At 63.3% G+C, this 54,776-nt stretch carries 54 protein-coding genes, 2 tRNA genes and 2 pseudogenes (1 of these 58 running past the window's edge); 26 read left to right on the top strand and 32 right to left on the bottom strand.

All coding sequences use genetic code 11. The features are described from left to right. Both ABMA59_RS03820 and ABMA59_RS03815 read right to left on the bottom strand, forming a co-directional pair. A protein-coding gene (locus ABMA59_RS03820; protein WP_349003984.1) for a DUF805 domain-containing protein crosses the window boundary here: on the bottom strand, positions 1–421 show its 5' portion. Its footprint begins 128 nt before the window's first position; only the first 421 of its 549 coding nucleotides appear in the window; its start codon is at positions 419–421; its stop codon lies off the left edge, out of view. Between the two features lie 182 nt (positions 422–603). Continuing rightward, a pseudogene (locus ABMA59_RS03815) lies at positions 604–1,357 on the bottom strand (TSUP family transporter). Positions 1,358–1,504: 147 nt separating this feature from the next. On the opposite strand from ABMA59_RS03815, the gene ABMA59_RS03810 reads away from it, so the two are divergent. Then, on the top strand, positions 1,505–1,936 hold the full coding sequence (locus ABMA59_RS03810; RefSeq protein WP_349003983.1) for a tellurite resistance TerB family protein: 432 nt from the start codon (positions 1,505–1,507) through the stop codon (positions 1,934–1,936). A gap of 31 nt (positions 1,937–1,967) precedes the next feature. Here ABMA59_RS03810 and ABMA59_RS03805 read toward each other — a convergent pair whose 3' ends face one another. The 4 genes from ABMA59_RS03805 to ABMA59_RS03790 all read right to left on the bottom strand — a co-directional run bounded on the left by ABMA59_RS03805 (position 1,968) and on the right by ABMA59_RS03790 (position 7,254). Then, on the bottom strand, positions 1,968–3,716 hold the full coding sequence (locus tag ABMA59_RS03805; RefSeq protein WP_349003982.1) for an ABC transporter ATP-binding protein: 1,749 nt from the start codon (positions 3,714–3,716) through the stop codon (positions 1,968–1,970). Beyond that, positions 3,713–4,585 (bottom strand): ABC transporter permease, encoded by an 873-nt coding sequence (locus tag ABMA59_RS03800; RefSeq protein ID WP_349003981.1) that lies wholly within the window; start codon positions 4,583–4,585, stop codon positions 3,713–3,715. Before ABMA59_RS03800 ends, ABMA59_RS03805 begins: the two co-directional genes overlap by 4 nt. Positions 4,586–4,655: 70 nt before the next feature. Then, complete coding sequence (locus ABMA59_RS03795; RefSeq protein ID WP_349003980.1) at positions 4,656–5,600, bottom strand: ABC transporter permease; 945 nt, start codon at positions 5,598–5,600, stop codon at positions 4,656–4,658. Positions 5,601–5,772: 172 nt separating this feature from the next. Continuing rightward, complete coding sequence (locus ABMA59_RS03790; RefSeq protein ID WP_349003979.1) at positions 5,773–7,254, bottom strand: ABC transporter substrate-binding protein; 1,482 nt, start codon at positions 7,252–7,254, stop codon at positions 5,773–5,775. Between the two features lie 209 nt (positions 7,255–7,463). Between ABMA59_RS03790 and ABMA59_RS03785 the strand changes: the two genes are divergently transcribed. Next, positions 7,464–7,973: an OsmC family protein gene (locus ABMA59_RS03785; protein ID WP_349003978.1), complete on the top strand. Its 510-nt coding sequence runs from the start codon at positions 7,464–7,466 to the stop codon at positions 7,971–7,973. Here the strand turns inward: ABMA59_RS03785 and ABMA59_RS03780 are convergent. Continuing rightward, positions 7,970–9,247 carry an acetylornithine deacetylase/succinyl-diaminopimelate desuccinylase family protein gene (locus ABMA59_RS03780; protein ID WP_349003977.1) on the bottom strand — a complete coding sequence of 426 codons (1,278 nt, stop codon included), beginning with the start codon at positions 9,245–9,247 and terminating at the stop codon, positions 7,970–7,972. The two genes, ABMA59_RS03785 and ABMA59_RS03780, sit on opposite strands and share 4 nt — an antisense overlap. A gap of 199 nt (positions 9,248–9,446) precedes the next feature. Between ABMA59_RS03780 and ABMA59_RS03775 the strand changes: the two genes are divergently transcribed. From ABMA59_RS03775 to ABMA59_RS03760, 4 genes are all read left to right on the top strand, one after another. Further along, entirely contained in the window at positions 9,447–9,878 is a 432-nt protein-coding gene (locus ABMA59_RS03775) for a L,D-transpeptidase (RefSeq protein WP_349003976.1), read from the top strand. Between the two features lie 189 nt (positions 9,879–10,067). Continuing rightward, positions 10,068–12,917: a molybdopterin oxidoreductase family protein gene (locus ABMA59_RS03770; RefSeq protein WP_349003975.1), complete on the top strand. Its 2,850-nt coding sequence runs from the start codon at positions 10,068–10,070 to the stop codon at positions 12,915–12,917. Positions 12,918–13,119: 202 nt separating this feature from the next. After that, the gene (locus tag ABMA59_RS03765) at positions 13,120–13,884 is read left to right on the top strand and encodes a 4Fe-4S dicluster domain-containing protein (RefSeq protein ID WP_349003974.1); all 765 of its coding nucleotides are present in this window, start codon (positions 13,120–13,122) and stop codon (positions 13,882–13,884) included. Between the two features lie 226 nt (positions 13,885–14,110). Next, positions 14,111–15,058 (top strand): dimethyl sulfoxide reductase anchor subunit family protein, encoded by a 948-nt coding sequence (locus tag ABMA59_RS03760; protein WP_349003973.1) that lies wholly within the window; start codon positions 14,111–14,113, stop codon positions 15,056–15,058. Between the two features lies 1 nt (position 15,059). Here ABMA59_RS03760 and ABMA59_RS03755 read toward each other — a convergent pair whose 3' ends face one another. The 6 genes from ABMA59_RS03755 to ABMA59_RS03730 all read right to left on the bottom strand — a co-directional run bounded on the left by ABMA59_RS03755 (position 15,060) and on the right by ABMA59_RS03730 (position 20,409). Then, a complete protein-coding gene (locus ABMA59_RS03755) occupies positions 15,060–15,245 on the bottom strand; it encodes a hypothetical protein (RefSeq protein ID WP_349003972.1) in 186 nt (61 codons plus the stop codon). A 125-nt stretch (positions 15,246–15,370) separates the two neighbouring features. Continuing rightward, positions 15,371–16,324 carry a lipid A biosynthesis lauroyl acyltransferase gene (locus ABMA59_RS03750; RefSeq protein ID WP_349003971.1) on the bottom strand — a complete coding sequence of 318 codons (954 nt, stop codon included), beginning with the start codon at positions 16,322–16,324 and terminating at the stop codon, positions 15,371–15,373. After that, positions 16,321–17,349 (bottom strand): zinc-binding dehydrogenase, encoded by a 1,029-nt coding sequence (locus ABMA59_RS03745; RefSeq protein ID WP_349003970.1) that lies wholly within the window; start codon positions 17,347–17,349, stop codon positions 16,321–16,323. The genes ABMA59_RS03750 and ABMA59_RS03745 overlap by 4 nt, the downstream gene beginning before the upstream one ends. Before the next feature lie 260 nt (positions 17,350–17,609). Continuing rightward, positions 17,610–18,881: a beta-ketoacyl-ACP synthase gene (locus tag ABMA59_RS03740; protein WP_349003969.1), complete on the bottom strand. Its 1,272-nt coding sequence runs from the start codon at positions 18,879–18,881 to the stop codon at positions 17,610–17,612. 10 nt (positions 18,882–18,891) lie between these two features. Then, positions 18,892–20,082 carry a beta-ketoacyl-ACP synthase gene (locus ABMA59_RS03735; protein ID WP_349003968.1) on the bottom strand — a complete coding sequence of 397 codons (1,191 nt, stop codon included), beginning with the start codon at positions 20,080–20,082 and terminating at the stop codon, positions 18,892–18,894. 42 nt (positions 20,083–20,124) lie between these two features. Next, complete coding sequence (locus tag ABMA59_RS03730) at positions 20,125–20,409, bottom strand: acyl carrier protein (RefSeq protein WP_349003967.1); 285 nt, start codon at positions 20,407–20,409, stop codon at positions 20,125–20,127. Between the two features lie 463 nt (positions 20,410–20,872). On the opposite strand from ABMA59_RS03730, the gene ABMA59_RS03725 reads away from it, so the two are divergent. The 3 genes from ABMA59_RS03725 to ABMA59_RS03715 all read left to right on the top strand — a co-directional run bounded on the left by ABMA59_RS03725 (position 20,873) and on the right by ABMA59_RS03715 (position 22,772). Next, the gene (locus ABMA59_RS03725; protein ID WP_349003966.1) at positions 20,873–21,448 is read left to right on the top strand and encodes a hypothetical protein; all 576 of its coding nucleotides are present in this window, start codon (positions 20,873–20,875) and stop codon (positions 21,446–21,448) included. A gap of 84 nt (positions 21,449–21,532) precedes the next feature. Further along, complete coding sequence (locus ABMA59_RS03720; RefSeq protein WP_349003965.1) at positions 21,533–22,411, top strand: ImmA/IrrE family metallo-endopeptidase; 879 nt, start codon at positions 21,533–21,535, stop codon at positions 22,409–22,411. 1 nt (position 22,412) lies between these two features. Further along, positions 22,413–22,772: a hypothetical protein gene (locus tag ABMA59_RS03715; RefSeq protein WP_349003964.1), complete on the top strand. Its 360-nt coding sequence runs from the start codon at positions 22,413–22,415 to the stop codon at positions 22,770–22,772. A gap of 86 nt (positions 22,773–22,858) precedes the next feature. On the opposite strand, the gene ABMA59_RS03710 is transcribed toward ABMA59_RS03715, so the two are convergent. The 4 genes from ABMA59_RS03710 to ABMA59_RS03695 form a co-directional block, all read right to left on the bottom strand. Beyond that, positions 22,859–23,998: a slipin family protein gene (locus ABMA59_RS03710; protein ID WP_349004630.1), complete on the bottom strand. Its 1,140-nt coding sequence runs from the start codon at positions 23,996–23,998 to the stop codon at positions 22,859–22,861. A gap of 345 nt (positions 23,999–24,343) precedes the next feature. Then, positions 24,344–24,416, bottom strand: a tRNA-Thr gene (locus ABMA59_RS03705). Then, a tRNA-Phe gene (locus ABMA59_RS03700) sits at positions 24,414–24,486 on the bottom strand. The genes ABMA59_RS03705 and ABMA59_RS03700 overlap by 3 nt, the downstream gene beginning before the upstream one ends. A 220-nt stretch (positions 24,487–24,706) precedes the next feature. Beyond that, positions 24,707–25,258 carry a histidine phosphatase family protein gene (locus ABMA59_RS03695; RefSeq protein ID WP_349003963.1) on the bottom strand — a complete coding sequence of 184 codons (552 nt, stop codon included), beginning with the start codon at positions 25,256–25,258 and terminating at the stop codon, positions 24,707–24,709. A 181-nt stretch (positions 25,259–25,439) separates the two neighbouring features. Here ABMA59_RS03695 and ABMA59_RS03690 point away from each other — a divergent pair, with 181 nt between their 5' ends. After that, positions 25,440–26,390 (top strand): AEC family transporter, encoded by a 951-nt coding sequence (locus tag ABMA59_RS03690; protein WP_349003962.1) that lies wholly within the window; start codon positions 25,440–25,442, stop codon positions 26,388–26,390. A 41-nt stretch (positions 26,391–26,431) separates the two neighbouring features. Here ABMA59_RS03690 and ABMA59_RS03685 read toward each other — a convergent pair whose 3' ends face one another. Beyond that, complete coding sequence (locus ABMA59_RS03685) at positions 26,432–27,583, bottom strand: tetratricopeptide repeat protein (RefSeq protein ID WP_349003961.1); 1,152 nt, start codon at positions 27,581–27,583, stop codon at positions 26,432–26,434. A 182-nt stretch (positions 27,584–27,765) separates the two neighbouring features. Here ABMA59_RS03685 and ABMA59_RS03680 point away from each other — a divergent pair, with 182 nt between their 5' ends. Next, positions 27,766–28,290, top strand: coding sequence for a hypothetical protein (locus tag ABMA59_RS03680; RefSeq protein WP_349003960.1), 525 nt, complete (start codon positions 27,766–27,768; stop codon positions 28,288–28,290). 72 nt (positions 28,291–28,362) lie between these two features. On the opposite strand, the gene ABMA59_RS03675 is transcribed toward ABMA59_RS03680, so the two are convergent. Then, entirely contained in the window at positions 28,363–29,973 is a 1,611-nt protein-coding gene (locus ABMA59_RS03675) for an arylsulfatase (RefSeq protein WP_349003959.1), read from the bottom strand. Between the two features lie 526 nt (positions 29,974–30,499). Between ABMA59_RS03675 and ABMA59_RS03670 the strand changes: the two genes are divergently transcribed. After that, positions 30,500–31,957, top strand: a complete 1,458-nt coding sequence (locus ABMA59_RS03670) for an NAD-dependent succinate-semialdehyde dehydrogenase (RefSeq protein ID WP_349003958.1) — start codon at positions 30,500–30,502, stop codon at positions 31,955–31,957. A gap of 40 nt (positions 31,958–31,997) precedes the next feature. Next, entirely contained in the window at positions 31,998–33,017 is a 1,020-nt protein-coding gene (locus ABMA59_RS03665; RefSeq protein WP_349003957.1) for an aldose epimerase family protein, read from the top strand. A gap of 30 nt (positions 33,018–33,047) precedes the next feature. Here the strand turns inward: ABMA59_RS03665 and ABMA59_RS03660 are convergent, their stop codons facing one another. Continuing rightward, a complete protein-coding gene (locus ABMA59_RS03660; RefSeq protein WP_349003956.1) occupies positions 33,048–33,413 on the bottom strand; it encodes a hypothetical protein in 366 nt (121 codons plus the stop codon). Between ABMA59_RS03660 and ABMA59_RS03655 the strand changes: the two genes are divergently transcribed. Next, entirely contained in the window at positions 33,403–33,738 is a 336-nt protein-coding gene (locus tag ABMA59_RS03655; RefSeq protein WP_349003955.1) for a hypothetical protein, read from the top strand. The genes ABMA59_RS03660 and ABMA59_RS03655 overlap by 11 nt on opposite strands. A 15-nt stretch (positions 33,739–33,753) precedes the next feature. Here the strand turns inward: ABMA59_RS03655 and ABMA59_RS03650 are convergent, their stop codons facing one another. Beyond that, positions 33,754–34,677, bottom strand: a complete 924-nt coding sequence (locus ABMA59_RS03650) for a sugar kinase (RefSeq protein WP_349003954.1) — start codon at positions 34,675–34,677, stop codon at positions 33,754–33,756. A 138-nt stretch (positions 34,678–34,815) separates the two neighbouring features. On the opposite strand from ABMA59_RS03650, the gene ABMA59_RS03645 reads away from it, so the two are divergent. Together ABMA59_RS03645 and ABMA59_RS03640 are read left to right on the top strand one after the other, a co-directional pair. Then, positions 34,816–35,256: a FixH family protein gene (locus ABMA59_RS03645; protein ID WP_349003953.1), complete on the top strand. Its 441-nt coding sequence runs from the start codon at positions 34,816–34,818 to the stop codon at positions 35,254–35,256. 22 nt (positions 35,257–35,278) lie between these two features. Next, positions 35,279–36,481, top strand: coding sequence for a cytochrome-c peroxidase (locus ABMA59_RS03640; RefSeq protein ID WP_349003952.1), 1,203 nt, complete (start codon positions 35,279–35,281; stop codon positions 36,479–36,481). A 110-nt stretch (positions 36,482–36,591) separates the two neighbouring features. On the opposite strand, the gene ABMA59_RS03635 is transcribed toward ABMA59_RS03640, so the two are convergent. Beyond that, entirely contained in the window at positions 36,592–37,062 is a 471-nt protein-coding gene (locus ABMA59_RS03635) for a TIGR03067 domain-containing protein (RefSeq protein WP_349003951.1), read from the bottom strand. A 128-nt stretch (positions 37,063–37,190) separates the two neighbouring features. Further along, complete coding sequence (locus tag ABMA59_RS03630) at positions 37,191–37,637, bottom strand: Lrp/AsnC family transcriptional regulator (RefSeq protein WP_349003950.1); 447 nt, start codon at positions 37,635–37,637, stop codon at positions 37,191–37,193. Positions 37,638–37,792: 155 nt separating this feature from the next. On the opposite strand from ABMA59_RS03630, the gene putA reads away from it, so the two are divergent. Further along, a complete protein-coding gene (gene putA, locus ABMA59_RS03625) occupies positions 37,793–41,413 on the top strand; it encodes a bifunctional proline dehydrogenase/L-glutamate gamma-semialdehyde dehydrogenase PutA (RefSeq protein ID WP_349003949.1) in 3,621 nt (1,206 codons plus the stop codon). 75 nt (positions 41,414–41,488) lie between these two features. Further along, positions 41,489–42,337 (top strand): alpha/beta fold hydrolase, encoded by an 849-nt coding sequence (locus ABMA59_RS03620; protein ID WP_349003948.1) that lies wholly within the window; start codon positions 41,489–41,491, stop codon positions 42,335–42,337. A gap of 21 nt (positions 42,338–42,358) precedes the next feature. Here the strand turns inward: ABMA59_RS03620 and ABMA59_RS03615 are convergent, their stop codons facing one another. From ABMA59_RS03615 to ABMA59_RS03595, 5 genes are all read right to left on the bottom strand, one after another. Then, positions 42,359–42,727 carry a bleomycin resistance protein gene (locus tag ABMA59_RS03615; protein WP_349003947.1) on the bottom strand — a complete coding sequence of 123 codons (369 nt, stop codon included), beginning with the start codon at positions 42,725–42,727 and terminating at the stop codon, positions 42,359–42,361. A gap of 2 nt (positions 42,728–42,729) precedes the next feature. Next, a complete protein-coding gene (gene hmuQ / locus ABMA59_RS03610) occupies positions 42,730–43,044 on the bottom strand; it encodes a heme-degrading protein HmuQ (protein ID WP_349003946.1) in 315 nt (104 codons plus the stop codon). Between the two features lie 29 nt (positions 43,045–43,073). Further along, positions 43,074–43,331: a hypothetical protein gene (locus tag ABMA59_RS03605; protein WP_349003945.1), complete on the bottom strand. Its 258-nt coding sequence runs from the start codon at positions 43,329–43,331 to the stop codon at positions 43,074–43,076. Between the two features lie 135 nt (positions 43,332–43,466). Next, on the bottom strand, positions 43,467–43,874 hold the full coding sequence (locus ABMA59_RS03600) for a hypothetical protein (RefSeq protein WP_425475869.1): 408 nt from the start codon (positions 43,872–43,874) through the stop codon (positions 43,467–43,469). A gap of 35 nt (positions 43,875–43,909) precedes the next feature. Beyond that, positions 43,910–46,144 (bottom strand): TonB-dependent hemoglobin/transferrin/lactoferrin family receptor, encoded by a 2,235-nt coding sequence (locus ABMA59_RS03595; protein ID WP_349003943.1) that lies wholly within the window; start codon positions 46,142–46,144, stop codon positions 43,910–43,912. Positions 46,145–46,348: 204 nt separating this feature from the next. Between ABMA59_RS03595 and hemP the strand changes: the two genes are divergently transcribed. The 5 genes and pseudogenes from hemP (at position 46,349) to ABMA59_RS03570 (ending at position 50,455) form a co-directional block, all read left to right on the top strand. After that, positions 46,349–46,558 carry a hemin uptake protein HemP gene (hemP, locus tag ABMA59_RS03590; RefSeq protein ID WP_349003942.1) on the top strand — a complete coding sequence of 70 codons (210 nt, stop codon included), beginning with the start codon at positions 46,349–46,351 and terminating at the stop codon, positions 46,556–46,558. Positions 46,559–46,565: 7 nt separating this feature from the next. After that, positions 46,566–47,622, top strand: a pseudogene (locus ABMA59_RS03585) (hemin-degrading factor). Positions 47,623–47,631: 9 nt separating this feature from the next. Further along, positions 47,632–48,540 (top strand): heme/hemin ABC transporter substrate-binding protein, encoded by a 909-nt coding sequence (locus ABMA59_RS03580; RefSeq protein ID WP_349003941.1) that lies wholly within the window; start codon positions 47,632–47,634, stop codon positions 48,538–48,540. 10 nt (positions 48,541–48,550) lie between these two features. Then, positions 48,551–49,651, top strand: a complete 1,101-nt coding sequence (locus ABMA59_RS03575; RefSeq protein WP_349003940.1) for a FecCD family ABC transporter permease — start codon at positions 48,551–48,553, stop codon at positions 49,649–49,651. A 12-nt stretch (positions 49,652–49,663) separates the two neighbouring features. Continuing rightward, entirely contained in the window at positions 49,664–50,455 is a 792-nt protein-coding gene (locus ABMA59_RS03570) for a heme ABC transporter ATP-binding protein (RefSeq protein ID WP_349003939.1), read from the top strand. A gap of 3 nt (positions 50,456–50,458) precedes the next feature. Here ABMA59_RS03570 and rirA read toward each other — a convergent pair whose 3' ends face one another. Continuing rightward, positions 50,459–50,923: an iron-responsive transcriptional regulator RirA gene (rirA, locus tag ABMA59_RS03565; protein WP_349003938.1), complete on the bottom strand. Its 465-nt coding sequence runs from the start codon at positions 50,921–50,923 to the stop codon at positions 50,459–50,461. 80 nt (positions 50,924–51,003) lie between these two features. On the opposite strand from rirA, the gene ABMA59_RS03560 reads away from it, so the two are divergent. Continuing rightward, positions 51,004–51,138 carry a hypothetical protein gene (locus ABMA59_RS03560; protein WP_349003937.1) on the top strand — a complete coding sequence of 45 codons (135 nt, stop codon included), beginning with the start codon at positions 51,004–51,006 and terminating at the stop codon, positions 51,136–51,138. A 92-nt stretch (positions 51,139–51,230) separates the two neighbouring features. Here the strand turns inward: ABMA59_RS03560 and rplI are convergent, their stop codons facing one another. The 3 genes from rplI to rpsF all read right to left on the bottom strand — a co-directional run bounded on the left by rplI (position 51,231) and on the right by rpsF (position 52,803). Continuing rightward, positions 51,231–51,806: a 50S ribosomal protein L9 gene (gene rplI, locus ABMA59_RS03555; RefSeq protein WP_349003936.1), complete on the bottom strand. Its 576-nt coding sequence runs from the start codon at positions 51,804–51,806 to the stop codon at positions 51,231–51,233. A 266-nt stretch (positions 51,807–52,072) separates the two neighbouring features. Further along, the gene (rpsR, locus tag ABMA59_RS03550) at positions 52,073–52,321 is read right to left on the bottom strand and encodes a 30S ribosomal protein S18 (RefSeq protein WP_188256182.1); all 249 of its coding nucleotides are present in this window, start codon (positions 52,319–52,321) and stop codon (positions 52,073–52,075) included. Beyond that, a complete protein-coding gene (rpsF, locus tag ABMA59_RS03545; protein WP_349003935.1) occupies positions 52,321–52,803 on the bottom strand; it encodes a 30S ribosomal protein S6 in 483 nt (160 codons plus the stop codon). The genes rpsR and rpsF overlap by 1 nt, the downstream gene beginning before the upstream one ends. Positions 52,804–53,268: 465 nt before the next feature. Here rpsF and ABMA59_RS03540 point away from each other — a divergent pair, with 465 nt between their 5' ends. After that, positions 53,269–54,612, top strand: a complete 1,344-nt coding sequence (locus ABMA59_RS03540; protein WP_349003934.1) for a TadE/TadG family type IV pilus assembly protein — start codon at positions 53,269–53,271, stop codon at positions 54,610–54,612. 33 nt (positions 54,613–54,645) lie between these two features. Next, the coding region (locus ABMA59_RS03535) for a transposase (protein ID WP_349004629.1) at positions 54,646–54,776 on the top strand (131 nt) is incomplete at its 3' end.

The raw sequence follows: 54,776 nt of genomic DNA, 5'->3' as shown, positions 1-54,776 counted from the left end.
GGGGCGACTCGTCTCTCAGTTCCGAGCCGTCGAGGAACGACACGTCGAGCGCCCGTCGCTGGCCGTAGCTGTTGCTGCCGCCCGTCCCGCTCAGGAAGCCGCATTCGACCAGTTGCCAGATGCCGCCGATGAACGGAATGAAGACGATCAGGAACCAGAAGCCTGATTTGTCGCGGTCATGATAGCGCTTCACCGTCGCTGCGACATTGATCCAGCAGCAAAAGACGAAAAGGACGAGGAAGGACAGCAGGAATGTCACGCCTTGCTCGCGTGCAAGCCTTCTGGCTGCATCCTCGCTCAATGACGACAGGCTGCTGCCAAGAGCGTAGGCGGAGCCAACCAGCAGCACGCCCACGATCAACTGTATCGACCACCATTGAAGACGGCCAAACCGGCCCTTTAGGCTGAAAAGATAATTCATCGCACACATCCCCGCGCAGATCGGCGACGATCAAACCCGAGGACTGCAAAGGATTCACTGAACAGAAGCCGATTCCGAGCAAGCAGAGCGGCATTTCGCAACCTACGGTAACCGCGAGGATAAAAGGATCGATAAGCTGAGCCTTTCCTGCTGTCGGTCTTGGCTGAGCCGTTGGCGGCCGCTCAAAATCCCAGCATGACCCGCAGCGGGTGGGTGGGATCGGCAAGCAGTCGGATGGCGAGCGCCACGCAGGTAACCACCAGCAGCGGTTTTATCAGCCGCGCGCCGATTCTTACCGCCAGCCCGGCGCCGAGGCGCGCCCCGAGGATCTGCATCGCCGCCATCATCAGCCCGATCTTCCAGCCGACGACGCCGGCCAGCGCGAAGACGGCGAAGCCGCCGACGTTCGATCCGAAATTGAGCAGCTTGGTGTGCGCCGTGGCCTTCAGCACGCCGCAGCCGGCGAGCGTCACGAAGGCGAGCATTAAAAAGGAGCCGGTGCCGGGGCCGAACACGCCGTCATAAAAACCCGATCGCCGGCACCACCATCAGCCCGAACAGGGCTTCAGCCGCTCGGAGCGGTCGACATCGTCCATGTTGGGCTTCAGCGCAAAGAAAAGTGCGATGGCGATCAGCACGAGGCAGCACGCTCGCGAGCACGGCGCCCAGCGCGCCACCTAGAAAGGCCGGCAGCGCCATCGGGGCCTGCTTTCGCAGATCGACCTGGCCTTTCGAGGCGTAAGCGAGCGTCGCGGCGCCTGTGCCGAACAGGCCTTGCAATTTGTTCGTGCCGAGCGCCTCGGCCGGCGAAAATCCAGCGAGCAGCAGCGCCGGCAAGGCGATCAGTCCACCGCCGCCGGCGATCGAATCGATGAAGCCGGCCGCGAACGCGGCGAAGGCGAGCAGCAGGGCGGTCTCGCTGGGAAGATCGAACAAGGCGGGGCTTTCAGTTGACTGTCTTCGGTCACGCGGCGGCAGTTTGCGCAAAGCGGATTTCGCGCTACGAAGAGAGCGGAGAGGCAGCCGTCGGCGGGGCGCTGTATATGTCGAACCCGGCCGCATGAATAGTCAGGGGAATTCGGGATGGCGCAGGGACTTCTGTCGCGGTTCAGGAACATGTTCGAGGGCGATCCCGGCGTGCGCAAGGTGGCGGACGACCCTACGCTGTCGGCCGAGTTGCTTCTGCTTTTCCGCATGATTCTCGCGGATGGCGAGGTCAGCGACAGCGAGATCAAGACGTTTCGCCGCATCTGCCGCGATGCCTTCGGTATCGGCGAGGAGAGCATTGACGGCGTCGTCGAGTTCCTCAACGATTTCGGCTACGAGACCAGCGGCCAGCAGGCGCTGGCATTGTTCCAGGACCTAGACATAGACCGCCGCAAACTTTTGGCGCGCCATATGGCCGACATCGCCAAGGCCGATTCGCGGCTGGCGGAGAAGGAAGTGCGGCTGCTGCGCCGCACGCTGGAGGTTCTGGGCCTCAGCCCGGTCGACGTGGTGCGCCCGCAGCCCTAGCGAATTTTGGGCATGGCGCGTCTTTTGCCGCTCACCCCTGCTCGCGCAGTTTGCGCGAGATCGCGCGTCTCAGGTCGGGCGCCGCATCGACCAGTGCCCTGGCCGCGTCCGATTGCGGATTGTCCAGCACGTGGGCGGTCGCGCCGCGCTCGACGATCCTGCCCTCGTGCATGACCAGCACGTCGTCGGTGATGGCGCGGGCGACCGTCAGGTCGTGCGTGATGAACAGGTAGGCGATGCCGAGCTTGCGGTTGAGGTCTGCGAAAAGGTCGAGGATCTGGGCGCGGATCGACACGTCGAGCGCCGAAACAGCCTCGTCCGCAACCACCAGTTTCGGCCGCGTGATGATGGCACGGGCGATCGACAGGCGCTGACGCTGACCGCCGGAGAATTCATGCGGATATTTCTGCATGTCGTGTGGCTTAAGCCCGACCTGATGCAGCGCATGCGCCACCAACTCGCGTCGCTTCAGCGGGTCGGGAGCGGGTTCAAGCAGCGACAGCGGCTCTGCGACCAGCCGCTCTACCCGGTGGCGTGGGTTGAACGAGCCGTAAGGGTCCTGGAACACCACTTGCATATTGCGCCGCGCCGTCCTCAGATCCGCCTCGCTTCGGCTGGTGATGTCCTCGCCCATGAAGCGGATCGTGCCCGACGTCACTTTGTCCAACGCCAGCACCAGCCGCGCCAGCGTCGACTTTCCACAGCCGGAGCGGCCGACCAGCGCTACTGAACGGCCCGGCGCGAGGCAGAACGATACATCGTCGACGGCGCGGAACATCGTTGGCTTGGCGAAGAGGGAATGGCGGTCGGCAGGGTAGTCGCGGGTGAGGGAAGTGACTTCGAGGAGGGGTGCGGCGCCGTCTCCCCCCTTGAGGGAGAGATGGCCTGAAGGGTCAGAGGGGGTTGCTGCGGCAGTGCGCCAACCTTCGGTGACCCCACCCCGGCTCGCCAGCTTCGCTTCGCTCAGCCGGATCGCCGACCCTCCCCCCAGGGGGGATGGTGAACGCCCCTCCGGCACATGCATCGAGGCCAGGGCGAGTTGCCGTGTATAAGGATGCTGCTGGGCGGCGAGTGTGCGCGCCGTCTCGCCGGTCTCCAGAATCTCGCCGCCGCGCATGATGGCGATCCGGTCGGACATTTCCGTCACCACGGCGAGGTCGTGAGAGATCAGCAGCAGGCCCATGCGGTTCTCGGCGACCAGTTCGCGCAGCAGCTCGAGAATCTGCGCCTGCAGCACGACATCCAGCGCCGTCGTCGGCTCGTCGGCGATCAGCAATTTCGGCTTTAGCGCGCAGGCGATGGCGATGACGACGCGCTGGCGCTGGCCGCCCGAAAGCTGGTGCGGATAACGCGACAGCGGAAATTTCTCCGCTGGCAGGCCGACGCGGTCGAGCATTATTCTCGCCCGCCCCTCGGCTTCGGCACGGCCGACACCGGCATGCCAGCGGATACCCTCCGCCACCTGCTCGCCGATGGTCTTCACCGGGTTCAGCGCCGTCATCGGCTCCTGGAACACCATGCCGATGTCGTTGCCGCGCAACCGGCACATCGCATCTTCGCCGGCACCAAGGATGTCGACACCGTTGAGTTTTATGCTGCCTATTGCCCGCGCGCCTTCCGGCAGCAGTTGCATGATTGCGAGCGCCGACATCGACTTGCCGGAGCCGGATTCGCCGACCAGTCCCAAAACCTCGCCGGGCTCGATCGCGAGATCGACGTCCTTCAGAATTTCCGTGTCGCCGATCGACAGCGACAGGTTCTCGATGGCAAGCAGGCTCATCGCCTCTGCCTCAGTTTCGGATCGAGCGCGTCGCTGACGCCGTCGCCGAGCAGGTTGAGGCCGAGCACGGTGACGATGATGGCAAGGCCAGGAAACAGCGCCAGCGACGGCATCACCATCATGCGCGTCTGCGCATCGAACAGCATTCGGCCCCAACTCGGCATCGGCGGCTGCGCGCCCAGCCCGACATAGGAAAGGCCCGCCTCGGCCAGAATACCTAGCGCGAACTGGATCGTACCCTGTACCAGCAGCATCGTCGCAATGTTGGGCAATATGTGCTCGACCGTGATGCGCGCCTTGCCCTTGCCTGCGGCGCGCGCCGCCAGGATGAATTCGCGCGGCCAGATGGCGAGCGCACCGGCCCGCGCCACGCGCGCAAACACCGGGATGTTGAAAATGCCGATGGCGATGATGGCGTTGACCGCGCCCGGCCCGAATACTGCGGTGATCATCACCGCCGACAGCAATGCAGGGAAGGCGAAGACGAGGTCGTTGAAACGCATGACGACCTCGTCCAGCCAGCCGCCGCGCGCCGCCGCGAGGCAGCCGAGCGGCACGCCGATGCCCATGCCGATGCCGACCGCGACCAGCGCCACGGCGATGGAGTTGCGCGAGCCGACCATGATCATCGACAGCACGTCGCGGCCGAACTGGTCGGTGCCGAAAAGATGCGTCGCCGACGGCGGCAACATGCGGTCGGCGACGACCAGTTTGGTCACGTCGTAAGGCGTCCAGAAGAAGGAGACCAGCGCCACCAATGCGACCAGTGCGGTGATGACGAAGCCAATGACGAAGGATCGGCTGGCTACGGCGCGGGCGAGGAAGGCGGAAAAGCCGTCATGCGCTGGGGTGGTGGAGAGTTCGGTCATGATTCGTCGGCCAGGCGAAGAGCGTGCGGCGCCGGCGCTCCACGACTGCCAAATGCCGCAAGAACACCCATCATCGCGCCCTCAGCCGTGGATCGACCAGTGCATAGGACAGGTCGACCAGCAGGTTGACCACGACGACGGTGGCGACCAGCAGCATCACCACGCCCTCCACCACGATCAGGTCGCGCTGTGTGATGGCCTGGAATACCAGCCGGCCGAGGCCTGGGAGATAAAACACGTTCTCGATGATGATGGTGCCAGCCAGCAGGAAGGAGAATTGCAAGCCGACGATGGTGAGCACGGGGATGAGCGCATTACGCAGCGCATGCCGCCACAGCACCGTGCCGAACGGCAGGCCCTTTGCGCGTGCGGTGCGGATATAGTCTTCACCAAGCACTTCGATCAGCGCCGAACGGGTGACGCGCGACAGGATCGCCGCCTGCGGCAGCGCCAAAGCGATGGCTGGCAGCAGCAGCGCCTTCAGTGCCGGCCAGATGCCGGCGCTCCAGCCGGGAAAGCCGCCCGCCGGCACGAGCCGCAGCCAGACGGCGAAGACGTAGATCAGCAGCAGTGCGAACCAGAAATTCGGGATGGCCACGCCCACTTGCGCAGCGCTCATCGACAGCGCATCGCCGGCGCGACCGCGCCGCTCGGCAGCGTACGCGCCGACCGGAATCGCAATGGCCACCGACAGGAGCAGCGAGATCAAGGCCAGCGGCAGCGAGACTGAGATTCGCTCTGTGATGAGGTCGATGACGGGGACGGAATAGGTGTAGGAGCGGCCGAAATCGAGCGTCGTCAACCCGCCGATCCAGTTGAAATAGCGGACGGGCAGCGGATGGTTCAGCCCCATCTGCTCGCGCAGCGCTTCGACTGCGTCAGGCGTCGCATTGATGCCGAGCATCAGCCGCGCCGGGTCGCCGGGCAAGACTTCCAGCACCGCGAAGACGACCAGCGAGGCGACCAGCAGCGTCACGATGGCAATCGAGAGGCGCTGGGCGAGGTAGGCGGTCATGGGAGCGCCAACGTTTCCCTCCCCCTTGAGGGGAGGGTGGCGAGCGCAGCGAGCCGGGAGGGGTCGCTGCGGCCATATTCGACGTTCATTCTTTGCGTCCCGCGCTGCCGCAATGACCCCACCCCGGCGCTTCGCGCCGACCCTCCCCTCAAGGGGGAGGGGGACCTCGTCGCTAGTCGACCCACTTGACCTTCGTCAAATCGTTGGCCTGGATCGGCGAGTTTTCCCACAGCCCCTCGACCTTGGCATCCCAGATGCCGATCTTCGGCAGCTCGAACAGGAATCCGTTGACGGCATCGTCGGCCAGGATCTTTTGCGCCTGCTGGTAGAGCGCGGTGCGCTTGGCGTCGTCGGCGGTGAGGTTCAGTTCCTCGATCACCTTGTCGAAGGCCGGGTTGTCATAGTTAAAATAATAGTCCTTGCGCGCGTAGATATCGATGTCGTTGGGCTCGGTGTGCGAGACGATCGACAGGTCGTAATTCTTGTCGGTGAAGACCTGGCTCAGCCAGTCGGCCCATTCGAGCGGGATGATCTCCAGATTGACGCCGATCTCGCGCAATTCGGATGCGATGATCTGGCCGCCGTCGCGGGCATAGGCCACTGGCGGCAGTTTCAGCGTCGCCGAGAATCCGTTCTCGAGACCGGCTTCCTTCAAAAGTTCCTTCGCCTTGGCGATGTCGTGCGGATAGGTGCCCGTCAGGTCGATATAGGCCTTGTTGGCAGGGGAGAAATGCGAGCCGATCGGCGTGCCGAGCCCGGACGAGGCGCCGTCTATGATCGCCTTGCGGTCTATCGCATGGGCGATGGCCTGGCGTACCTTCAACTGGTCGAAGGGCGGTTTCTTGTTGTTGGTGGCGAGGATGGTCTCGCCTTCGGTCGCGCCGATCACCACCTTGAAACGCGGATCGGCCTGCACCTGCGGCAGCGCGTCGCCGACATTCATGTTCGGGAAGGCCTGCACGTCGCCGGAAAGCAGCGCCGGGATCGCAGCCGCGGCATCCGGCACGATGCGGAACTCGGCGCGGTCGAGAAATGCCGGCTCGCCCCAGTAGTCGGGGTTCTTGACGATGGTGATCGCCGACCCCTTCGCCCAGTTGTCGAACTTGAACGGTCCGGTGCCGATCGGCTTTTCCTTGTTGGTCGCCGCACTTTCCGGCGCGACGATCACCGCGTCGCCCCAGCCCATATTGTAGAGGAATGCGCCCTGCGGGTTCTTCAGCGTCACCTTGACCGTTGCCGGGTCAACGACATCGACCGCCTCGATCGCGGCGAACAGGCCTTTTTGGGCGTTCGTCGAATCGGCCGCGCGGGCGCGGTCCAGCGAGAATTTTACGTCCTCGGCGTCGAAGGCGGAGCCATCATGGAATTTGACGTTCGTATGCAGCTTGAAGGTGTAGGTCTTGCCGTCCTCCGAAACCGTCCAGCTTTCGGCCAGTGCCGGAAGCACCTCGCCGGACGATCCGATGCGGGTCAGGCCCTCGAAGACGTTTGCGTAGAGCACCTCGTCGATGGCCGCCGCGGCACCTGCGGTCGGGTCGAGATGCGGCGGCTCCAGCGGCATGCCGAGCACGAGATCGGTGCGGGCCGCGAAAGCACCACTTGCGCTCAAGATCGTCAGCGTCGCCGCTGCGGCAAATGTCTTCCACGCTGTCATCGGCATTGCTCCCTTCGCCGGAAAAATTTTGCGGATAGAAGCCTGAATTCGGACCGGAGTAAATCGGCTTTCGGTTTGCCGGCCTGGCCGTGAAGGGAATGCGAATCCAATTTGCTGGCCCAAGAGGCTCTTCCGTTGCGCGCAGCGACAAAGGCATGCGGCGGCGATCTCGATGATCTATAAGCGCAGGCGAAGATGGAGGACCAGCCATGGATGCCGCAACGCTCAAGGCCCAGCAGGCGCCGTTGAAGAATGCCTATCGCGAGACGCCGGACGCGGCGCTGATCACGTTGCGCGCCAAGGGCTCGATCGACGACCAGGCGATCGCCTGCAAGGTCGAGACCGGCCGCGCCATCGCGGTGGCCGGCCTGCATCCGGCTACCGGCGGCAGCGGGCTGGAACTCTGCTCGGGCGACATGCTGCTGGAGGCGCTGGTCGCCTGTGCCGGTGTGACGCTGAAAGCCGTGGCGACAGCGCTGGAGTTCAAGCTTGCGGGCGCGACCGTCTCGGCGGAGGGCGACCTCGATTTCCGCGGCACGCTGGGCGTCGCCAAGGATGCGCCCGTCGGTTTCAGGGCGATCCGGCTGGCCTTCGACCTCGACACCGACGAGCCGCAGGAGCGCATCGATTCGCTGCTCAAGCTGACCGAGCGGTATTGCGTGGTGTTCCAGACGATCAATCAGCGGCCGGAACTATCGGTAACGGCAAGCCACGGCTAGCCAGCCTTGCCCCGCAGCAGCAGATCCAGCCCGATCGCCATGACCTGCGCCGACTGTACCATGTCGTCGATGCCCACCCATTCGTCCGGCCGGTGGGCCAGGTCGAGGATGCCGGGACCGTAGGCCACGCAGTCGTAGACATGGCCGATGCGCGCGATGTGCTTCTGGTCATACGTGCCGGGCGAGATGACATAGTCCGGCTCACGATCGAAGACGGCGCGGATGCCTTGCGCCAACGCTGAAGGCACCGGCTTGTCATGGTCCGTCATGATCGGGTGGACTTCCATGACGTCCTGGACGACGTAGTCGAATTTCGGCCGCTCGCGCTTCAGCCTTTCGAGGATGGACACCACTTCTTGCTTCACGTCGTGAAGATCCTCTTCCAGCAGGAAGCGCCGGTCGATGGTCAGCCGGCACGAATCCGGCACGTTGGGCGAGGGCAGGCCGGGTTTGAAGTCGTCGGTCTGGCCGCCATGCACGGAATTCAGGTTCAGCGTCGAGCGCCGTGCGCCCTCCGGCACCACCGGCATTTTTGTGCGCTTGCTGTCGAGCAGTGGGAACAGTTCAGCCTCGAAGGCGTCGAGCACGGCGCCCATGTGGCGCACCGCGCAGTCGCCGAGGAAGGGCATGGAGCCGTGCGCGATCTCGCCCTTTGTCTCGATCTCCGCCCACCAGACGCCGCGATGGCCGAGGCAGATGCGGTCCTTGTTCAACGGTTCGGGGATGATGACGTGGTCGACGCGCGGTTTTGAGAAAGATCCCTTCGATGCCAGATAGGCGACGCCGCCGAAGCCGCCCGACTCCTCATCGACCGTGCCGGAAATCTCGATGGCGCCGGCAAAATCCGGGTTGAGCTCGATATAGGCCTCGGCCGCGATGATGGCTGCCGCCAGCCCGCCTTTCATGTCGCATGCGCCGCGCCCGTAGACGCGCCCGTCCTTCACGACGCCGGCGAATGGGTCGACCGTCCAGTCATGGCCCGGTTCGACCACGTCGATATGGCCGTTGAAATGCACGGTCGGTCCGGGCGAACGGCCTTCGCGCCGCGCCACGACATTGGTGCGCGGATAGCGGTCCGAATCGCCCGGCGTGCCGACGCCCCGCACATAGTCGACGGCGAAGCCGCGCCGGCGCAGCCGCTCGCCCAGATATTCGGCGCAGGGCGTATAGGCCTCGCCCGGCGGATTTACCGTCGGAAAACGGATGAGGTCTATGGTGAGCGCAATAAGTTCGTCGCGGCGCGCGGCGACTGCGTCGATCAGTCCGTCGGTCATGAGCGGATTTGAGCAGGCAAGAAGGTGGTTTGGCAAGCGCCCGGCGACACAACCCAGGATGGGTCAATATTTTAACGAATAATCGCGAGGAATTGATCAAATGCGTGAAGTCACATTGGCAAATTGCTCAATCTCTTCATGCTAATCGTGCTCAGGCAATGAAAAGCGCGGTTGTGTCGTAGCTATCAGGGTGGGCTTTATGAGAAAGTCGGTATTGGTGGCCGCAGCGTTCTGCGGACTTCTTTTCAGCGGCATAAGCCAGAGTTTCGCGGCAAGTCTGGTGGCCCAGGTGGATGTCGCCAGCCAGACGATGACTGTCAGCAAGCACGGACGTGTCATCCACGTGTGGAAAGTTTCTACCGCGCGCAAAGGATATGTCACGCCGCGCGGCAGTTGGCGTCCAACCCGTCTGCACAAGATGTGGCGTTCACGCAAATACGACAATGCCCCGATGCCCTATTCGGTGTTCTACTATGGCGGCTACGCGGTCCACGGCACCGGAGCGGTGAAGTCGCTCGGCCGGCCTGCGTCGCACGGATGTGTGCGGCTGCAGACCGCGAATGCGGCGACCTTCTACTCGCTGGTGAAAGAGATCGGACCCGGAAATACCCGGATCATCGTCACCAACTGAACCGCGCGAGCGGACGCCAGCCGCCAGCGATCGTTGCAAACCACGCAATCGACCGGCGCTTTGCGCGGCATGGGGATAGGTCTACACAAATTTTGCTATGAATTGACGTTTTAGAGCATTTGCTTCCCCCGGCGTGACCGATAGAGATGGCTGCGATGATGACCAGCCAGGCCGCACGGGGCGCAAAAGATGCCGGCTAAGCCACGGGTTGCGCTTTCGGAACCCGTCTCCGACGAGGTCCGCAAGACCACCTGCTATATGTGCGCCTGCCGCTGCGGCATCGACGTGCACATCAAGGACGGAAAAATCCGTTACATCGAAGGCAACCGCGACCATCCGGTCAACCGCGGTGTGCTGTGTGCAAAGGGTTCGGCCGGCATCATGCAGCATTACGCTCCGGCCCGCCTCAAGGCGCCGCTGAAGCGCGTCGGGCCGCGCGGCTCCGGCGAGTTCAAGGAAATCTCCTGGGACGAGGTGCTGGAGACGGCGACGCGATGGCTGGGCGAAGTGCGCGAGCGCGATCCGAAGAAGCTTGCCTTTTTCACCGGCCGCGACCAGTCGCAGTCGCTGACTGGCTACTGGGCGCAGATGTACGGCACGCCGAACTATGCCGCGCATGGCGGCTTCTGCTCGGTCAACATGGCGGCGGCCGGCATCATGACCATCGGCGGCGCGTTCTGGGAATTCGGCGCGCCGGACTGGGACCGCACAAAACTGTTCGTGCTGTTCGGCGTGGCCGAGGACCATGATTCCAACCCGATCAAGATCGGCCTGTCGAAGCTGAAGAAGAACGGTGCGCGTTTCGTCTCGGTCAATCCGGTGCGCACGGGCTATTCAGCCATCGCCGACAACTGGATCGGCATCCGCCCCGGCACCGACGGGCTGCTGATCCTCTCGGTCATTCACGAATTGCTCAAAGCGCGAAAGATCGATGTCGACTACATCGTGCGCTACACCAATGCGACATGGCTGGTGATCGACCAGCCGGGTGCTGCCGACCACGGGCTGTTCGCGCGCGACGGCGAAGGAAAACCGCTCGTCTTCGAAAGCGTGACGGAGCGCGTGGTGTCGCTGGGCACACAAGGGGCACGGGCGGCTCTTTCGGGCCGCGTGGAGCTGCCGGATGGACGTTTTGCGCAGCCGGCCTTCCAACTCCTCGCTGAAAAATACCTTGATCCGCAATACGCGCCCGAGGCGGTCGCCGGCGAGACCGGTGTTGCGGCTGACGTGATCCGCGGGCTTGCCGCCGAGATCGCCCGCGTCGCTTTCGACGAGGCGATCTTCCTCGACCAGCCCTGGACCGATGTCGACGGCAGGCAGCATGACGGTTTTGTCGGCCGACCCGTCTCCTTCCACGCCATGCGCGGCATCTCCGCCCATTCCAACGGTTTTCAGACGGCGCGTGCGCTGCATCTTTTGCAAGTGCTGATCGGCGCCATCGACTGTCCCGGCGGGTTCCGCTTCGAGCCGCCTTATCCGAAGCCGGTCGCGGCGCATCCGACGCCGCATGGCAAGGCGGAGCATTTTGGCTCCAACAAACCTCTGTCCGGCCCGCATCTCGGCTTTCCGCGCGGGCCGGAGGATATGCTGATCGACAAGGACGGAAATCCGACCCGCATCGACAAGGCGTTTTCCTGGGACGCGCCGTTCTCGGCGCACGGCCTGATGCACATGGTGATCGCCAACGCCCATGCGGGCGATCCGTACCCCGTTGACTTGCTGTTCCTCTACATGGCCAACATGGCGTGGAACTCGTCGATGAATACCGGCGGCGTGATCAAGATGCTGGAAGACAAGGATCCGGCAACCGGCGAGTACCGCATCCCGAAAATCATCTATTCCGATGCCTATGCCTCCGAGATGGTCGCCTATGCCGACCTCGTGCTGCCGGACACGACCTATCTTGAGCGCCACGATTGCATCTCCATGCTTGACCGGCCGATCTCGGAGCCGGACGCAGTGCAGGACGCCATCCGCTGGCCGGTGGTCGAACCCGACCGCGACGTGCGCGGCTTCCAGTCCGTGCTGCTCGACCTCGGCGCGCGGCTGAAACTGCCGGCCTTCGCCGACAATCGCGGCAAGCCGATTTACGAAAATTATGCCGACTACATCGTCCGCCACGAGCGCCGGCCAGGCATCGGCCCGCTGGCCGGTTTTCGCGGCCGGGAAGGCGACCGCACCGGGCGCGGCGCCAGCAATCCGGATCAGTTGAAGCGCTACATCGAGAACGGTTCTTTTTTCTCGGCGCACATCCCGCTGGAGGCGCAATTCTTCAAGCACGCCAATAAGGCCTACCAGGATTTTGCGGTGCGCATGGGATTCTTCGATCAGCCGCAGCCGGTCATCTTCCAACTCTATCAGGAATCGCTGCAGAAATTTCGGCTGTCCGCCGAGGGCGTGCGTGAGCCGATCGCACCTGAAACGCACCGGGCGCGCATCCTCGAGACCTTCGATCCGCTGCCGATCTGGTACCGCCCCTTCGAGGAGGCGGCGGTCGACCGTGAACAATTCCCGTACCACGCGATCACACAGCGGCCGGCGGCCATGTACCATTCCTGGGGCTCGATGAACGCCTGGCTGCGCCAGATCCACACGCGCAACCCGCTCTACGTGCCGGGTCCGATCTGCGACGAGCATGGGCTCGGTGACGGCGACTGGGTGTGGGTCACCTCCAGCCACGGCCGTATAAAAGTCGAGATCAAACGCATGGAGGCGGTGAATTCCTCGACGATCTGGACCTGGAACGCAATCGGCAAGCGTGGCGGCGCCTGGGCGCTCGACCCGAAATCGCCGGAGGCCGAGCGCGGGTTCCTGATGAACCACCTCATCAACGAGCTTTTGCCGCCAAAGGGCGACGGGCTGCGCTGGTCGAACTCCGATCCGGTCACCGGACAGGCCGCCTGGTACGATCTGCGTGTGCGCATCGAGAAGGCCGAGGCGGGCATCGAAAGCCAGCCGCATTTCGCCTCGGTCGCCAAGTTGAGGCGGGGCGAGGATATTCCGGCCGAGTTGCGCTACGGGCAGGAGTGGGCGAAGTGATCCTGACTTGGCCGACCCCGAAGACAGCTACCCCCACCCCTAACTCCTCCCCACAAGGGGAAGGGGGATCGGCTTGCACTTCGGCCAGGCATCAATCGTCGGTGGTTTCGCGCGGCATTGCGGCCGCAAAGTCCCCCTACCCGTTGTGGGGAGGGGCTAGGGATGGGAGTAATTTCGGCTCTAGCCTTATCAAGGCCACCGCATGACCAGTCTGCCCGCAGAGCGCTCCGGCAAAAAGCTCGGGCTGGTTATCGATCTCGACGTCTGCGTCGGCTGCCATGCCTGCGTGGTCTCCTGCAAGGAGTGGAACACCGGCGGCTACGGCAACGCGCTCTCCGACCAGCAACCTTACGGGCCTGGCGTTTCCGGCACCTTCCTCAATCGCATCCACTCTTTCGAGGTCGTACCGGAAGGCGGCGAGGTGATCGGCGAGGCGGGCGAGGCGCGCATCGTGCATTTCCCCAAAAGCTGTCTGCATTGCGATGATGCGCCCTGCGTCACCGTCTGCCCGACCGGCGCGTCCTATAAGCGCGGCGAGGACGGCATCGTGCTGGTCGACGAGGACAAATGCATCGGCTGCGGCCTGTGCGCCTGGGCCTGTCCCTACGGCGCGCGCGAGATGGACCTTGCCGCAGGCGTCATGAAAAAATGCACGCTCTGCGTAGACCGCATCTACAACGAGACGCTCAAGGAGGTGGACCGCGTGCCCTCCTGCGTGCGGACATGCCCGGCCAATGCCCGGCATTTCGGCGACCTCGCCGATCCGGCCTCGGCGGTGTCGATCATGGTGGCCGAGCGCGGCGGCATGGACCTGATGCCGGAGCAGGGCACGCGCCCCGTCAACAAATATCTTCCCCCGCGTCCGCGAACGCCGCTGGCCGCAAGCGCCGGTGCGCTGCTTGCCGAAAACACCTCCGGCGCCAGCGGCTTCTTCGCCTGGCTCGACGGCATGCTGGACCGGATTTGATGCACTCGAATTGCCTTCCATCGGTTGCGAGCGCCAAGCTGGAACACCCCTCATCCGACCTCGCTTTGCTCGGCCACCTTCTCCCACAAGGGGAGAAGGGAGAGCGCCGCCGCTTCGTTTCAGCAAATCTCCGATGTCGACGATTTGCTGCAAGGTCGGCGCGAAACTCTCCCTTCTCCCCTTGTGGGAGAAGGTGGCCGAGCAAAGCGAGGTCGGATGAGGGGTGTTGGACGGGGCGAAACATCTAACCATGCACCCCGCCTTTTCCATCATCGTCTTCACCACGCTGTCCGGTCTCGGCTACGGCCTTGCCGCGATCCTCGGGCTTGGCGTCCTCGATCCTTCGGCACTGGCTACGAAACTCGCCTATCTCGGCGCGCTCGTGCTGATAGGGGCCGGCCTGATGTCCTCCACGCTCCATCTTGGCAACCCGCAGCGCGCATGGCGGGCGCTGTCACAATGGCGGTCGAGCTGGCTGTCGCGCGAGGGCGTCATGGCGCTGCTGACCTTCGTGCCGCTGCTCTGGTCGGCCTGGGCAACGGTGGTCGAAAGCCGATACATCCCATCAGCCGGCCTGCTCGGCACGGCCGGAGCGGCGCTCACGGTCTACTGCACCGGCATGATCTATGCCTCGCTCAGATCCGTGCAGGCATGGCATACGCCGCTGACGCCGCTCTGCTTCCTGCTGTTTGGCCTGTCGGGCGGACTGATCCTCGCAAGCCTGGCGGGTACGGCCGGGGGCGGCAATGGGTTGTGGCTGACACTCTCCGCCGTCGCCGCAACCCTCGTCGCCTGGATTGCCAAGACTGCTTGGCGTCGGCGCATGCTCACGCTACGGCCGCTGTCGACCCCGGAGACCGCAACCGGGCTTGGTTCGATCGGAAAAGTCCGCCTGTTCGAGCGGCCGCACATCAACGAAAACTATCTGACGCGGGAAATGGGATTTGTGATCGCCCGAAAGCACGCCGCGAAACTGGGGCGTATCTCATTCCTTGCGGGAGGGGTGCTGCCGGTACTTTTGTTGCTCGCGGCTGCTGCTTTCTCAGCCTTTCCAGTGGCCTCTGCCGCGATTATCGCCTGTGCCACGCTGCTCCACTATGCCGGCATATTCCTCGAACGCTGGCTGTTTTTCGCCGAGGCGCGCCATGCGGTGATGAACTATTACGGCGGGTAGGTCAGCCGACCAGCACCGGCTTGCGCGCGCCGAGTTTCTCGACTTTCCGGCCAAGCCTTCGACGGGCCGCAAGCTGCGCATCGCGTTCCGAGAACTTCTGCGGACCCCAGGGTGTCCAGATGACAGGGCTCGATTTTTCGACCTTTGGGCGCTTCAGCATCGGCTCCACCTTCGGATCACTGTCCATCAAAAGTCTCCGTCCACATGGTTAATGCACACTTAATGTTGCGTGCGTATTTCCAATGTGAACGGACGACTTCGCGACATGTTCCGACAAAAGCGGATCACGAGGCCGCGACCGGATGACCGACGCTATGAGGCGCGGGCGCGGCGATTCTTGCGGGTCAATTTCCAGCGTTTGTGAAACCACATCCACTGGCCGGGGTCCTCGCGAACCCAGCGCTCGACCACGTCGTTGAGCAATTGCGCGGTGGCTTGCGCGTCGATGCGGCCGTTCTCCAGCCTGGGCAGTTCCAGTTTCGGCTCGATGACCAGGCGAAAGCGGTTGCCGGGTAGGCGGATGCAGCGCGCCGGATAGACATCGCAGTCGTATTGGCGGGCGAGCTTGGGCAGCAGCGGGCTGGTCTCGCACGGCCGCCCGAAGAATGTCGTCGGCAGTCCGTGTCTAAATTTCTGGTCGACCAGCACGCCGATGGTGCCATTGTCGTCGAGAATCCTGGCCAGCATGAACGACACGCCGGCGCGCGAGGCGATCAGGTCGCCCATGGTCGAGCGCCGCGTCGAATTGATGTAGTCGGCGATGTAGGGATTGTTCGGCGGCCGGAACAGCGAAGTCACCTTCATGCCATAGGCGGCGCCGGCAATCGGGAGCAGCTCGAAATTGCCGAGATGTCCGGTGAACAATATGTGTGGTCGGTCCTCTTCCGCGATCTTCTTGAAGAGCGGTATGCCCTCGACCTCGACGCGGCCCGTACTCTCCGACTGCAGGTCGAAGTCGAACAACTGGTCGAGGAATACATATTCGGCCGCCAGCCGCGCCATGTTGCCCCACATGTCGACGGCGATGGTCTTGATCTCGTCCTCGCTTTTCTCCGGATAGGCCTTTCGCAAATTCTCCAGAGCCACTTGATGCCGGCCGACCAGCGGGCCGAGGCGGCGGGCGACGCGATCGGCAAAATTGATCGCCTTGTCGGCGGGCAGCAGCCTCAGCACGCGCATCAGCGTCAGCGACACCTGCGCGGTCAGCCAGTAGCCGGCCTGCGTCAGGAACCGCGAGAGGTGGTAGAGGCGGTCGCGCGACTTCATCCGACCCGCAGGATGATTTTTCCGAACACGTCGCGGGTTTCCATGCGCTTCAGCGCCGCATCGATCGACCCGAAATCGACCTCGGTGTCGATCACGGGCTTGACGACGCCGGCCGCCATTTTCTGCATGGCGTCGGCCATGTTCTGCATGCGGCAGCCGAACGAGCCGAAAATCTTGATCTGCTGCTGGAAGAGCTGCATCAGGTTCATCTGGGTGGAGACGCCCGAGGTCGAGCCGCAGGTGACGAGGCGGCCGCCGCGCTTGAGGCAGAGCATCGATCCCGCCCACGTGTCGGCGCCGACATGCTCGAACACCACGTCGACGCCTTTCTTCTTCGTCAGCTTGCGCACAACGCCTTCGAACCGGTCCTCGCGGTAGTTGATGACGTGGTCGGCGCCGAGCGCCGCCGCCTTCTCGACCTTATCGTTCGAGCCGACGGTGGTGATCACCGTGCATCCCATGCGTTTTGCAAGCTGGATCGCCGCCGAACCGATGCCGGAGCCGCCGGCATGGACCAGAATCGTCTCGCCGGGTTCCAGTTTCGCATTGTCGAATAGCATGTGCTCGACCGTGCCGAAGGTGACCGGTGCCACCGCCGCGCCCACGGCGTCGACGCCGGGCGGGGCAGGGACCAGCAGGCGCGCCGGCAGGTTGATCTTCTCCTGGGCAAAACCGTCGAGGTGGAAGCCATGCACGCCGCCGACGTGCTCGCAAAGATTGTCGCGGCCGCTCTTGCAGGCCTTGCATAGGCCGCAGGTGCGCGCGCCGTAGATCGACACCAGTTGGCCGGGCACGAGGCCTGCGACGCCTTGTCCGATCGCTTCTACTTCGCCGGACGCTTCCGCGCCGATGGTCAGCGGCAGCTTGCGCTTGGCAAACGCCATGCCGCGCCAGCCCCAGACGTCGATGTGGTTCAGGGCCACCGCCTTGATGCGCAGCGTCACCTCGCCGATGGCAGGCGGCGGCGGTTCCGCTATGTCCACCTCTTCCAGCCTGCGGTCTTCGATCAGTTGCAGCGCGCGCATTATTGGATGGTCCTTTGGGCGGGGATCGGTCCGCTTGAAAGTTTACGTCTCGTCGCACCCCCCTCTGTCCTGCCGGACATCTCCCCCTCAAGGGGGGAGATTGGCTGTGTCGCTTCCGCCGCTCTTCCTGCGACGGCGGCGATTGGCGAAAGCCAAGCGGTCGGAGCAATCTCCCCCCTTGAGGGGGAGATGTCCGGCAGGACAGAGGGGGGTGCGAAGAGGCGCAAACAGTAACCGCTCATAAAAGGTGAGCGTTCCGCCTAAACGGGTTCCCGCGTCATGACAAGGCAGGTGTTCTGCCCGCCGAAGCCGAACGAGTTCGAGATGACCGTCGAAACATCGGCCGAACGCTTGACGTTCGGCACCACGTCTAGGTCGATCGCCGGGTCGGGTATGTCGTGGTTGATCGTCGGCGGAATGACGCCTTCCAGCATGGTCATCAGCGAGAACGCCGCCTCGATGGCGCCGGCGGCCGACAGCGTGTGGCCGATCATCGACTTGTTGGACGAGATCGGGATTTTTTTCATCCGCTCGCCGAACACCGTCGACAGCGACAGATGCTCCATCTTGTCGTTTTCGGGCGTCGAGGTGCCGTGGGCGTTGACGTAGTCGATGCCGTCCTCGCTGAGTCCGGAGTCGGCTAAGGCTGCACGAACCGCTGCAATCGCCGGCGAGCCGTCGGGTTTTGAGCGAGTGCGGTGGAAATCGTCGGCGCGTTCGCCGCAGCCGGCCAGGATGCCCAGCACCTTCGCGCCGCGCGCCAATGCGCTTTCCAGCGATTCCAGCACGAGTGCCGCCGAACCCTCGGCCAGCACAAAACCGTCACGGTCCTTCGAAAACGGCTTTGATGCCTTTTCCGGAGCGTCATTCTGAGTCGACAGCGCCGACAGCAGCGAGAAGCGGATCAAGGCCTCGGCGGTTGCCGAGCCGTCGGCGCCGATCGAAAGCGCGCGGTCGCTCTCGCCCCGGCGGATCGCCTCGACGCCGAGCTGGATGGAGGTGGCGCCCGAGGCGCAAGCGGTCGACAGCGTGATCGGCAGTCCGCGTGCGCCGAACTTTTCCGACAGCCGGTCGGCGATCGAGCCGAACTGCGTGGTGTCGAAAATATCCAGCGACCTCAGCGCCCGCGCCGCGTCGGCGATGCGCTCATTGGCCGTCGCGCCCTTGCCGTCGTGGTAAAGCAGCATGCGGTCCTTCCAGTCGAGCTCGACCGGCGGCGAGGCCAGAAACAGTGGGCCGCCGAAATCGTCCAGGCTCAGCCCCGACTGGCCGACCGCTTCGGTCGCGGCGGTGTCGGCGAGCTCGAAGGTCAGCGGGCTGGCGCCCTTGTCGCTCGACTTCAGGAAATCGACGGTGCCGGCAATCTGCGTCTTCAGATGGTCGGTCGGAAACCGCGTGATCGTGTGGATGCCGGAGCGGCCGGAGGTCAGCGCCTCCCAATTGTCCGTCTTGCCCACGCCGAGCGAGGTCACGACGCCAATGCCGGTGACGGCCACCAGCGGCCTGCCGAGATGATCGGTAGTCTTGGTCATGGCTGAACCCTCAGTCGGCGGGCGCGATCAGCGCTGCGCCCTCGAAGATATGGTAGCCGACCGTGGTCGCCAATGCCCGCGTCGGTATTCCCACCGCCGGCCTTTCCATCGAGACATCGAAGGCCGGATAGGCCGCGCCCTTGTGCATGGCGAGCGCGGCAAGCGCCACCGCGAAGGGGAACTGCGCTTCCTTCATATGGCCCGTCCGCGTGCCGAAGCCACGCAGCGCGATATTCGGCAGGGCATCGAAAGCGGCCTTTTCGGCGGCGGTCGCGGCGTGCGCGCCGGATGCACCGGAGAGCGCCAGCAACTGCCCGTCGGGCGCCTTCAAGCGTCCCAGCATTTCTGAGATGCCGGCCTGAAAATCCTGCTTCGGACGCCGGATGCGCGCCGAGACCACGCTTTCGATCGTCGCATAGGGTTTTTTGCCCCGGCTCTCGGCATGTTCGCGCGATTCCAGCACCAGGAAAACGCCACCCGAGCCGGAGACCACGCCGCCGCCTTCCGAGCCGCCGCGCTGCCATACAGGTTTCCAAGGTGCCCGATGCAGATAGCCGCCGAGTTCGTAGCCCAAAAGCATGTCGGCGTTTTCGGCATTGAAGTCGCCGCCGACCAGCATGTGATCGGACTGGCCGGAGCGCACCCGCGCCACAGCCGTCTCCACCGCCGCGATACCGGCCCCTTCCTCGCCCATGAAGGTGCGCGACGAACCCGTCACCTTGTGGACGATGGAAATATTGCCGGCGAGCAGGTTGGAAAGCTGCGCGAGGAAAAGGGTAGGGCGGAGATCCGTGGTCAGCTTTTCATTGAGCAGGACCTCGCGGTCGTTGCGTGTCGCGGAAGCCTCGAGGATCGAGGCATCGACGGCCTCGTCGCGCTCGCCGCCGGCGGCCGCCACGACCATGTCCATCGAGGCGCACAGAGCCTCGTCGTTCTTCAGCCCGGCGTCGTCGAGCGCCAGCCCCGCCGCATAGACGCCCAGCCGCTGCCAGGTCTCCATCTGCCGCTGGTCGCCGCGCTTCGGAATCTGCAGGTTCCAGTCGATCGCCGGCAGCGGGTGCACCGAATAGGGCGGAAAACGCTCCGCGTCGACGATCGGCTCAGCCACCTCGTCGTTCAGCGCGCGCCAATGCGCGTCCAGTCCTTCGCCAAGGCAGGAGACCAGTCCGATGCCGGTGATGACGACGTCGCGCGCGCTCATGTCAGCCTGTCGACTGGAAATCCTGGGCTGGGCAAGGCCGGCTCAGCCCGCGGCCTTCGCGGCAACCAGGCCGTCGATCTTGGCGCAAAGATTCTTCATGACGAAATAGTCGTCAGTCGAAGCCTTGCCGTCATTGACTTCCTGCGTCCACTTCTCAAGCGGCACCTTGATGCCGAATTCCTTGTCGATGGCGAAGACGATGTCGAGGAAATCCAGGCTGTCGATGCCGAGATCGTCGATCGTGTGGCTCTCCGGCGTGATCTTGTCGCGGTCGATCTCGCTGGTCTCGGCGATGATGTTCGCGACTTTGTCGAATGTCGTGGACAAGGGGAAATCCTTGAAAAGAGTGCGGAGTCGCGCGGCTGCCCGCCACACGCAAGTTTGCCGCTGTCTAATCGGTTTTGGTGGGAAGGAAAAGGGGGGCGCGAATTGCGACGGCTCCGGAGCATCGGGGAAATCGCCGGCCTCTTGGCCCGACTTTCGGACAAAACACGGCGGGACCCGGTCTTCGATAATCATAAAAAATGGAAACCTGCGTCTTGCGCAAGTGGTTGGAGAATCATGCGGTTCATATGGGTAGGATCGAAGCGCTGTGATTTTGCGACGGGAAAGACACAACCGTTGACATGTAGAAAAAACATCGCGGTTGGTCTATTATTCTAACGTTGCGTGTAGCGTCTGAAGGCGAAGAGACATTTTCATTCGCTGATCTATCGTTCCGCCGGGCGGACAATGGACAGCGTGCTTAAAGTTAATGTTTGGCTATGCGGCTGCGGAGGGCGCAGCTTTGGTGGACCCGTTCATTCTTCGTTCGATGGAGCGCATTATCGCTGTGATTATCGGCGGCCTTGCGATCTATTTCGGATACCGGCTTTTCCTGAGTATTCCTGATCAGAGATCAGATGGGCGTGCCGAGATTTCACTCTCCAAGGATCGTCGGCTGCTCGTTTCGCGCGTTGGACCGGGAACTTTCTTTGCGCTGTTCGGTACCGCCGTGTTGGTTGCCTCCTACGCCTTTCCCGTAAAGATTGGGAATAATTCCGGCCTGAGTACGCAGGATGTAGCGCGACAACTTGTTCCTGACGAAACAGGCCCGCTGCCACCAAGGCCGATCAACTTCGATGAGCTGAGCCAATCTCTGGCTTTCCTGAAGGATCTCGAGGCTCGCCAGCTTGCCGCGGCATCCGAAGCAGACCGTGATCAGGTCAACAGGCGTTTCCGGGCGGTGAAACTCGCCTTGATGGGACGGGCTTGGCAAAGCGAATGGGGCGATCCTACGGAATTTGAGATCTGGCTCAATGAAACCGACAGGCCGCGGCGTCCGGAGTTCGAAAGGGCGTTGGCGATCATGGAGGGCAGCGGGTGAGCCATGCGCCGTCTCGCGATACTCGGCATAGTGCTGGTCCTGCTAGGTGAAGGCAAGGCAAGCGCCGAAATGTATGACAGCACCGTGCTGGCCGCGGAACGGCAGCGGCTGGTGGCTAGGCTTACCGATCTCGATCGCGTGCTGACATTGCCTGTCTATCTGCCGCCCGACGCTGGCTGGCTTTCCGGTGTCAGCATTTCCATCCCCAATGTGGCGCCGAACGGTGACCCGATGGGCTTCATGTCGGAAAACGGCGTGGTTATCATGCCTCTGACCGGTCTGAAGTTCATCGAAGACCTGACCATGGCCTATGCTTGGCGCTACAGCCGGGGCCAGACGCTCGAACCCTTCGACGAATACCTCGCCATGTTGCGATGGAAGCCCGAGGCCGAGTGGCCGGGCGGGGTTTACAGCGACCCCCTAAAAACATTTGGCGTGCCGCCTGGCGCATGGGATCAGGATCAACGCCTTGCCGGCCTCGGTACATCCCTGCGCAACGAGGCCTGGGCCTTTATCCTCGCCCATGAACTCGCCCACGTCTACTACAGCCACCCCGGTAATAGTGTTCCCCCTAAGCAGGTTCAGGCAAACGAGCGCCAAGCCGACGCATTCGCGCTGGATTTGCTAGAGCGCACGGAGACTATCCCGATGGGCGCCATTCTATATTTCCAGGCGACCGTGGCCTTTTATGCCAGCCGCGTCGACCTGCCCAGCGACCGCGCCTATGCCGTCTGGCAGCGCGAGCAGGCGACACACCCGGTGAATTCGCAGCGCCTGTTGACGATTGCCCGGCATCTGCAATTGGAGGCTAAGCGCCAATCGGGCGCTACCCGCGCCGAAGTGCTTAGCTTTATCGGCAACCGGCTCGAACAATTCGCCACCGATCTCGACGATCCGGCAATGCAGCAACTGGTCGCGCGGCGTGCAATCTTCGGCAATCCGGCCGATCTGAAGGATCGCTGACATGATCCATCGCGCATTTCTACTCGCCTTCGTGATGCAGACGGCAGGCGTGACGGAATCCGCCGCGCAGCAGTCCCAGGGATGCTTTGCAGGAACCGACGCTGCCGGCGCCCCTGCACGAATGATTCTACAGGCCGAACGTGTCGGCGAGTCCTTCGAGGTGTGGGGCCAGATCTCCTCACGAACCATTGGGGTCATGCAGATCAAAGCGGACGGATGGTCGGGAGCCGGACGGCTGTTTCGCGGCCACGAGTATGAGTCCGGCGCGCTTTTCATCCGTATCACCAACTATTCAGCGCAGGGATTTGTGCTGGAAGTTCAGGATTATGGACGATTTCCGTTCAGTGCCGTTCCCTGCTGACCAAACCGTTCGGATCAAACTGGGACCGTCACCACCGGCTTCGGCATCGAAGGACAGGCCGCCCCTTGCGAGGCGGCCTGCCTTGGTCAGTCGCGAAGCTTCACGAGGTCGTTGAGCAACCCGCCTGTGCCGTTGTGCACGGTCAGCCGCTCGACCTTGCCGGCGATGGTCTCCAGCGCCTCGAGCTCCTTCAAGCGCAGCATGACCGGGTTCTCGGCCATCACCTTCGCCGTGTTGAGCAGCGAACGTGTCGCGTTCGTCTCCTCGCGTCGGCGGATGACGTTGGCCTCGGCCTGCTTCTCGGCCGCGACCACCCGGTTCAGGATGTCGCGCATCTCGCCCGGCAGGATCACATCCTTGAGCGTGATCTCGGACACCTCGACACCGATCTCGGCCATGTCGGCCCGCACCTTGCCGGCCGCTTCGGCGTCCACCGTCACCTTCTGTTCGAGGATCTGGTCGAGCGTCATCGCGCCGAGCGCCTTGCGGAACGCATACTGCAGCGCGCGGTAGAAGGCTTCCGAGAAATCCTTCACCGCGGTCACCGCCTTGACCGGGTCGACGACGCGGTATTCGGCCGAGATGTTGACGCGGATCGTCACACGATCCCTGGTCAGCATCTCCTGGCCGGCCACGTCGAGCGACTGCCGCTTCAGGTCGACGACCTTCATCTGCACCATGCGGCCGACATTCCAGAAGGCGTGCACGCCGGCGGCGAGCACCTTCACGAAGGCGCCCTCGACGAAGAGCAGGCCCGCCTGGCCGTCCACCACCGGATGCACCGTCATCATCTCGGTCTTGCGTGCCTGGCCGAGACGCCGCATCAGCGCCGGCTCGACGGCCAGATCGTTGCCGACCTCGACGATCGTGCCCGTCCACGGGCCGGTCACGGTCCAGACCACCAGCTTGCGGTCCGGGCCGAGCACGGCGTGAAGCTGGCCGTCGCGCTCGACGACGGCCACTTCCGTGCGTCCGGTGCGGAACACGGTCAGGTGGCGCTTCGCCACGTCCGGGAGCTTTTCGAACAAGGCCTTCTCGTAGGGCGAGGTGAATTCCGAGTTCTTCAGGTCGTGGCGCGCGATCTCCAGACGGTTGCCCCGGTTGGCCAGCGAATGCTCGCCCGGCTCGAGGATCGTCTTGATCTCACCCTTGTAGAGGGCGATGGCGCGTTCGTTTTCCTTCACGAGGACGCGCTGGCGTCCAAGCATCTTTTCGAGAATGGTCATCATGTTCGTCACTCCTGTCGGGCATGGCTAGGTCATGCTTCGAAAGTCCTTTCGTTTTCTCGTTTCACGTTCCCGGGCAGAAAGATCCGGGGACTGGTGGCGTCGCGCGCGGCGGATCGTCGGGAGAGGGCGTCGAAGCGTCCTGGCGGGCGCGGGCGGCCAAACCACCCTTGCCGGTCAAGGCGCGTCTTCGCCGTCACCGCGGATCTGGCCGCACGCAACGGCTTCGGATCGTCCGTCCGGTCCTGCCCGTGGGCAAAGCCGTGCTTCGAATCGTCGGCATTCCAGTCCCCGGACCGTCGTTCAGATAGACACCGTGACAAGGTGCTGCTGGTTTTTCAGGCCAACAAGGAGAAGGATTCGAACCTTCGACAATCAGATTACAAGTCTGATGCTCTACCGTCTGAGCTATCCGTGGTGCAGCAAAGGGACTCGAACCCCCGACCCCCGGACTTTTGGTCCGGTGCTCTTCCTCTGAGCTATGCCGCGCTTTCCGACCTCCGAAGCGGCGCCATACACAGGGAGGCAGAACCACCTGCGCGGGCGGAGCAAAAAGCTCCAGCCGTTGTGCTCGCTCCGGCTTTCGTGACCGGGAGCGCGCCTATAGACCCTGCGACGGGTTGTCGCAAGCGGCATTGTTGTGGCAATTTCACGGCTTCTTCGGGTGGTTGTATTTCGGCAACATCCGCCGGCGCTGTTCATGCGCAATCAGTTGAACACGATGCGCCCGAGCACATGCAGGCGCTCGCCATCGGGCCGCACGATGATCGCCTCGCCCTCTCTGGCTGAAACCCCGGCCAGTGCCTGAATATCTTCCGCATTGGTGACCATCACCAGATTGTCGGAGCCGGCGAAACCGGTGATCACATCCATGATCGCCTTCAGTTGCGCCGCCTTTTCCCGTTCGTCCTGCTTCGGCGGATCGAGTGGCTCGAAAATCTCCGGCTCAGCCTCGAAGGCGAGACGCGCCGTGTCCAGGCAGCGGCAGTAGCGGCTGGAGAGCACGCGCTCCACGGGTGCGGCGCGCGCCGCGAACAGCGCGCCGATTTTTCGCGCCTGCTGTTTTCCACGCTCCGAAAGATTGCGCTGGGTGGCGCATTTCTCGATGTCGAAATTGGCGGGTTCCGCCCCGCCGCCGGCCATCGCATGACGCAACAGCACAACATACCCACCCTCGCGCAGCAATGCCCAGCCGGCCTCCGTCGCGACCGCCGGCCCGGCAAACAGCAATAGCATCAGCGCGGCAAACAAACGAAGCATCCATCCTCCCAGTCCTGTTTCCCGATATAGGGACGTCAAAGCCTCTGCAAAAACAAGGCTCGCGGCCGGCCCGCCTGTTCGGGACCCCGGCGTTGCGATGCGCCGAAACCTCGCCTATCAAGGCCAAAGCCTTTTTCCCCGGCCGGTTCCGCGCCACGCTCCGCCCTCCGTTCACGAAAAAATGTCCCCGCTCATCGAAACCGTGCTGTTCATCTTCGGCCTCGTGGCGCTGGGCTACCTTGCCGGCGCCACCGGCTATCTCAAGATCCAGACCGGCGACGCGCTCTCGGAATTCGCCGTCGGCGTGGCGCTGCCGCTGCTTCTGTTCCGCACCATGGTGTCAGCCGATTTTCACGGCTCGGCGCCATGGGGGCTGTGGGGCGTCTATTTTTCGGCCGTCATCGTCGCCTGGACGGCGGGCCACCTGGTGACGACGCGCGTCTTCGGCCGCGATTCCAAGGCCGGCGTGGTTGGCGGAGTCTCCTCGGCTTTTTCCAATCTCGTGCTGCTCGGCATCCCTTTCACGCTGGGCGTGTTCGGACAGCAGGGCTTTGAGGAACTGTCGCTGCTGATCTCGATCCATCTGCCGACCATGTTGATGGCCTCGATCATCGTCTTCCAATTCGTCAGCCGGCGTGACGGCGAGCCCATGCATCCGCTGATCATCCTGCGCGATTTCCTGCGAAAGGTTTTCACCAACCCGCTCATCCTCGGCATTTTCGGCGGGCTTCTGTGGCGGCTGACCGGCCTCGACATGCCGGCCCTTGCGATGCGTTTTGTCGACGCGCTGGCGGGCATCGCAGCGCCGCTGGCGCTTTTCGCCATGGGGCTGGGGCTGAATAAATTCGGCATTTCCGGCAACGTCAGGCCGGCGCTGGCGCTCTCGGCGCTCAAATTGGTCCTGATGCCGGCGGCGGCCCTCGCATTTGTCTGGCTGGCCGGCCTGCCGCCGCTGACCGCCAAGATCGCAGTTGCCGCCGCGGCGCTGCCGTCCGGCATCAATTCGTACCTGATCGCTATGCAGTTCGGCACCGGCCAGGCGCTGGCCTCCAACCAGATGACCATCGCCACCGCGCTCGCCGCCGTCACCATGACGGCATGGATGGCGGTGCTGCAAATGGTGTTCGGCTAGCCCGGCCCCGCTCGCGACGCAATGCGGCGGCCGGCGGTCGATTATGCTTTCAGGGCGCCGGCCAGGCCTCTCGTCTGCTCCAGCTTGCTTCGGAAGTTGGCGCGATGCGGATCATGCTCCACGGCGCGCTCCAGGCACTTGATCGCCGCGCGCAGACTTTTCTTGCCCGCATAGATTCGGCCGAGCGCGTAATGAGAGAGGCCGAAGCCCGGCCATTGCGCCAGTATATCCTTGTGAAGGGCGACCGCGCCGGTCAGGTCGCCTGCCTTCTCGGTGGCGAGTGCCAGAAGCAGACGCGCCTCGCGCGAGTTCGAATGCAGCGCAATGGCCTGCCGCAAGACCGGGAGCGCTTGCTTGGCCTTGTGCCGTTGAAGCAACGCCTTACCGAGAAGCATCGTGGCAAATTCCGATGTCGGATAGATTTCGACAGCCTTGCGCGCCAGGCTTTCAAGATCATGCCAACGCTTCTCCTTGTCGGCGCAGTAGGCCGCATAGAGCGCTTCGGGAAATCCGGACCTAAGCCCCTCGCCGGCGTTGGAAACCTCGGGCAGCGGCCCATCATCCAGCAAGGCATCGAAAAGCGGGTCCAGTTTCCCGCGGTTGCGCAGGTGCGAAGGCGGCCCGTGTCCGACGCCGCGCAAGGTCACGGTTTCCACCATCGGCAGGTCGGCGATATGCGCCGCCGCCGCCAGGTCCACCGGCTCGCTCTCTCCCGCATAGACGACGATCCGCTGCTTGGCCTTCGCCACGAGCGGACGAAAATCGGAAAACTCGGGGACGAAATCCCGCACCATCAGGCTCTGGACATGGCCCCATGGGAAGTGGAGATGGGTTTCGAAGCCAAGAGCCAGCACGCGCGCCCCGAGCGGCACGCCGTAAATGAGGGCGCCGGACCCTCCCATCGACCCGCCGCACGTATAGATGTCGGTCGCGCCGAGCGCGTCAGCCCAGTTGCGGAATGCATCCACCGTCGCGCTGTAGGAATCCCCAAGTCCGGGGATGCCGTTGACATACCATTCGTTGCGGCCGTTGTTTACCAGGATGACGTTGGTGCCGATCCTTTGCCCCATGTTCCACCAGTGGAACTGGTTGTCCTGGACGCTTGACCCGGAAAAGAAGATAGCGAGCTTGTTCGAATCGCGAGGGATGACGCGATAACGCGGATGTTCGGTCGGTCCTGGCTTCTTTCGCATCTACGATTGACGAGTCCCTTGTCGTTTTCCGTGGTTCATACCGATGAAATGCAAATGAGGCTAGATCGTGTGACCGGCTGCTTTCTTGGCCGCTGGCGAGCCCCATGCCCGCCAGGCGTGGTGCGCCAAGCGGACGATTATCGCGCCGCCGCGGGTGTAGCCGCCACGTAAATTACACAGCTTTGCTGGCGACGCCTCGCATTGTTGTTAAAGTGCTGCATTCTGTCGCGTCGCCGTTTATTGAACGTGGAGGCTTTGACTGCCGGCTTGGAAAGCGGGTTGCAAAGCGGGAGGAAACGGCGGCGAAGTATCTGCATGCTGATCGTGATTCCAAAGACAATTGCAGCGGCACAGTGCCGGTTTTTCGAGGAGAAGGCCCAATGACGACGAGACGGAAAAGCTACCTCTGGACGGGCGTTTTGGCCGGCCTCGCGCTGGCCGGCTGCCAGGGCTCTCCCGGTACGGGCGCTTCCGCGGCGACGGGGCAGGTCGTGTCTGCGGGCCAGATGCCCGACTTCTGCCGGCAGCAGTTCGCCAATCAGACGGGCGTGAGCCTTGGGGAGATTTCGACCGACAATCCCGTCGCCGGGGCTGGCGGAACGACGATCAGGGGCTCTTGGACGTTGCCGAACGACGACGACACGGCAGGGACGTTTGAATGCCGTTTTGGACCCAATGGTGCATTTATCAGCGCAAACCAAATCTGAGCCGCCACGCTTGTCATGACCTTTCGGCGGGCGCTCCCGTGAGCCGCCCGCCGACGGGTGTTTTTTCCTTGCTTACTTTGCCATTGCCGCCCTTGCGGCTTCGATCTTCTCCTTCACGGAGTCGAGGTTGAAGCTGGCGCCTTTTTGCATCGGCGGGAATTCGATGGCTGTTTCAGCGAGCTTTGCCACTTCCTGCTGGACGAACACGAAGCGCCAGAACTGATACATGAACCATTCGTTGAAATATCCCTGCGCGCCGTCCAGGGTCCCATTGGCCGGCGTTCCCAGCCGTTCGAAGGGGTCGAGGCGCAGGTTGGTGATCGACGGCGCGTCGACGGCCTGCTTGGCGCCGAGCCAGCCGTCGGGTTGCTCGATGAACCGGTATTTGTAGTCGTCGATGCGCACCGCGCCCAACGTGCTCTCGCCGAAATAGAAGATTTCATGCCGGGCCGAGGGTCCCTTGCCCGTGAGCAGGGCCGTCTGGTCGTAGCCGTCGAGATGGTTCTTGTAGGTGCGGTCGCCGATCTTCTTGCCCTTCAGCAACTCCGCCTTGATGTTCGGATTGCCGGCGGCGGTCACGAAGGTCGGAAGCCAGTCGAGACCCGAGACGATGCCGTTCTCGACCTTGCCGGCTGGTATCTTGCCGGGCCAGCGGATGAAAGCCGGAACGCGGAACCCGCCTTCATAGATCGTTCCCTTCTGGCCCCGGAACGGCGTGTTGCCTCCATCCGGCCAGGTGAAGGTCTCGGTGCCGTTGTCGGTGGTGAACAGGACGATGGTGTTGTCGTCGACGCCCAAATCCTTGAGCTTCTGCATCACGAGGCCGACATCGTCGTCGAGCTGAGCCATGCCGGCTTCCTGCAGCGACCAGCCATTCTCGGAGTTGCGCATCGCCTCGTATTTCGGCGACAGGTGGGTTACGACGTGCATGCGCGTCGGGTTGAGCCACAGGAAGAAGGGCTTGTTGTCGGCCTTGGCTTTTTCCACGAACTTCAAGGCGAGGTCGCGAATCTCGTCGTCCACCGTTTCCATCCGCTTGGGATAAAGGGTCCCGGCGTCTTCGATCTTCTGCTTGCCCACCTTGCCCCAGCGCGGATCGACCGTCGGATCGTCGGTCGTCGTCGCCCAACTGTGCAGCATGTTGCGCGGCCCGACCTTGTCCAGCAGGTCCTGGGGGTAGTTGGGATGCGCGGGGTCTTCCATCGCGTCAAGGTGGTACAGGTAACCGAAGAACTCGTCGAAGCCGTGGACGGTGGGCAGGAACTCGTTGAGATCGCCAAGATGGTTCTTGCCGAACTGGCCGGTGGCGTAACCCATGTCCTTGAGGGCGGTCGCCAGCGTCATCGCTTCGGCGGGAATGCCTGTCGTGGCGCCCGCCTGGCCGACGGTCGTCATGCCGGTTCGGATCGGCAGCTCGCCGGTGATGAAGTTTGCGCGGCCCGCCGTGCAGCTCGCCTCGGCATAATAGTCGGTGAACAGCATGCCCTCGGCGGCGATCTTGTCGAGGTTGGGCGTCCGGCCGGCCATCATGCCGCGGTGGTAGGCGCCTATGTTCCACATGCCGATGTCGTCGCCCATGATGACGACGATGTTGGGTGGCTTGTCCTGGGCCTGCGCCGTGGCAAGGCCGCCAAAGGTCAAAGCAGTGCCGAGCAGTAAACTGCCTAAAACGCTACTGATCATTGGAAACCCCTCCCTGAGGTTTTTTCGGGTCGAGATCAGACAATTCTACTACGATTGCAGCATTGTCTCGTGGCCTGTGTTCGAGGCTGTCGACGACAATAGTCTATTCCCCAAGTAAGGAGGCCACCAGGGCTGTTTTGAGAAAAATAATATGACCCGTTTATTCAATTTTCGATCTAAATCAACAATTGAGACTAAGGATGGGCGCCTTAGGTCTGCCGCCAAATTTCCGGGGCCGGCTATCGCGCGATAGCCACGGGTTGGCGTGACTTCTGGGTTTGGCCATGCGTCGGTTTCTGGGCGTTTTCGCAGGATTGCCGGCGCCACATTGTCGCGGGGCATCGCTTGCAGATCCCATTTCCCAGCCGTGCCTGGCGGCTTCGTCTGTGTGGCCCTATTTCTCCAGGACGCGCGCCAATTGATCCCTTGCCGTTGGAGCGCTAAGACGGCGGCGCCATTCAGGACAGACGTCCTAGCAACCCGAACTCGTGCGTTCCGCCGGTGAACGCCCAGGGAGAGAAAAAAGATGCTCCAGAAGACCAGCCATTTCATGCGGCAGGCGAATTTCATCGGCGGCGAATGGGTGCAGGCGGATTCCGGCGCCACCGTCGATGTCACCAACCCGGCGACCGGGCTTGTCATCGGCACCGTGCCGAAGTCCGGCAAGGCGGAGACGCGCCGCGCCATCGAGGCGGCCGACGCGGCGTTCCAGTCCTGGAAGAAGACCTCTGTGCTGGAGCGCCACAAGCTTCTGCGCAAACTGCACGACGCGATCATGGACAACCAACAGCCCCTGGCGGAACTGCTCACCATGGAGCAGGGCAAGTCGCTCGCCGAGGCCAAGGGCGAGATCGGGATTTCCGCCGCTTACGTGCTGTGGTTCGCGGAAGAAGGCCGCCGCGTCTATGGCGACGTCGTGCCATCGCCGTGGGGCGACCGCCGCATCCTTGTCACCAAGGAGCCGACTGGGGTGATTGCCGCGATCACCCCGTGGAATTTCCCGTCCTCGATGCTGTCGCGAAAGATCGCGCCGGCGCTGGCTGCCGGTTGCACGGCGGTGATCAAGCCGGCCTCGCAGACGCCCTATTCGGGCCTGGCCTGGGGTGCGCTGTGCGAGGAAGCCGGCTTCCCCAAGGGCACGGTCAACATCGTAACCGGTTCCGCGGGCGAGATCGGCGACGAGATCTGCGCCAACCCGCTGATCAAGAAGATCACCTTCACCGGCTCGACCGAGGTCGGCAAGATGCTGATGGCCAAGGCCGCCTCGACGGTCAAGAAAGTGTCGATGGAACTCGGCGGCAATGCGCCGTTCCTGGTCTTCGACGACGCCGACATTTCGCGCGCCGTCGAGGGCGCGATGGTGGCGAAATACCGCAATTCCGGCCAGACCTGCGTGTGCACCAACCGCTTTTTCGTGCAGGCCGGCGTCTATGACGCCTTCGTCGAGAAGTTTTCGGAGGCCAGCAGCAAGCTGAAGATCGGAGCCGGTCTGGAGGAAGGCACGCAGCAGGGTCCGCTGATCGACGAAAAGGCGGTCGAGAAGGTCGAGGAGTTCGTCGCCGATGCGAAAGCCAAGGGCGGCAAGGTCGTCACCGGCGGCAAGCGCCATGCGCTCGGCGGCTCGTTCTTCGAGCCTACGGTCATTGCCGATGCCACGCCCGACATGATGTTCATGAAGGAAGAGATTTTTGGACCGGTCGCCCCGGTGTTCAAGTTCGAGACCGAGGAAGAGGGCATAAAGCTGGCCAATGACACCGAGTTCGGCCTTGCCTCCTATTTCTACACCGGCAGCCTCGGCCGCGCCTTCCGGGTCATGGAAGGCCTGAAATACGGCATGGTCGGCGTCAACGAAGGTCTGATCACCACGGTCGAGGCGCCGTTCGGCGGGGTAAAGGAATCCGGCATCGGTCGGGAGGGCGGCCACCAGGGCATCGAAGACTATCTCGACACCAAATATGTCTGCATCGGTGGTCTCGGCCTCTGATCACCGACAAAGGCGAGGCTGAAGGGGAGGCAGCGGCGCGATGGGTTCTGGTCAGGTTTTCGGCAACACCGCGACGGGCGAACCCGTCCGTCGCCTGATGATCGAGGGCGGCGGGCTGACGGCCAGCATATTGTCCTGGGGGGCCATCCTCCAGGACCTGCGCCTTGAGGGTCATGACGCACCGCTCACGCTCGGGTTCGAGCGCTTCGACGACTATCTGACGTTTCCCAACTATTTCGGCGCGGTCGTCGGCCGCCACGCCAACCGCATTCGCAACGGCCGCTTCAGCATCGACGGTAAAAACTACGCCGTCGATCCCGGGCATCCCGAAAAGCACGGGCTGCATGGCGGGCCCGACGGTTACGCGCGCCGCAACTGGACGATCGAGGATTCCGGCTCGGATTTCGTCACGCTCACGCTCGCCGACCCGGACGGCTCGATGGGTTTTCCGGGCAGGCTGGAGGCCCGCTGCACCTATCGGCTGAACGGGGAGGGCGCGCTGTCGCTCGAACTCACCGCGACCGCTGACCAGCCGACGCTTTGCAACCTTACCAGCCACGCCTATTTCAACCTCGACGACGGCGGCGAGACCGACACACGCGCTCACCGTCTGGCGGTCTTTGCCGATGCCTACCTGCCTGTCGACGAACAACTGATCCCGACCGGCGAGGTCCGGCCGGTCGCCGGGACCGAGTTCGATTTTCGTGAACTGCGTCCCATCCGTCCCATGCCGAAAGCCGATCTCGTCCGCTACGACAACAATTTTTGTCTTTCGGCAGCCCGGCGCGACTTGACCCTCGCCGCCCGCGCGCAGGGAGCGGCGTCAGGCGTAGAGATGGAAGTCTGGACGACGGAGCCGGGGGTGCAGTTCTACGCCGGCCATTATGTCGATCTTGAAGCGATCGGCCTCGGCGGCCGCCGCTACGGCCCATTCTCCAGCTTCTGCCTGGAAGCACAGACCTGGCCCGACTCCCCCAACCATCCACATTTTCCGCAGGCGGTCCTGCGACCCGGCGAGATCTATCGGCACGTAACGGAGTTCCGGTTCCGGCGGGGATAGACGAACGGTCGGTCTCGGATTCCGTCGAGACTAACGTCTCCGGACGATTTGGTATTTGATTGTTCCGTCCGTAAATTCCAGCCGTTCCAGCGGGACTTTTGTTCCGGCCGGAAGCGGCAGCAGGACCGAGTCGTGGACCATTATCGTTTCGGCGCTATGATCCAGTTTGACGATGAACCGCGTGCCGTGATCGGATAGTGCGGAGACGATTTCACCGGTCGGATACGTTGCCGTCACAGCTACACCGCGATCGTGGCTCCGATCCATGGCGTAGATCAGAAATATAACGCCTGCGAGGAGCAGGACTCCGACCAGGGGCTTCTTCAACCGATGCATCGAGCACGCCAATAAATTGTACCCGGCCCAGATGTAGGAAGCCCTCTCTTTGGATGCCATCCGTTCGTGTCCGATAAATCTTGGCTCGGCTGGCGAGATCTACGAACGCAAAGGAGTTCTGATCGAAGAAGCTGGTGGCGACGAACTCCGGGGCCGAAAAAACGCCTCCCCGCGACCCGCTGGCAGCGAAAACACCGGTGGCGTCACGTTCAAAAGGGATCCGCGTCAGCGCAAACGCAAATTTGTTCCGCGCTTTTTCGACAAGCCTTTGAACGAGCAGAATTTTCCGAACATGACGGAGACACCAGCTGCGGCAGGGGCTGCCCGCAATGGCAGGTCCCGAGACCGTCCTTGTCTCGACCGCCATGACGAATTACGTCTATAATTCAGTCGTTTGCCGCTATCCGTTGAATGCAGCCCGCAGCACGTCGAACGGCGCCAGCGCCCCGCGCACCTGGATGACCGCGCCGGCGACCCGATGTGCCCGGACGGACGCCTGCATCGGTGTGTCTCCTGCAAGCCTGGCGGCCAGATAGGCGCCGTTGAAACTATCGCCGGCCCCCGTCGTGTCGACCGGTTTTGCCACCGAACTCGCCGGCGACGGGTGCAGGAGATCGTCGTGCGCGATCAAGGCTTCGGCCTCGCCGTTCTTCACCACGATTTCGGAAACATCAAGATTTTTCAATCGTTTGGCGGTGCGTTCGGGCGTGCCGTCTCCGAACAGCATCTGCTCGTCGGGGAAGGTCGGCAGCGCGATGTCGGTGGTCGCCAGCGCCTCTGCGATCGCCTGCCGGGCAGCCCCGGCATCCGGCCAAAGCCGCGGGCGGTAGTTCGGATCGAAGGCGATAAGCGCGCCCTTGGCCCGCGCCGCCGCCAATCTGTCGAAAAGCACCCAGCGCGCTTCATTCGACAGAATTGCCAATGTAATTCCGGAAAAGTACACAAGTTCCCGGTTTTCAAGGCTTTTTTGCAAGGCTTCCGGGTCTTTCGCCAGTTGCCGCGCGGCCGCGTCGGAGCGCCAGTATGTGAAGGAACGCTCGGCGCCGGTCAGCGTGATCGCATAAAGCCCGGGCCGTGCTCCAGGGATGACCGGGCTTGCGGCGATGCCGATCCCGTTGTCGCGAAAGAACTCTATCTGCTTGATTGAAAAGGGATCGTCGCCGAAAGCCGAGATATAATCGGCCGGCTGACCGGCGTCGGTGAGCGCCCGCAGCGTCCATAGCGTGTTGAACGTGTCGCCTGCATAACCCATGCGCCACTGGTCACCGTCCTGGCCGGAAAGCTCCAGCATGCATTCGCCGACAGACGCAATTCCTCGAGCCAAGTCCGTCCTCCCAAGTCGCCGGAATTACTGACCTTTTGCCACTCCGCTTTGCCCTCGGCAACCCGGCGCGGGCCGCGGCTTCCCGTTTTGCCCACAAAGCCCTAAATTCGCCGCGAAACCGCCTTTGGAACAATTCCCATGCGCAAAATTCCCTGGGGGATGATCGTCGTCCCGATACTCGCCGTCATCGCCATCTTCTGCTTTGCCCAGATTTACCTGACGGCGCCACGGCACGACATTCCCGATGTCGCCCGCGCCAAGCGCACCGAGAACAAACGCTTCGTCGCCAGCATCGCGCCGGAAGGCGGCGAGCCGAAGGTTGGGCCGCTAAGTTCTTGGATTCTCACGGTGCGCTTCCCGAACGGCCATCCGGTGCGCGACGCTGCCATCTCGGTCGACGGTGGCATGCCCGACCACAGTCACGGGCTGCCGACGAAACCGACGGTCACGGCCGATCTTGGCGAGGGGCATTACCGTGTCGAGGGCCTGAAGTTCACCATGCCTGGCGTCTGGGTGCTGAAGTTCGACATTTCGATCAAGGGCGAGAAGGATGAGGCCGTGTTCAACGTTGTTCTCTAGAGTGTGCTCTGGATGAAGAACCATGTGCCGCCGCCTTGCCCTTCTGCTCGCATTCGGGTTTTTAGCGCTGCCTGCAGGCTGCGACGGGCCGGATTTCTCCGAGCCTGAGAAAGCGACCATCGCTTCGCTGTCGCTTTCCGCCTTGAAGCCGCTGCCGCCCGACCCGACCAACAAATATGCCGACAAGCCCGGTCCGGCTGCCTTCGGAGCAACGCTGTTCTTCGAGCAGCGGCTGTCACGCGACGGCAATGTCGCATGTTCGACCTGCCACATGATCGACCGGCAGTTCCAGGACGACCGTCCCTTCGGCGTCGGCGTCGGCGAATCGAACCGGCGCACCATGCCGCTGGCCGGTGTAGCCTACGGCCCGTGGTTCTTCTGGGATGGCCGCCGCGACAGCCTTTGGGCCCAGGCGCTGACGCCGCTCGAGGACCAGAACGAACATGCCGGCACACGCACGGCCTATGCGCATCTGATGGTGCGCGAATTCAAGACCCGCTACGAGCGCATTTTCGGGCCTTTGCCGGATGTTTCGGCGCTGCCGGCGTCGGCCGGGCCGCTCGGTACGGCGGCCGAGCAGGCGGCATGGGCGGCTATGGCTGCGGACCAACGCGAAAAAGTCGACACAGTCTTCGCCAATATCGGCAAGGCCATTGCCGCCTTCGAGCGCACGATCACGCATGCGCCGACCCGCTTCGACCGGTTTGCCAACGCCGTTGGAGCCGGACAGACGCCCGAGACGGATGCGGCCTTTTCGGACGAGGAGGCGCTTGGCCTGAAACTGTTCATCGGCAAGGCGCGCTGCTCGACCTGCCACAATGGCCCTCGCTTCACCGACGAGAGTTTCCACAACACCGGTGTGCCGCCGGTCGACAGCAAGCCTCCGGACCTTGGGCGCCAGACAGGCGTCAGTGAGGTGCTCGCCGACCCGTTCAACTGCTTCGGGCGCTTTCGTGATGGCGGTGAACAAGCCTGCGGCGAACTGCGGCATATCGTGCGGGATGGTCCGGAACTGCGCCGTGCCTACAAGACGCCGTCACTGCGCGGTGTCGCCGACCGTCCGCCCTACATGCATACCGGTCAATTCGCGACGCTGGAGGACGTGGTTGCTCACTATGCAGCCGCCCCGCGGCCGGTCGAGGGCACGTCGGAACTGCAGCCGTTGCGGCTTTCGGATCGCGAAAAGGCCGCTCTGGTGGCGTTTTTGCGGACGCTGTCGGAATAGCTGAGGAACACGCCGAACCAAGCAGGTTCGGCAATCCGCCCCAATGCCTTGAGGCCAAAGGATTGCCGGCATCGAAAGGTCTTTTTTGGCGTGGCTTGCGCCACGCCCGCTCAAGGCTTGGCGCGTTCGAAGATGAAAAGCACGTGACCCGAACCACTCGCGGTGTCAAAGGCGGCGGGCCGATCCGCATCGAGGTTCGCGGAATTGTCGCATATGCTCAGCGTGTCTTCATCGAATGCGTAGATGCCCTGCCAGGTGGCACCTGCTGCGCCGCCTTCGACGTTGACGAAATCGATGGAAGCGGGGTTAGCGGCTGGATCGATGCTGGTCGTGCCGGCAAAGATGATTTGCCCGCCGCTCGACTGGATCTGAAAGTTGGCGCCATCAAAGGTCAGCCGATGGCCGACCAAATTCTCCGCCGGCTTGCCTTCGGACAGGACCTTGGTAGCTACCCATGTGCCCTGCAGGGAATCGGCCGCACCAGCGAATCCCGTCAATCCAAAAGCCGCCACCGCGATTGCTAGCCGGAGCGACACTAGCAAGAAGCTACGTCGGTTGAGTTTCTTGAAATCGCGGCGCATGTCTAATCTCCTTTTTCGACGCCTCGTTCGGCTGAAGCGATGCCGTGGATAGCTATTACGACGCCAACCGTGGCTGCTGCTAGTTGACGCATACCGGCTCCCGCAGGGCGTCCCTACGCGCGCGCCATCTACCGGTCCTTCACCGTCTCCATTGCCACGAATGTCGAGGTCTGCGCGACATGCGGCAGGGCGGAGATGCGTTCGCCGAGCACGCGGCGGTAGGCCGCGATATCGCGGGTGCGGACTTTCAGCAGATAGTCGAAGCTCGCCGCCATCATGTGGCACTGCTCGATCTCCGGCACCGCCTGGACCGCACGGTTGAATTCGGCGAGCGCCAGTGAGCGTGTGTCTGACAGTTTGACCTGCACGAAGGCGACATGGCCTTCGCCCATGCGCTCGCGATCGATGACGGCCGAGTAGCCGCGAATAAAGCCGTCCTTTTCGAGCCGCCGTACCCGCGCCTGCACCGGCGTCTTGGACAGGCCGACCACTGCCGCCAATTCGCTGGACGACAGCCGCGCGTCGCGCGACAGGGCCGCAAGAATGTTTCGGTCGATGCGATCCAATTGATCCATGAAAGCCTTATTTAAAGTCCATTCGCTTATTTGATGGCTCAAAGGCTAGCGCGTTTGACCCACTAGAGCCACCAATTTGGTGCGTGGAAAAATCTGCGTCATGATAGCTGTGCATCCTGTCTCCAATTTCATCGTCCGCCACCCATGGGATCGCCATGACCGCGCTTTTGCTCGACAAGCTCCGCAGCAATATCCGTGAAAACTATCTGCCCGACGAGGACGAGGCGCTGGCCCGGCTGGTCAAGGCGGCCGACCTGTCGCCGGAGCAGCGCAAGGCGATTTCCGCGCGCGCCGCCGAACTGGTGCGGGCGGTACGCGCCTCTTCCGACCCCCGGCTGATGGAGGTTTTTCTCTCCGCCTACGGCCTGTCGACCAAGGAGGGCGTGGCGCTGATGTGCCTGGCCGAGGCGTTGCTGCGCGTGCCCGACACCCAGACCATGGACGATCTGATCCAGGACAAGATCGCGCCGCATGACTGGTCGGCGCATTCCGGCGAGTCCAGCTCGATCTTCGTCAATGCCTCGACCTGGGCGCTCATGCTCACCGGCCGCGTGCTGGACGACGCCGACGACGGCATCGCCGGTACGCTGCGCTCGATGGTGCGCCGGTTGGGCGAGCCTGTCATCCGCCGCGCCGTGTCCGCCGCCATGCGCGAGATGGGCGATCAGTTCGTGCTCGGCCGCACCATCGACGAGGCGGTGCGGCGCGGCGGCGACATGCTGGAAAAGGGTTATCTCTATTCCTACGACATGCTGGGCGAGGCCGCCCGCACCGAGGCGGACGCTCTGCGCTATCTCAAGGCTTATGCCGACGCCATCTCGTCGCTGAACAGCGGCACCGACGGTCCCGATATCCGTACCAATCCCGGCATCTCGGTAAAACTCTCGGCGATCCATCCGCGCTACGAGCAGGCGCAGCGCGAGACCATGCTGCCTGTCATGAGCGATCGGCTGTTGTCCCTGGCGCTGGCGGCTGCCCATGCGCGCATGGGCCTCAACATCGACGCCGAGGAGGCCGATCGGCTCGACCTGTCGCTCGACGTGATCAGCCAAGTGCTGGCCGATCCGCGGCTGGCGGAGTGGGACGGATTCGGCGTGGTCGTGCAGGCTTACGGCCCGCGCGCGGCCTTCGTCATCGACTGGCTTTACGCGCTGGCGCAGAGGCTGGACCGCACCATCATGGTGCGGCTGGTCAAGGGCGCCTATTGGGACACCGAGATCAAGCGGGCGCAGGTACTGGGGCTTTCCGGCTATCCCGTCTTCACGCGAAAAGTGAATACCGACGTTTCCTACATCGCCTGCGCCAAAAAGCTGCTTTCGATGACCGACCGCATCTATCCGCAATTCGCCACGCACAATGCGCATACCGTTGCCGCCATCCTGCGAATGGCGCCCGACCGCGAGAAATTCGAGTTCCAGCGGCTGCACGGCATGGGCGAAGCGCTGCACGAGACCGTGCGCAAGGCGGAAGGCACGCGCTGCCGCATCTACGCGCCGGTCGGCGCGCATTCCGACCTTTTGGCCTATCTGGTCCGCAGGCTGCTGGAGAACGGCGCCAACTCCTCCTTCGTGCACCAAGTCACCGATGAGGACGTGCCGCCGGAGGAGATTGCGCGCGATCCGTTCGCGGTGGTCGAGAACCAGGGTCCGGCCGCCAATCCGGCGATTGCAAAACCAGCAGCGATTTTCGGCGCGGGCAGGCGCAACGCGCAGGGGTGGGACGTCAGCGACGCTGTGACGCTGGGAAGGATCAGCGAGGCGAGGGCGGCTTTCGCGAGTCCCGAGCGTTGGACCGCCGGACCGGCGCCCAAGGCGGCGGGCTATGGTTCGAAACGTGCGGTGACGAATCCGGCAAAGCCGTCGGACGTGGTCGGCGCGGTCACCGAGGCCAGCGCCAAGCAGGTAGCCGCCGCTGTTAAGGCTGCCGTGAGTGCGCAGCCGGCTTGGGCGAAGCGGCCCGTCGGCGAGCGCGCGGCTGCACTGGAGCGCGCCGCCGACCTTTATGAGGCGAATGCGGCCGAGTTCTTCGCGCTATGCACGCGCGAGGCGGGCAAGACGCTTGCTGACGGCGTGGCGGAAGTGCGCGAGGCCGTGGACTTCCTGCGCTACTACGCCGCCGAGGCGGCCAGGGTTGAACCCGGCACCGAGGCGCGGGGCGTCATCGCCTGCATCTCGCCATGGAATTTTCCGCTGGCGATCTTTTCCGGGCAGGTCGCTGCCGCGCTGGTCACCGGCAATGCGGTGGTCGCCAAGCCCGCCGAGCAGACGCCGCTGATCGCCGCTCGCGCCGTCGACCTGCTGCACCGGGCCGGTGTGCCGGTGGAGGTGTTGCACTTGCTGCCGGGCGACGGGCCGTCGGTCGGTGCACCGCTGACCGCCGATCCGCGCATCGCCGGCGTCTGCTTCACCGGCTCGACCGAGGTTGCGAAGCTGATCGAAAAGCAGCTTGCCGAGACGGCGGCGCCCGATGCCATGCTGATCGCCGAGACCGGCGGCCTGAACGCGATGATCGTCGATTCCACCGCCCTGCCGGAACAGGCGGTGCGCGACATTCTTGCCTCGTCGTTCCAGAGCGCCGGCCAGCGCTGCTCGGCGCTGCGCGTCCTCTACGTCCAGAAGGACGTGGAGAAAAAGATGCTGGAGATGCTGGAGGGCGCGCTGAAGGCGCTGAAGGTCGGCGATCCCTGGCAGATATCGACCGACGTTGGGCCGGTCATCGACGACGAGGCGCGGCAGTCGATCCTTGGCTACTGCAAGGATATGGAGGGCAAGGGAAAACTGATCGCAAAAATCGACGCGCCGACCGAGGGCCGCTTCGTCGCTCCGCACATTTTCCGTGTGTCGGGCATCGACGAGATGAAGAGGGAAGTGTTCGGCCCGGTGCTGCATGTCGCCACCTTCGGGGCGGACGATATCGACCAGGTGATTTCGTCGATCAACCGCAAGGGTTATGGCCTGACCTTCGGCCTGCACACACGCATCGAGGCGCGGGTGCAGCACATCGTCGACGGCGTGCATGCCGGCAACATCTACGTTAACCGCAATCAGATCGGCGCGGTGGTCGGCTCGCAGCCTTTCGGCGGCGAGGGGCTTTCCGGCACCGGACCCAAGGCCGGCGGCCCGCATTATCTCCGCCGGTTCCGCAAGTCGGCCGAAGCGGGAGCCGAACTCGGCGAGGGTCACAAGGTGACGGCCACCGAACTCGCCGACGCGCTGCCCGATGCGGGCGGGGGCGGGTGGTCGACGCGCACCGACCGCGTGCCGGCGCTGCGCAAGGTTCTGCGCGGCAAGGCGTCCGAGGCGATTGCGGCCGCCGCCGCGACCGAGTTTGGTCCCGTCGACCTGCCCGGCCCGACCGGCGAGGCGAATACGCTGACGCTTCATCCGCGCGGAAAGGTGCTCTGCCTGGGGCCGGACGGCGAGACGCTGCTTGCCCAGGCGGTGCAGGCGCTCGCCGCCGGCAATGCAGTGCTGGCGGTGGCGCCGGGAGCGCCGGCCGCCTTGCAGCCGCTCATCGGTAAGGGGTTTCCGCTGGCGGTGATCGACGGCCGGCCCGATCCGGTCGAATCGCGGGCACTTGGCGTCGACGCCGTCGCCTTTTCCGGGACGCCGGATGCGATGCGCATCGTCCGCAAGGTACTGGCCGACCATCCCGGTCCCATTGTGCCGCTGATCAGCGAGGTGCTGAATCCGGCCGCCTACGCGCATGAGCGCTCGGTCTGTGTCGACACCACGGCAGCGGGCGGCAATGCGAGCTTGTTGGCAGGAGCGGGATAAGGACCGTCGTCGAATTCATGCTGCGCGGGGCTGTTCGGGTGTAAGGAGTTGCGACCTGCACCTCAAGGAGATTTCATGTCCAGTCCCTCGCCGACAATCGAAAGCCGCTTCATCGACGCCGCCGGCGTTCGCCTGCATTACCTCGCCGCTGGAAAGGGCGAACCGGTCGTCCTGTTGCATGGCTATGCGCAGAACAGCCATATGTGGCGGCCGCTGATCGCCGAACTGGCGAAGACCAATTTGGTCATCGCGCCGGACCTGCGTGGCTTCGGCCAGTCGGCCAGGCCGGAGGCCGGTTACGACAAGAAGACCATGGCCGGCGACATCCACGCTCTCGTCGCGGCGCTGGGGCTGGGCAAGGTGCGGCTCGCCGGCCACGATATCGGGCTGATGATCGCCTATGCCTACGCCGCGCAATATCCGGCCGAGATCGAGCGCATCGTGCTGATGGACGCGTTTCTGCCCGGCGTCGGCGACTGGACGAATGTCTGGCTGCTGCGCGACCTCTGGCATTTCCATTTCTACGGCAAGACGCCGCTGGCGCTGGTCGCGGGTCGCGAGCGCATCTATTTCGAGCATTTCTGGAACGATTTCGCCGCCGATCCCGAGCATTCCGTCTCCGAAAGCGACCGGCAGTTCTATGCAGCGTCCTACGCCCAGCCGGGCGCGATGCGTGCCGGCTTCGAGGTATTCCGCGCCTTCGAGCAGGACGGCAAGGATTTTGCCGGTTTCGCCAAGACGAAACTGGCGATGCCGATGCTGGTGCTGACCGGCGAAAAGGCTTCTGGCGAATTCCTGATCGAGCAGGGCAGGCTCGTTGCCGGTAACGTCGAGGGCGTCGTGGTCAAAGGCTCCGGCCATTGGCTGATCGACGAAGCGCCGGACCAGGTCATCTCCAGGCTGGTCGAGTTCCTTGGACATTGAAGCGTGGCATACGAAGTTGCCTTAGGTTTCTTCGGGAATGCAGCCGAAGCGCAGCAGGTTGCCGTGCGGGTCGTGGATATAGAATTCTTTCATGTTCCAGGGCCGCACGGTGAACGGCGTCAGGCCCGGCACGTTGCGATCCGAGAACTCGGCGTGCAGCCGGGAGACTTCGCCGCCCCGGATGTAGCAGGAAGAGACCTTCGGCAGGTCGCGGTCCGGCGTCAGCCAGAAATGGATTTCGATCTCGCCGCGCCGAACGATCAGATAGGCGTCCATGTCCGGTGTGACCGTCTCGAAGCCGAGACGGTCGCGATAGAAGGCCCGGCTTTCCGCTATGTCCGGCGATGGCAGGATCGGGATCGAACGCGCGGGATCGGAGCCGGGCTGCATCGTCAGGCTCCCTCGACGACCGAAAAACCCTCGAACTGAGGGTGGCCGATGTAGAGCGGCTTGTTCTGGCCGGCGTTGCGGTGAGCGGCGCGGAAGTTTTCCGACTTCGTCCAGGCGATGAAATCGTCCTGGCTCGCCCAAACCGTGTGCGAGGCGAACAGCGTGTAGCCCTCCGTTTCGTTCACCGGGCCGCGCAGGAGGTGGAATTCGCGAAACCCCTTCATCTCGCCGAGGGTCGAGTCGCGGCCCTTCCAGACGTCCTCGAACGCCTGTTCCGACCCTTGCTGCACCTTGAAGCGGTTCATGGCTATGTACATGGCTGTGTTCCTCTGTTGCCTGTCAGGATTTAGCGCCGCGCGGCGCTTCTTGGACCCGGTCTTGCCGGAAAGCGGATAACGCCTTCGGGCAGATCGGCGGATGCCGGCGCGGCCGGATTGGGGCCAGCCTGCATATGCGTGGTGGCACGATGGTGCGCAAGCTCCTCGACGTTCGGGCAGGCGGCAAGGCTCGCGCGGCGCTCGAGCAGGTCGAGCAGGTCGAGCATTTTGGCGTTGAGGCCGTCGCCGCGATGCGCGGCCAGCCTGTGAAGGCGCAGAAAGTTCAATCTCTTGGCTCCTTGTGAAGCGTGAGACAGCAAGTGCTTCGTCCCGACTTGCCGGGCGTTCAAAATTGTCCGACGCTCAAACGGGGCAGGGCGAAGCCGTGTTCCGGCCGCGTATCCCTGGGTGGGAATCGGCGGTCAAACGCCGAAAGCGATTTTGGCCTTGGTGCCGGGCGCCAGTTGCCGCATGCAGGCGGCGGGGTCGACGCCCTTGCCGGCGCAGTCGGTGGCGCGGTTGACCAGCACGCGGCTGATCTTCGCGCAGTCGAGTCCGGGCAGGTCGAAACGGGTCACCTTGGTCTTGCCGGCCGGAAGTTCCTTGAAGTCGAGCACGGTCAGCGTATCGACCACGCCCACCTCGTTGAACAGGGCGATCTCGAAGGCTGCCTTGGAAAGTTCGGCGCCGAGCCCGTTGGTGACGACGAAGGTCAGCCGGCAGCCTTTTTGCGATGGCTGCGCGGCGTTCAGTTCCAGCGATAGAGCAGGTTTTGCGGCCTGCTCCTGTGCGCCGGCACTGCCCTCGGCGACGGCAAGCGCCGCCGCCAGGAACAGAATTTTCGCTGCAGTCGAACGTGCCAAGCTCAGCCTCCGAAACGCATGGTTGCTGCGAGCTTCACCGACACGCCAGGCTCGTAGAGCGGGGTGGTGGTCGTGCCGTTCAGCGGGTTGACGTATTGTTCGTCGAAGAGGTTGTCCACGCGGAAATCCATGCGGAAATCCTCGTTGGGCTGATAGCTGGCGAACAGATTCACCAGCGTATAGTCGTCCGCGGTCGGGTTGCCCTTCGGCTTGCCATTGTATTGGACCTCGCCGCCCACGGTCAGCTTGTCTTCGAGGAAGCGGAAGCCGATCTGGCCGGTGACCTGCGAGGAGGGGATTGTGGAGAGATCTTCGCGCTCGCCCGAGTAGGATACCGTGTAGCCCTGAATGATCGAGGCCGTCAGGCCGGCAAAGCCCCAGCCGGCATCATAGACGCTCTCGAATTCGAAACCCTCGATCTTGGCGTTTGCGAAGTTTTGATACTGTGAACAGATCGGGATCACGCCGGGGCCGGGCACGAACGGGCAGCCGCTGGTCGGATCGAAAGGCGACAGAGTGGCGAGGCCGATATAGTCGTCGATGTCGTTGTTGTAGTAGGCCGCCTTGGCGCGCAACCGGTCATCCGCCTGGATCAGCCCGTCCTGAGCGTAGTTGATGCCGAATTCCACGGTGTGGGCGGTCTCGGGTTGCAGATCCGGATTGGGCAGGAAGGGGAACACGACGCCATTGGGATGCAGGCCGCTGATCAGCGTTTCCGACAATGACGGCGCGCGGTAGCCCTCGGCGTAGGTGCCGTAGAACTGCAAGCCTTCGAGCCCTATGCTTTCGAACGGAGAGACGCCCACGGTGATGCGCGGTGAAAGCCGGTCGCCTGACACGTTGACGTCGTCATCGTCGAGTTTGTAGCTGTCGTAACGCAGAGCGCCGATGATCTCCAGCCACTCGTAGGTGAGCTTCTCCTGGATGTAGGCGCCGCCGAGGCGGCGCTTGCCCGAAGGCGTGAACAGATCGTCGCCGCCTTCCGGGCTGCTCGTCACGACATCATCCGTCACCCAGTCGCCGCCATAGGTCAGTTCATGCGCGATCACGCCTGTCTCGAAGCGCGACGTGTTCCAGAGGTCGATGCCGTAGGTATCGAGATCGTAGCCGGTCTTGGAACCCTTCGGAATGATGATCGGCTGGCCGGTCACCGAGCTGAAACGGGTCACGTTCTGCCCGTAGGTCTGGTCGAGGGTGGCGATGTTGGCCGACAGGTTGACGTGCAGATCGAGCCAGCTCCTGTCGTCATCCGTGATGTTGTAGCGGCCCGTAAAGGTGTTCTGGTCCTGGTCGACGTCGTAGACGTCCGAGCCTTCGGTCCAGTTTTGCTTTTCGCCGACCCAACCGAGTTTCAACTCGCTGTTCTCGGTCGGACGAATGGTGCTCTTCATCATTCCGGCCAGAATGTCGAAGCCGGTGCCGGAGACGTCGTTGCCATCGCCGTCCTTGTAGTCGTTGAAATTGCGGTAGACGATGTTGCCGAGCACGTCGACGGCATCGTTGAATTTGTAGGCACCGGTGGCGCTGGTGGTAAAGCCTTCGCCATTGGTATCGTAGCGGGCCGTCGTCGATGCGGCCCAGGTCTCGTCCGGGCGCAGGAAGTCTTCGGCGTCCTTGGTCTCGTAGAACACGACGCCGCCGATGGCGCCCGAACCGTAGGTGTTGGCGACCGGGCCGCGAATCACGTCGACCTGCTGAACGAGTTCCGGATCAATGAAGAAGACCGATTGGGTGCCGTGGCCGGAGCGCTGGAAATTCTGGCGGGCGCCGTCGACGATGACCGCGACTCGGCCGAAATCCTGCAGGCCGCGAATATTGATGCTGGTTGCGCCGCGCTTGGCGTCCGTCTGGGCGGCGACACCCGGGACGCCGAAGAAGAGATCGCCGGGCGTCACGGCCATGCGGCGCTCAATCTGTGCCTGATCCACATGGCTGACCGATGCCAGCGTATCGATTGCCGATTCGCCGGTCCTGCTGACGATCGTGATCTGGTCGAGGACCGTATTGCCTGCGGCATTGACCGTGCCTTCCTCCGGCTTGTTCTCGCCTTGCTGTTCGGTGGCTGAAGCCTGTTCCTGGGTCGGCACCAGAGGCTTTTGTTCCTGCGCCAGGGCCGATCCCCCGATCAGCGCCATCGACGCCACGCCGGCGAGCAGCGCGATCCTTCTTTTCAGCGGCCGGGCATCAACCCCGCGCCCATTTTGCCGATTGTCGTGCCCCAAGCCGACAGCCCCCATGTCCCTACTCCTGCATGCGTCTGAAAAAAATGCGGGCTGGCGGGAGGCTGGCTGGCATTTTGGTGTTACCCGTCAAATATGTTGACTTGTTTTGTCCGGTATTGCACTCCCTATAAAACATGATATTTTAAGTCAAGATAACAGGCGGCAAATTCCGGGCAACCGGCCAAGCGGTATCAACGGCGACAGAGAGGGTCGATCGAGATGAACACGCACAATCCCAATGCTTTCTTCCGCGCGCGTCCTTACCCCACCGAGGGCGTGCAACGCCCCGAATTCCGGCGTCCGGCGGCAGTTCGCACCCTGACCAGCCAGTCGCTCTTCCAGGGCGAGTTCGAGATCGGTATCGATCACGGCGGGTCGCTCTACCGGCTGAAGATCACCCGGCAGGGCAAGCTTATTCTCAACAAATAGGTTGGACATGGATCAGCAGGTGAAGCCGACGCCGGAGCAAATCCGGCGGGCGCGGGACGACAATTCGAAGATGCGCGAGCGCGATCTTGCGATTCAGCTCGGTATCTCCGAGGCGGAACTGGTGGCCGCGCATTGCGGCCAGGGCGTCGTGCGTATCGAGCCGCGCGTCAACGACCTGCTAATTGGTCTCGAATCGGTGGGCGAGGTCATGGCGCTGACGCGCAATGACAGCGCTGTGCACGAGAAGATCGGCGTCTATGACAAGGTCTTTCCGGGCGAGCACAGCGCCATGGTTCTGGGCGCCGACATCGACCTCAGGATTTTCCCCGGCATGTGGAAACACGGATTCGCTGTCGAGAAACGCGACGGTGACGAAATCCGGCGCAGCCTGCAATTCTTCGACGCGGCCGGCGAGGCCGTGCACAAGGTGCATTTGCGGCCTGCCTCAAACCTTTATGCCTACCAGAAGCTGGTTGCCTCGCTGGAATCGCCGGACCAATCTCCGACGGTCGACATCGAGACCGGCGAGGCGAAGGTGGAGGCCGACGACGAGGGCGTCTCGCCGGACGTGCTGCGCGAGCGCTGGAACAGCCTGACCGACACGCACCAATTCTTCGGCATGCTGCGCTCGTTGAAAATCAGCCGCCGCCGCGCCATGCGGCTTGCGGGTCCCGATCTCGCCTGGCAGCTTGACGGCGACGCGGTGGCCGCGCTGATGAATCTCGCGGCGCAGGATGCGGTCCCGATCATGTGTTTCGTCGGCAGCCGCGGCTGCATCCAGATCCATTCCGGGCCGATCGCCTCGGCCAAGCCGATGGGGCCGTGGATCAACGTTCTCGACGAGACTTTTCATCTGCATCTGCGCCTCGACCACATCCGCGAGACCTGGGCGGTGCGCAAGCCGACCAAGGACGGGCACGTAACCTCCGTCGAGGCGTATGACGGCGAGGGCAGGCTGATCATCCAGTTCTTCGGCAAGCGCCATGAAGGCGAGGGCGAGCGCGAGGACTGGCGCTTCCTGGCCGAGCATCTTCCCCCGCATTCCCTGTTCCACCGCCGCGTGAAAGTTTGACATGACATCGTTCCGACTTGGCGGTTTGCCGCTGCGCCGCCTGCTCGCCGCCGTGGTATTCACGGCGGCCGCGTCCGTTTCAGCGCAGGCCACGGAAGGCGTCAGTGTTTTCCCTGATCCCAGCCGTATCGTCGCCGTCGGCGGCTCGATCACCGAGATCGTCTTTGCGCTGGGCGAGGAGAAGCGGCTGGTCGCTCGCGATTCGACCAGCGTCTATCCCGAGGCCGCCTTCAGCCTGCCCGATGTCGGCTACATGCGGGCGCTTTCGCCGGAGGGCGTGCTGTCGGTAAAGCCCAGCGCCATCCTGGCGCTGCAGGGCAGCGGCCCCAAGGAAGCGGTCGACGTGCTGAAGAAGGCCAGCGTTCCCTATATCGAGGTGCCCGACCATTTCGGCCACCAGGGCATCGTCGACAAGATCGTCATCGTCGGCAAAGCGATCGGCGCCGATGACAAGGCGGCAGAGCTTGCCGCCAAGGTCGACGCCGACCTGAAGGCGGCGGAAGACCTCACCGCCAATATCGCCGAGCGCAAGCGCGTGCTGTTCGTGCTCAGCGTGCAGGACGGCAAGATTCTTGGCTCCGGTGCAGACACGGCGGCGGACGGCATCATCAAGATGGCGGGCGGCGTCAATGCCATCCAGGGTTTTTCGGGCTATCGCCCACTCTCCGACGAGGCGATCATCACCGCCAAACCCGACCTCGTCCTGATGATGAGCCGCGGCGGCGATGAAGATCATGCGGCGACCGAGGCGCAGCTATTCTCACTGCCGGCAATCCAGTCGACGCCGGCCGGCGAGAAGCGAAGCTTCGTGCGCATGGGCGGAGCCTATCTGCTCGGCTTCGGGCCGCGCACCGCCGATGCGGTCCGTGATCTCGCCGCGGAGCTGTACGGCGACGCGATCAAGCAATAGGCATGCGGGAATGTCCGTGTTCAGCGATGCTGCCGCTGCCGTGAACCCTTCTGTTCGAGCCGCCGGCGACCGCTCGCAGCGCGCCCAATTGGTGCTGGTCCTGCTTTGCGTCGCACTGCTACTCACGGCGGCGTTCGGTGCGTCCTCAGGCGCCTCGGATGCATCGGCTTTTGCCGTGCTGAAGGACTGGCTGCTGCAAGGGGCGGGCGGCGACGTGCTCACCGAGCGCGACCGCATCATCATCTACGACATCCGTCTGCCGCGTGTCGCCATGGGCGTCATGGTCGGCGCGGGGCTGGCGGTGTCCGGCGCTGTCATGCAGGGGCTGTTCCGCAATCCGCTTGCCGATCCCGGCATCGTCGGCGTCTCCGCCGGTGCCAGCCTGGGCGCCGTGTCGGTGATCGTGCTGGGCACGACAGTGCTTGCGCCGGTGACGGCGCTGCTCGGCATCTATGCCCTGCCGCTGGCGGCCTTCATCGGCAGCCTCGTGGTGACGATGGTGCTCTACAAGGTGGCGACGCGGCGCGGCCAGACCTCGATCGCCACCATGCTGCTCGCCGGCATCGCGCTCGGCGCCATGGCGACAGCGCTGACGGGCCTGCTGATCTTCATGGCGGACGACCGTCAATTGCGCGACCTGACTTTCTGGTCGCTGGGGTCGCTCGCCGGCGCGACGTGGACGAAGGTTTTCGCGGCGGGCAGCATCGTGGCGACCGCGCTCGCCGTCTCGCCTTTCTTCGCGCGTGGGCTAAATGCGCTGGCGCTCGGAGAATCCAGCGCCGCCTATCTCGGCGTGCCGGTGCAGCGGTTGAAATACGCCGCTATCCTCATGGTCTCGGCGGCGACCGGCGCCTCGGTGGCTGTCAGCGGCGGCATTGCGTTCGTGGGCATCATCGTTCCGCATCTGCTGCGCCTGCTGATCGGACCCGACAACCGCTACCTGCTGCCGTGCTCGGCGCTGCTCGGCGCCTGCCTGCTGCTGCTCGCCGATGCGCTGAGCCGCACCATCGTCGCGCCGGCGGAACTGCCGATCGGTATCATCACGGCCGCGGCGGGCGGTCCCTTCTTCCTATGGATCCTGCTGCGCAAGCGCGGCGTGCTCGATCTCTGAGTGGAGGACAGGATGATCGAAGCAAAGGACGTCGCGGTCTCGATCGGCAGCGCACGCATCGTCGAGGGCGTGGATTTTCGCACCCGGCCGGGGGAGATAACCGCAATTGTCGGACCGAACGGATCCGGCAAGACGACTTTCCTGAAAGCCTTGACCGGCGACTTGCCCTATCGCGGCAGCATCACGCTGGACGGGCGCGAGATTGCCGGCATGACGCCGCGCGAGGCGGCGGGCTTGCGGGCCGTGCTGCCGCAGTCGACGCAACTCGCCTTTCCGTTCACGGTACGCGAGATCGTGCGCCTCGGTCTGATGGGCGGCCGTTCGGGAACGCTCGCGGGAGAAGCCGAGCGGCTACCGGAGCGCGCGCTGGCCAAGGTCGACCTCGCCGGCTTCGGCGGGCGATTTTATCAAGAGCTTTCGGGCGGCGAACAGCAGCGCGTGCAGCTTGCCCGCGTGCTCTGCCAGGTCTGGGTGCCGGTTCTCGAAGGGCGGCCGCGTTATCTCTTCCTCGACGAGCCGGTCTCCAGCCTCGACATAAAACACCAGTTGGTCATCATGGACATTGCCCGTGACTATGCCCGAAGGGGCGGAGGCGTGGTCGCTATCCTGCACGACCTCAACCTGACGGCGATGTATGCGGACTGCGTCTTCGTCATGCATCGCGGCCGTGTCGCGGCTTCGGGCGGACCGCGCGACGTGCTCAGCGACGAACTGATCGAAAGCGTCTTCGACTGCCGGCTGAGGGTAGGGGCGCTGCCTGCAGGCAATGTCCCCTTCGTCCTGCCGCAGTCGGTGGCTGTGTAGCGATCAGGCGGCCGGCGCTCGGACCGGCGCCAGCGCCTCGATACCGAGCAGCGAGCGGACGTTGCTGCGCGACTTCACCAGATCGGCGATCGTATGACGTTCCAGCACGGCGAAGAAGGCGTTCAGCGCCTCGCGCAGTGCCGCATTCAGCGCGCAGCTGTCGATCAGAGGACATTCGGCCGCGTCGTTCTCGAAACATTCCGCCATGGCAAAACTCTCCTCGGTGACGCGAACGACGTCGAAGAGGTTGATCTTGTCGGCCGGGCGCCCGAGCCGCACGCCGCCATTCCTGCCGCGCACCGTCTCGACGAGGCCGTTTTCGACCAGCGGCTGCAGGATCTTAAAGAGGAAGAGTTCCGAGACCGTGTAGGCCTCGGCGATCTCGGGGATGCGGCTCAGCCGTCCCTCATTGGCCGCGCAATACATCAGGATGCGCATGGCGTAGTTGGTCTGGCGTGTCAGTCGCATGGTCGCTCCTTCCGCGCACGCGTTCGTCGGCTGAATATGGCCTATAGTTTGGAATAATTCCAGACAAGAGACTCAATTACTTGAATTTTTTGATCATGTTTTCCATTCCAGGCAGGCTGGCCAGCTTCGCCGATGTTGAGCACCGATATGTGCTCGCCGCACAGGGCAGGCGCGGCAACGCTTTCAATCAAATTTGGGACTGGCTGGGAACATGACATGGGTCATATCCTGGCTCGGACAACCGAGGCCCTGAGAACAAAAAGCCCGGGTCGAACCCGGGCTCTGAAGTCGTCGGTCTGGACCGAGCTTACGCTCCCTCGTCCTCTTCGGAAGCCGGATCGAAGAAATTGTCCGGCCGCGCGTTTTCGTTGATGTCGTCTCCGTAGATGGCCTCGGCCGTGGTCAGCGTCTCGCCCTTCGACTGGCGCTCGGCCTCTTCCTCGGAGCGGGCGATGTTCAGCGTCACCGTGACCTCGACTTCCGGATGCAGCGCGATCGCCACATTGGTGAGGCCGATGGTCTTGATCGGCTGGTTGAGCTCGACCTGGTTGCGGGCGACGGTATAGCCGCCGGCGGTCAGCAGGTCGGCGATGTCGCGGGTCGACACCGAACCGTAGAGCTGGCCGGTCTCGCCGGCCGAGCGCACGACGATGAAGCTCTTGCCGTCGAGCGTCTCGGCGATCGCCGTGGCTTCCGACTTGCGCTCGAGGTTGCGGGCTTCGAGCTGGGCGCGCTGGCCCTCGAACTTCTTCTTGTTGCCTTCGTTGGCGCGCAGCGCCTTGCCCTGCGGCAGCAGGAAGTTGCGGGCGAAACCGTCCTTGACCTTGACGGTGTCGCCCATCTGGCCGAGGCGGGAAATGCGTTCGAGAAGAATGACTTCCATCTCTCTGTTCCTTTTCTGGTGCCGCGCGTGCGCGGCGGTTTCGGAAACGGATCAGGAAGCGGGTCGACGGCTCGGCCGAAAGAGGTCGCTGTCCTGCCCGTGTCGGCAGTTAGGGGTCTTTTGGGCCCCAACTCGGGATTTTCATTTTTCACCCGCCGCGCCCGTCGCAGAGGGGCCGCTGGGGACAGTTTGCTTTTTCCGCTTGCGCCAAGGCCTCGTCGGCCATCGCCTTCTTGCGGGAAAGTAAACTGCCCCCAGCGTCTAACTTAGCGCACCAGATATGGCAGCAGGCCGAGGAAGCGGGCGCGCTTGATCGCCTGGGCGAGTTCGCGCTGCTTCTTCTGGCTAACGGCGGTGATGCGGCTCGGCACGATCTTGCCGCGCTCGGAAATGTAGCGCTGCAGCAGGCGCACGTCCTTGTAGTCGATCTTCGGGGCGTTGGCGCCGGAGAACGGGCAGGTCTTGCGGCGGCGATGGAACGGACGCCGGGTCGGGATCTGGTTGATGTCGACCATCATGCGGCTCCTTCAACATTTTCGCGCGGACGGCGCGGGCGGTCCTCGCGGTCGCCGAAGCTGCGCGGGCCACGGTCGCCGCGGTCACGGTCACCGAAGCTGCGCGGGCCACGATCGCCGCGGTCGCGGTCGCCGAAACCGCCGCGTTCGCTGCGCTCTTCGCGCTTCTGCAGCATGGCCGACTGGCCTTCCTCGTGCTTGTCGACCTTGACGGTCAGGAAACGCAGGATGTCTTCCGAGAGGCCCTGCTGGCGCTCCATCTCGTTCAGCGCGGCCGGCGGGCAGTTCAGGTCCATCAGCGTGTAGTAGGCTTTCCGGTTCTTCTTGATCCGGTAGGTGAGGGACTTCAGTCCCCAGTTCTCCACCCGGCCGACGGAGCCTCCGTTGGCAGCGATCACGCCCTTGTAGTGCTCCACAAGCGCGTCGACCTGCTGCTGCGAGAGGTCCTGGCGGGCAAGGAACACATGTTCGTAAAGAGCCATTGTGCTTTTGCCTTTCTTCAACACTCTGCCCGGCACCGGCGGCTAAGCCTCTGCAACCTGTCTTGATCCTTCGGGGGCCGATGGCCGCCTCAGGAGAAGAAAGGAGCATGGACGGTCGGAGAGCGGAGACACGGGAGGCTGAAGGCTTTCTTCGCCTTCGAACGGAGGTTTTGAAAACCTCCGGCCCTCCGTTCAGCCCCCAGCCGGGACCGGCAGAAGCGCGCTCTATACAGGATTTCGGCTGCGGCGCAAGGTTGGATGCGCGAATGACGTCAACTTTGATGCGCTCGTTTGCCTTGTTGTGCGGGCAAGAGCGGACACGCAGGCGATTGTCTAGAATTTCCCCCGGTCTCGCAATCCCCCGTTAAGCCTGCACGCAACCGGTTGCCGGCGTGTTCTGATTTTCAACCGAATTTTCACGCCGGCATCGGCAGTTTGCACGCCTGTGGTTGTCTGGGGTCAGAAATGTTCAAACGGTTCCTGCGGTCGACGTCCGGCAATTTTGCGCTGACATTGGCGGTGGTGTCGCCCGCTGCACTTTTTGCTGTCGGTTTTGCCATCGACATCACCAATTTGATGTCGGCGAAGTCGGATCTGCAGGCCTCGCTCGATGCGGCGGTGATGGCCGCTTCCCGCGTCGGCGCGACCGATGTCTCGCGGAAAGACACGTTCGACCGTTTCTTCGCCTCGAATATCGCCGGCAAACAGTTGCTGCGCGATCCGACGGCCACCATCAACGTCAATGAGACGATCGTCGACATCCGCAACGAGGCGACCGCGACATCGCATGTCGACCTGAAATTCATAGGGCTTTTCGGGGCCGATCCGCTGATCAAGGTGACGGCGGTGGCCTTCGAATCGCGCAAGAACGTCGAGGTCGCGCTGGTGCTGGACAATACTGGTTCGATGAACGACGGGAGTGAAAAAAACAACAGGATCTGGGATTTGCGCGAGGCCGCCAGCGAACTGGTCAAGGCATTAAAAGGTATGCAAGGCAACGACAGTTCCGGTCGCACGGTGCGGGCCGCGCTTGTGCCGTTTGTGACGGCGGTCAATGTGAACGGCAAGGGATTCAAGGATAGCTGGATCGACAAAACGGGTAAGAACCCAAGAAACGGCGAGCGCTTCAACACCATAAATGGCAGCGCGGCCGACCATCTTCTTATGTTCAAACGCCTTGGAGTTGACTGGGGCGGCTGCGTTGAGGCGCGGGAGGGTTCGCTCAATCTCAGTGACGACGTGCCAGATTTGAACAATCCGAAGACGCTGTTCGTACCCTATTTCGCTCCAGATGAACCAGGCGTTGAGAAAACAGACCTCGCAAAGAGCAATGACGGCTCACAATTCAACAATTCGTATTTACGGGATGGTACGGATAGCAAGGCTACCAAGGGAGGTAACAAGGAAGACAATAGAATTGTAGAGGCACAAAAAGCGGAGCTAATGAACGTCGTCAAATACAACCTGCCCGGTGGTACCCCTCGCAGCATAAAAGACGACCTGCAGCCCACCGCCACCTTTACCAAGAAAACAGAGCACAAGGTTCTCGCTACCGGTCCAAACCGCTCGTGTCCGACGCCAATCGCCCCGTTGACGGAAGACCTCGATTCCTTGCTTGTTGAGATCGGGAAGATGCGGGCTTGGGCGGGCTCAGGCACCAATGTCTCTGAAGGCATGGCCTGGGGGCGGAGGGTTTTGTCACCGGGAGAGCCTTACGCGGAAGGTCAACCGTTCAAGGATAAAAATGTCAGCAAGTGGGTCGTGCTGTTTACCGACGGTGCTGTGACCCCTTTGATGTCGACCAGATGAGGCTAGAGTCCGGACCGCAAGAAGGACCGGACAATGAAGCGATCGAGGTTTTCAGAAGAACAGATCATCGCGGTGTTGCGCGAGCAGGAGGCGGGAGTTCCCACGGCCGATGTCTGCCGCAAACACGGGATCAGCAGCGCAACTTTCTATGCCTGGAAGGCGAG

The sequence above is a fragment of the Mesorhizobium yinganensis genome (genome assembly GCF_040081985.1).
GTDB lineage: Bacteria > Pseudomonadota > Alphaproteobacteria > Rhizobiales > Rhizobiaceae > Kumtagia > Kumtagia yinganensis.
This window is presented reverse-complemented; position numbering and strand designations above follow the sequence as displayed.

Coding starts and splice junctions, on each gene's coding strand:
- ABMA59_RS03810 (WP_349003983.1), top strand. CDS start 1,505: ATGGCGCAGGGACTTCTGTCGCGGTTCAGGAACATGTTCGAGGGCGAT.
- ABMA59_RS03805 (WP_349003982.1), bottom strand. CDS start 3,716: ATGAGCCTGCTTGCCATCGAGAACCTGTCGCTGTCGATCGGCGACACG.
- ABMA59_RS03800 (WP_349003981.1), bottom strand. CDS start 4,585: ATGACCGAACTCTCCACCACCCCAGCGCATGACGGCTTTTCCGCCTTC.
- ABMA59_RS03795 (WP_349003980.1), bottom strand. CDS start 5,600: ATGACCGCCTACCTCGCCCAGCGCCTCTCGATTGCCATCGTGACGCTG.
- ABMA59_RS03790 (WP_349003979.1), bottom strand. CDS start 7,254: ATGACAGCGTGGAAGACATTTGCCGCAGCGGCGACGCTGACGATCTTG.
- ABMA59_RS03785 (WP_349003978.1), top strand. CDS start 7,464: ATGGATGCCGCAACGCTCAAGGCCCAGCAGGCGCCGTTGAAGAATGCC.
- ABMA59_RS03780 (WP_349003977.1), bottom strand. CDS start 9,247: ATGACCGACGGACTGATCGACGCAGTCGCCGCGCGCCGCGACGAACTT.
- ABMA59_RS03775 (WP_349003976.1), top strand. CDS start 9,447: ATGAGAAAGTCGGTATTGGTGGCCGCAGCGTTCTGCGGACTTCTTTTC.
- ABMA59_RS03770 (WP_349003975.1), top strand. CDS start 10,068: ATGCCGGCTAAGCCACGGGTTGCGCTTTCGGAACCCGTCTCCGACGAG.
- ABMA59_RS03765 (WP_349003974.1), top strand. CDS start 13,120: ATGACCAGTCTGCCCGCAGAGCGCTCCGGCAAAAAGCTCGGGCTGGTT.
- ABMA59_RS03755 (WP_349003972.1), bottom strand. CDS start 15,245: ATGGACAGTGATCCGAAGGTGGAGCCGATGCTGAAGCGCCCAAAGGTC.
- ABMA59_RS03750 (WP_349003971.1), bottom strand. CDS start 16,324: ATGAAGTCGCGCGACCGCCTCTACCACCTCTCGCGGTTCCTGACGCAG.
- ABMA59_RS03745 (WP_349003970.1), bottom strand. CDS start 17,349: ATGCGCGCGCTGCAACTGATCGAAGACCGCAGGCTGGAAGAGGTGGAC.
- ABMA59_RS03740 (WP_349003969.1), bottom strand. CDS start 18,881: ATGACCAAGACTACCGATCATCTCGGCAGGCCGCTGGTGGCCGTCACC.
- ABMA59_RS03735 (WP_349003968.1), bottom strand. CDS start 20,082: ATGAGCGCGCGCGACGTCGTCATCACCGGCATCGGACTGGTCTCCTGC.
- ABMA59_RS03715 (WP_349003964.1), top strand. CDS start 22,413: ATGATCCATCGCGCATTTCTACTCGCCTTCGTGATGCAGACGGCAGGC.
- ABMA59_RS03710 (WP_349004630.1), bottom strand. CDS start 23,998: ATGACCATTCTCGAAAAGATGCTTGGACGCCAGCGCGTCCTCGTGAAG.
- ABMA59_RS03695 (WP_349003963.1), bottom strand. CDS start 25,258: ATGCTTCGTTTGTTTGCCGCGCTGATGCTATTGCTGTTTGCCGGGCCG.
- ABMA59_RS03690 (WP_349003962.1), top strand. CDS start 25,440: ATGTCCCCGCTCATCGAAACCGTGCTGTTCATCTTCGGCCTCGTGGCG.
- ABMA59_RS03685 (WP_349003961.1), bottom strand. CDS start 27,583: ATGCGAAAGAAGCCAGGACCGACCGAACATCCGCGTTATCGCGTCATC.
- ABMA59_RS03675 (WP_349003959.1), bottom strand. CDS start 29,973: ATGATCAGTAGCGTTTTAGGCAGTTTACTGCTCGGCACTGCTTTGACC.
- ABMA59_RS03670 (WP_349003958.1), top strand. CDS start 30,500: ATGCTCCAGAAGACCAGCCATTTCATGCGGCAGGCGAATTTCATCGGC.
- ABMA59_RS03665 (WP_349003957.1), top strand. CDS start 31,998: ATGGGTTCTGGTCAGGTTTTCGGCAACACCGCGACGGGCGAACCCGTC.
- ABMA59_RS03660 (WP_349003956.1), bottom strand. CDS start 33,413: ATGGCATCCAAAGAGAGGGCTTCCTACATCTGGGCCGGGTACAATTTA.
- ABMA59_RS03645 (WP_349003953.1), top strand. CDS start 34,816: ATGCGCAAAATTCCCTGGGGGATGATCGTCGTCCCGATACTCGCCGTC.
- ABMA59_RS03640 (WP_349003952.1), top strand. CDS start 35,279: ATGTGCCGCCGCCTTGCCCTTCTGCTCGCATTCGGGTTTTTAGCGCTG.
- ABMA59_RS03635 (WP_349003951.1), bottom strand. CDS start 37,062: ATGCGCCGCGATTTCAAGAAACTCAACCGACGTAGCTTCTTGCTAGTG.
- ABMA59_RS03630 (WP_349003950.1), bottom strand. CDS start 37,637: ATGGATCAATTGGATCGCATCGACCGAAACATTCTTGCGGCCCTGTCG.
- putA (WP_349003949.1), top strand. CDS start 37,793: ATGACCGCGCTTTTGCTCGACAAGCTCCGCAGCAATATCCGTGAAAAC.
- ABMA59_RS03620 (WP_349003948.1), top strand. CDS start 41,489: ATGTCCAGTCCCTCGCCGACAATCGAAAGCCGCTTCATCGACGCCGCC.
- ABMA59_RS03615 (WP_349003947.1), bottom strand. CDS start 42,727: ATGCAGCCCGGCTCCGATCCCGCGCGTTCGATCCCGATCCTGCCATCG.
- hmuQ (WP_349003946.1), bottom strand. CDS start 43,044: ATGTACATAGCCATGAACCGCTTCAAGGTGCAGCAAGGGTCGGAACAG.
- ABMA59_RS03595 (WP_349003943.1), bottom strand. CDS start 46,144: ATGGGGGCTGTCGGCTTGGGGCACGACAATCGGCAAAATGGGCGCGGG.
- hemP (WP_349003942.1), top strand. CDS start 46,349: ATGAACACGCACAATCCCAATGCTTTCTTCCGCGCGCGTCCTTACCCC.
- ABMA59_RS03580 (WP_349003941.1), top strand. CDS start 47,632: ATGACATCGTTCCGACTTGGCGGTTTGCCGCTGCGCCGCCTGCTCGCC.
- ABMA59_RS03575 (WP_349003940.1), top strand. CDS start 48,551: ATGTCCGTGTTCAGCGATGCTGCCGCTGCCGTGAACCCTTCTGTTCGA.
- ABMA59_RS03570 (WP_349003939.1), top strand. CDS start 49,664: ATGATCGAAGCAAAGGACGTCGCGGTCTCGATCGGCAGCGCACGCATC.
- rirA (WP_349003938.1), bottom strand. CDS start 50,923: ATGCGACTGACACGCCAGACCAACTACGCCATGCGCATCCTGATGTAT.
- rplI (WP_349003936.1), bottom strand. CDS start 51,806: ATGGAAGTCATTCTTCTCGAACGCATTTCCCGCCTCGGCCAGATGGGC.
- rpsR (WP_188256182.1), bottom strand. CDS start 52,321: ATGGTCGACATCAACCAGATCCCGACCCGGCGTCCGTTCCATCGCCGC.
- rpsF (WP_349003935.1), bottom strand. CDS start 52,803: ATGGCTCTTTACGAACATGTGTTCCTTGCCCGCCAGGACCTCTCGCAG.
- ABMA59_RS03540 (WP_349003934.1), top strand. CDS start 53,269: ATGTTCAAACGGTTCCTGCGGTCGACGTCCGGCAATTTTGCGCTGACA.